Origin of the sequence: Roseomonas populi (assembly GCF_024594815.1) — a bacterium.
Classification (GTDB): domain Bacteria; phylum Pseudomonadota; class Alphaproteobacteria; order Acetobacterales; family Acetobacteraceae; genus Roseomonas; species Roseomonas populi.
Genome location: NZ_JANJOU010000036.1, coordinates 1 through 57,671, shown reverse-complemented (window position 1 = coordinate 57,671; position 57,671 = coordinate 1). Strand labels below are relative to the sequence as shown.

44 protein-coding genes and 1 tRNA gene (1 of these 45 running past the window's edge) are annotated in these 57,671 nt (G+C 69.7%); 16 read left to right on the top strand and 29 right to left on the bottom strand.

The features are described 5' to 3' along the window. Window positions 1-613 carry the 3' portion of a sulfate ABC transporter substrate-binding protein gene (locus tag NRP21_RS26265; RefSeq protein ID WP_456300252.1) on the top strand. Its footprint begins 413 nt before the window's first position, so the window shows 613 of its 1,026 coding nt (coding positions 414-1,026); the start codon falls outside the window, past its left edge; its stop codon occupies window positions 611-613. Window positions 614-686: 73 nt separating this feature from the next. Here NRP21_RS26265 and NRP21_RS26260 read toward each other — a convergent pair whose 3' ends face one another. The 8 genes from NRP21_RS26260 to NRP21_RS26225 all read right to left on the bottom strand — a co-directional run bounded on the left by NRP21_RS26260 (window position 687) and on the right by NRP21_RS26225 (window position 15,667). Continuing rightward, entirely contained in the window at window positions 687-1,709 is a 1,023-nt protein-coding gene (locus NRP21_RS26260; protein WP_257719205.1) for an LLM class flavin-dependent oxidoreductase, read from the bottom strand. 304 nt (window positions 1,710-2,013) lie between these two features. Then, entirely contained in the window at window positions 2,014-4,059 is a 2,046-nt protein-coding gene (locus NRP21_RS26255) for a tetratricopeptide repeat protein (RefSeq protein ID WP_257719204.1), read from the bottom strand. Window positions 4,060-4,182: 123 nt separating this feature from the next. Beyond that, the gene (locus NRP21_RS26250; RefSeq protein ID WP_257719203.1) at window positions 4,183-5,997 is read right to left on the bottom strand and encodes an FkbM family methyltransferase; all 1,815 of its coding nucleotides are present in this window, start codon (window positions 5,995-5,997) and stop codon (window positions 4,183-4,185) included. A 150-nt stretch (window positions 5,998-6,147) separates the two neighbouring features. Beyond that, window positions 6,148-11,019 (bottom strand): glycosyltransferase family protein, encoded by a 4,872-nt coding sequence (locus tag NRP21_RS26245; protein WP_257719202.1) that lies wholly within the window; start codon window positions 11,017-11,019, stop codon window positions 6,148-6,150. 145 nt (window positions 11,020-11,164) lie between these two features. After that, window positions 11,165-12,400, bottom strand: a complete 1,236-nt coding sequence (locus NRP21_RS26240; RefSeq protein WP_257719201.1) for a tetratricopeptide repeat protein — start codon at window positions 12,398-12,400, stop codon at window positions 11,165-11,167. A 42-nt stretch (window positions 12,401-12,442) separates the two neighbouring features. Next, entirely contained in the window at window positions 12,443-13,330 is an 888-nt protein-coding gene (locus tag NRP21_RS26235; RefSeq protein WP_257719200.1) for a hypothetical protein, read from the bottom strand. 239 nt (window positions 13,331-13,569) lie between these two features. Beyond that, window positions 13,570-14,025 (bottom strand): PfkB family carbohydrate kinase, encoded by a 456-nt coding sequence (locus tag NRP21_RS28130; RefSeq protein ID WP_408639671.1) that lies wholly within the window; start codon window positions 14,023-14,025, stop codon window positions 13,570-13,572. Between the two features lie 664 nt (window positions 14,026-14,689). Next, on the bottom strand, window positions 14,690-15,667 hold the full coding sequence (locus NRP21_RS26225; RefSeq protein WP_257719199.1) for a Bug family tripartite tricarboxylate transporter substrate binding protein: 978 nt from the start codon (window positions 15,665-15,667) through the stop codon (window positions 14,690-14,692). Between the two features lie 276 nt (window positions 15,668-15,943). Between NRP21_RS26225 and NRP21_RS26220 the strand changes: the two genes are divergently transcribed. Next, the gene (locus NRP21_RS26220) at window positions 15,944-17,302 is read left to right on the top strand and encodes an LLM class flavin-dependent oxidoreductase (protein ID WP_257719198.1); all 1,359 of its coding nucleotides are present in this window, start codon (window positions 15,944-15,946) and stop codon (window positions 17,300-17,302) included. Window positions 17,303-17,567: 265 nt separating this feature from the next. After that, on the top strand, window positions 17,568-18,446 hold the full coding sequence (locus tag NRP21_RS26215) for an alpha/beta fold hydrolase (protein ID WP_257719197.1): 879 nt from the start codon (window positions 17,568-17,570) through the stop codon (window positions 18,444-18,446). A 246-nt stretch (window positions 18,447-18,692) separates the two neighbouring features. On the opposite strand, the gene NRP21_RS26210 is transcribed toward NRP21_RS26215, so the two are convergent. The 5 genes from NRP21_RS26210 to NRP21_RS26190 form a co-directional block, all read right to left on the bottom strand. Further along, window positions 18,693-19,451, bottom strand: coding sequence for an SDR family oxidoreductase (locus NRP21_RS26210; RefSeq protein WP_257719196.1), 759 nt, complete (start codon window positions 19,449-19,451; stop codon window positions 18,693-18,695). A 149-nt stretch (window positions 19,452-19,600) separates the two neighbouring features. Beyond that, window positions 19,601-20,473, bottom strand: coding sequence for an alpha/beta fold hydrolase (locus NRP21_RS26205; RefSeq protein ID WP_257719195.1), 873 nt, complete (start codon window positions 20,471-20,473; stop codon window positions 19,601-19,603). 82 nt (window positions 20,474-20,555) lie between these two features. Then, window positions 20,556-20,921: a c-type cytochrome gene (locus tag NRP21_RS26200; RefSeq protein ID WP_257719194.1), complete on the bottom strand. Its 366-nt coding sequence runs from the start codon at window positions 20,919-20,921 to the stop codon at window positions 20,556-20,558. Further along, window positions 20,921-23,119, bottom strand: coding sequence for a xanthine dehydrogenase family protein molybdopterin-binding subunit (locus NRP21_RS26195; RefSeq protein ID WP_257719193.1), 2,199 nt, complete (start codon window positions 23,117-23,119; stop codon window positions 20,921-20,923). The genes NRP21_RS26200 and NRP21_RS26195 overlap by 1 nt, the downstream gene beginning before the upstream one ends. Window positions 23,120-23,141: 22 nt before the next feature. Further along, the gene (locus NRP21_RS26190; RefSeq protein ID WP_257719192.1) at window positions 23,142-23,594 is read right to left on the bottom strand and encodes a (2Fe-2S)-binding protein; all 453 of its coding nucleotides are present in this window, start codon (window positions 23,592-23,594) and stop codon (window positions 23,142-23,144) included. Between the two features lie 302 nt (window positions 23,595-23,896). On the opposite strand from NRP21_RS26190, the gene NRP21_RS26185 reads away from it, so the two are divergent. From NRP21_RS26185 to NRP21_RS26170, 4 genes are all read left to right on the top strand, one after another. Continuing rightward, window positions 23,897-24,505 (top strand): helix-turn-helix domain-containing protein, encoded by a 609-nt coding sequence (locus NRP21_RS26185; RefSeq protein WP_257719191.1) that lies wholly within the window; start codon window positions 23,897-23,899, stop codon window positions 24,503-24,505. A 65-nt stretch (window positions 24,506-24,570) separates the two neighbouring features. Then, the gene (locus NRP21_RS26180; RefSeq protein WP_257719190.1) at window positions 24,571-25,335 is read left to right on the top strand and encodes a sensor histidine kinase; all 765 of its coding nucleotides are present in this window, start codon (window positions 24,571-24,573) and stop codon (window positions 25,333-25,335) included. A 130-nt stretch (window positions 25,336-25,465) separates the two neighbouring features. Further along, entirely contained in the window at window positions 25,466-28,228 is a 2,763-nt protein-coding gene (locus NRP21_RS26175) for a winged helix-turn-helix domain-containing protein (RefSeq protein ID WP_257719189.1), read from the top strand. 26 nt (window positions 28,229-28,254) lie between these two features. Further along, window positions 28,255-29,232: a Bug family tripartite tricarboxylate transporter substrate binding protein gene (locus NRP21_RS26170; protein WP_257719188.1), complete on the top strand. Its 978-nt coding sequence runs from the start codon at window positions 28,255-28,257 to the stop codon at window positions 29,230-29,232. 99 nt (window positions 29,233-29,331) lie between these two features. Here NRP21_RS26170 and NRP21_RS26165 read toward each other — a convergent pair whose 3' ends face one another. From NRP21_RS26165 to NRP21_RS26135, 7 genes are all read right to left on the bottom strand, one after another. Further along, on the bottom strand, window positions 29,332-32,121 hold the full coding sequence (locus tag NRP21_RS26165) for an ATP-binding protein (protein ID WP_257719187.1): 2,790 nt from the start codon (window positions 32,119-32,121) through the stop codon (window positions 29,332-29,334). 20 nt (window positions 32,122-32,141) lie between these two features. Then, window positions 32,142-33,401 carry an MFS transporter gene (locus tag NRP21_RS26160; protein WP_257719186.1) on the bottom strand — a complete coding sequence of 420 codons (1,260 nt, stop codon included), beginning with the start codon at window positions 33,399-33,401 and terminating at the stop codon, window positions 32,142-32,144. Window positions 33,402-33,525: 124 nt separating this feature from the next. Further along, a complete protein-coding gene (locus tag NRP21_RS26155; RefSeq protein WP_257719185.1) occupies window positions 33,526-36,390 on the bottom strand; it encodes an ATP-binding protein in 2,865 nt (954 codons plus the stop codon). An 8-nt stretch (window positions 36,391-36,398) separates the two neighbouring features. Then, entirely contained in the window at window positions 36,399-37,664 is a 1,266-nt protein-coding gene (locus NRP21_RS26150) for an MFS transporter (RefSeq protein ID WP_257719184.1), read from the bottom strand. A gap of 322 nt (window positions 37,665-37,986) precedes the next feature. Then, window positions 37,987-38,511, bottom strand: a complete 525-nt coding sequence (locus tag NRP21_RS26145; protein ID WP_257719183.1) for a fasciclin domain-containing protein — start codon at window positions 38,509-38,511, stop codon at window positions 37,987-37,989. Between the two features lie 259 nt (window positions 38,512-38,770). Further along, complete coding sequence (tetH, locus tag NRP21_RS26140; RefSeq protein WP_257719182.1) at window positions 38,771-39,523, bottom strand: thiosulfate dehydrogenase; 753 nt, start codon at window positions 39,521-39,523, stop codon at window positions 38,771-38,773. Between the two features lie 12 nt (window positions 39,524-39,535). Further along, a complete protein-coding gene (locus tag NRP21_RS26135) occupies window positions 39,536-41,155 on the bottom strand; it encodes a serine hydrolase (protein ID WP_257719181.1) in 1,620 nt (539 codons plus the stop codon). A gap of 215 nt (window positions 41,156-41,370) precedes the next feature. Between NRP21_RS26135 and NRP21_RS26130 the strand changes: the two genes are divergently transcribed. From NRP21_RS26130 to NRP21_RS26110, 5 genes are all read left to right on the top strand, one after another. After that, a complete protein-coding gene (locus NRP21_RS26130) occupies window positions 41,371-41,769 on the top strand; it encodes a tautomerase family protein (protein ID WP_257719180.1) in 399 nt (132 codons plus the stop codon). A gap of 83 nt (window positions 41,770-41,852) precedes the next feature. Then, on the top strand, window positions 41,853-42,572 hold the full coding sequence (locus NRP21_RS26125; protein WP_257719179.1) for a hypothetical protein: 720 nt from the start codon (window positions 41,853-41,855) through the stop codon (window positions 42,570-42,572). 102 nt (window positions 42,573-42,674) lie between these two features. After that, the gene (locus NRP21_RS26120; protein WP_257719178.1) at window positions 42,675-43,403 is read left to right on the top strand and encodes a cysteine hydrolase; all 729 of its coding nucleotides are present in this window, start codon (window positions 42,675-42,677) and stop codon (window positions 43,401-43,403) included. 8 nt (window positions 43,404-43,411) lie between these two features. Continuing rightward, entirely contained in the window at window positions 43,412-44,416 is a 1,005-nt protein-coding gene (gene tehA, locus NRP21_RS26115) for a dicarboxylate transporter/tellurite-resistance protein TehA (protein ID WP_257719177.1), read from the top strand. A gap of 241 nt (window positions 44,417-44,657) precedes the next feature. Next, window positions 44,658-45,485, top strand: a complete 828-nt coding sequence (locus NRP21_RS26110; RefSeq protein WP_257719209.1) for an alpha/beta fold hydrolase — start codon at window positions 44,658-44,660, stop codon at window positions 45,483-45,485. Between the two features lie 92 nt (window positions 45,486-45,577). Here NRP21_RS26110 and NRP21_RS26105 read toward each other — a convergent pair whose 3' ends face one another. The 6 genes from NRP21_RS26105 to NRP21_RS26080 all read right to left on the bottom strand — a co-directional run bounded on the left by NRP21_RS26105 (window position 45,578) and on the right by NRP21_RS26080 (window position 51,226). Beyond that, window positions 45,578-46,114: an ester cyclase gene (locus NRP21_RS26105; RefSeq protein ID WP_257719176.1), complete on the bottom strand. Its 537-nt coding sequence runs from the start codon at window positions 46,112-46,114 to the stop codon at window positions 45,578-45,580. A 25-nt stretch (window positions 46,115-46,139) separates the two neighbouring features. Further along, entirely contained in the window at window positions 46,140-46,565 is a 426-nt protein-coding gene (locus NRP21_RS26100; protein ID WP_257719175.1) for a cupin domain-containing protein, read from the bottom strand. Window positions 46,566-46,592: 27 nt separating this feature from the next. Continuing rightward, on the bottom strand, window positions 46,593-47,123 hold the full coding sequence (locus NRP21_RS26095) for a cupin domain-containing protein (protein WP_257719174.1): 531 nt from the start codon (window positions 47,121-47,123) through the stop codon (window positions 46,593-46,595). Window positions 47,124-47,173: 50 nt separating this feature from the next. Further along, window positions 47,174-48,349 (bottom strand): major royal jelly family protein, encoded by a 1,176-nt coding sequence (locus tag NRP21_RS26090; RefSeq protein WP_257719173.1) that lies wholly within the window; start codon window positions 48,347-48,349, stop codon window positions 47,174-47,176. Between the two features lie 146 nt (window positions 48,350-48,495). Further along, on the bottom strand, window positions 48,496-49,581 hold the full coding sequence (locus NRP21_RS26085; protein WP_257719172.1) for a major royal jelly family protein: 1,086 nt from the start codon (window positions 49,579-49,581) through the stop codon (window positions 48,496-48,498). 235 nt (window positions 49,582-49,816) lie between these two features. Next, window positions 49,817-51,226: an aminotransferase-like domain-containing protein gene (locus NRP21_RS26080; protein WP_257719171.1), complete on the bottom strand. Its 1,410-nt coding sequence runs from the start codon at window positions 51,224-51,226 to the stop codon at window positions 49,817-49,819. Window positions 51,227-51,337: 111 nt separating this feature from the next. Here NRP21_RS26080 and NRP21_RS26075 point away from each other — a divergent pair, with 111 nt between their 5' ends. The 3 genes from NRP21_RS26075 to NRP21_RS26065 are packed head-to-tail and all read left to right on the top strand — an operon-like array spanning window position 51,338 to window position 52,706. Beyond that, the gene (locus tag NRP21_RS26075) at window positions 51,338-51,709 is read left to right on the top strand and encodes a DUF983 domain-containing protein (RefSeq protein WP_257719170.1); all 372 of its coding nucleotides are present in this window, start codon (window positions 51,338-51,340) and stop codon (window positions 51,707-51,709) included. A gap of 40 nt (window positions 51,710-51,749) precedes the next feature. Continuing rightward, window positions 51,750-52,226, top strand: coding sequence for a GlcG/HbpS family heme-binding protein (locus tag NRP21_RS26070; protein ID WP_257719169.1), 477 nt, complete (start codon window positions 51,750-51,752; stop codon window positions 52,224-52,226). A gap of 39 nt (window positions 52,227-52,265) precedes the next feature. Then, entirely contained in the window at window positions 52,266-52,706 is a 441-nt protein-coding gene (locus NRP21_RS26065; RefSeq protein WP_257719168.1) for a c-type cytochrome, read from the top strand. Between the two features lie 588 nt (window positions 52,707-53,294). Here NRP21_RS26065 and NRP21_RS26060 read toward each other — a convergent pair. From NRP21_RS26060 to NRP21_RS26050, 3 genes are all read right to left on the bottom strand, one after another. Then, window positions 53,295-53,369 (bottom strand) — tRNA-Gln (locus tag NRP21_RS26060). Window positions 53,370-53,424: 55 nt separating this feature from the next. Continuing rightward, window positions 53,425-54,300, bottom strand: coding sequence for a 4-(cytidine 5'-diphospho)-2-C-methyl-D-erythritol kinase (locus NRP21_RS26055; protein WP_257719208.1), 876 nt, complete (start codon window positions 54,298-54,300; stop codon window positions 53,425-53,427). A 14-nt stretch (window positions 54,301-54,314) separates the two neighbouring features. Beyond that, entirely contained in the window at window positions 54,315-55,886 is a 1,572-nt protein-coding gene (locus tag NRP21_RS26050; protein ID WP_257719167.1) for a tetratricopeptide repeat protein, read from the bottom strand. A 498-nt stretch (window positions 55,887-56,384) separates the two neighbouring features. On the opposite strand from NRP21_RS26050, the gene NRP21_RS26045 reads away from it, so the two are divergent. Then, entirely contained in the window at window positions 56,385-57,512 is a 1,128-nt protein-coding gene (locus tag NRP21_RS26045; RefSeq protein ID WP_257719166.1) for a PA0069 family radical SAM protein, read from the top strand. Window positions 57,513-57,671: the final 159 nt, after the last annotated feature.

The following is a 57,671-nucleotide window of genomic DNA, read 5'->3' as shown; positions in this document are numbered from 1 at the left end:
GCGCGACTGGGGCGACCTGGTGAAAGAGGGGGTGAGCATCATCACTCCCAACCCGAAGACCTCTGGCGGGGCGCGCTGGAACTACCTGGCGGCCTGGGCCTGGGCGCGGCGCCAGCCCGGCGGGTCCGACGCCTCGGCGGAGGCGTATATGACCAGGCTGCTGCGCCAGGTGCCCGTGCTGGACACGGGCGCGCGGGGATCGACCACCAGCTTCGTCCAGCGCGGCCAGGGCGACGTGCTGCTGGCCTGGGAGAACGAGGCTTACCTCGCGCAGAAGGAGTTCGGCGAGGGGCAGTTCGACATCGTCGCGCCTTCCCTCTCCATCCTGGCGGAGCCCTCGGTGGCGGTGGTGGACCGCAACGTGGACCGGCGCGGGACGCGGGCGGTGGCAGAGGCCTATCTGAAGTACCTCTACAGCCCGGAAGGGCAGGAGATCGCGGCGAAGAACTTCTATCGCCCGCGCGAGGCATCGGCGCTCTCCGCCGCGCCGGTGCGCTTCCCCGAGCTGAACCTGGTGACCATCGACGGGGAGTTTGGTGGCTGGGCCAAGGCGCAGCGCGACCACTTCGCCGACGGCGGCACCTTCGACCGCATCTACAAGCCGAGCCGCTAAGGCTTGGCGCGCACCGCCGGGTGCCCGTTTCCGGGCGCCCGGCGGCCGCTGCCGGGAGATGGCGGGCGCGCGGTCAGCGCCAGCCCAGGGCCGGGGCGACGTGCTTCAGGATGCCCTCGATGACGTGGGCGCAGTACTCGACGCCGAGCTGGTTCGGGATCGTCAGCAGCAGGGTGTCCGCCTCGGCGATCGCCTCGTCGGCGCGGAGCTGCCGGACCAGTTCCTCGGGCTCGGCCGCATAGCCCCGGCCGAAGATGGCGCGGGTCTTCTCGTCGATGAAGCCGACTTGGTCCGCTTCCTTGCCGCTCCGGCCGAAATAGGCGCGGTCGCGGTCATCCAGCAGCGGGAAGATGCTGCGGCTGACGGAGACGCGCGGCATGCGGGCATGGCCGGCCTCCTTCCAGGCCTCATGGTAGGCGCGGATCTGACGGGCCTGCTGGATGTGGAAGGGCTCGCCGGTCTCGTCGTCCTTCAAGGTGGAGCTCTGCAGGTTCATGCCCTGCTGCGCCGCCCAGACCGCGGTGGCGTTGGAGCCGGAACCCCACCAGATCCTCTCCCGCAGGCCTTCCGAGTGGGGCTCCAGGCGCAGGAGGCCGGGCGGATTGGGGAACATCGGGCGTGGATTCGGCTGCGCGAAGCCCTTGCCACCCAGCACGTCGAGGAAGACCTGCGCGTGGCGGCGGCCCATGTCGGCCTCCGTCTCGCCCTCGGCCGGCGCGTAGCCGAAATGGCGCCAGCCATCGACCACCTGCTCCGGTGAGCCGCGGCTCAGGCCGAGCTGGAGGCGCCCGCCGCTGATGAGGTCAGCCGCGCCGGCATCCTCGGCCATGTAGAGCGGGTTCTCGTAGCGCATGTCGATCACGGCGGTGCCGAGCTCGATCCGGTTGGTCCGCGCGCCCATGGCGGCGAGGAGAGGGAAGGGGGCGGCGAGCTGGCGGGCGAAGTGGTGCACGCGGACATAAGCGCCGTCCGCACCCAGCTCCTCCGCCGCGATGGCGAGCTCGACCGATTGAAGCAGGGCATCGGCGGCGGAGCGGGTTCCGGAATGAGGGGAGGGGTTCCAGTGGCCGAAGGAGAGGAAACCGATTTTCTTCATGGTGGGCGTGGTCCAGTGGGGCGGGCGCGACCGGCCGGAATTGATGAGGTGGCCCCGGATATATGGATTTGCCCTGGCCTGCCCAATTACCGGGGCCGATGACGATCATTGGCCGGATGCCATGGCGCGATGCCGGTTCCCAGTTAGCCTCGTGTGATGCTCCTGCGCAGGACGCGCTGATCCCTGCCTAAAGGGCGGCTTTGCCCGGAAGCGTGGATCGGCTTCTCAGGGGGGTCTTGGGGCGCGACGCCTGACGGCAATCAGGCATCGCGCCTTGGCAGTGGGGGGAAAAGGCCGGGGCCGGCTAGCGCCGGGCTGCCTGTCGGCGCCGAGTGGCCAGGCCAGTTAGCAGCTTTTGCAACTCGGGACTGTCCGGCTCGATCTTGCGGATCGCTTCGATCTCCTGCTCCGCCTCGTCGAGTAATCCCTGCCGAAGCAGCGCGTCCGCCAGCATCAACCGCGGCCGGGTCAGCGCGGGTTCAAGGGAAACAGCCTTCCGAAACCAGGCAATCGCCTCGGCCGGATGCTCACCGCGCTGCAAGCTCTGCGCCATGCGGCACATCAGATCCATATCGGGCCGGTAATCCAGGCCTTCCTGCAGCACCGCCTCTGCGGCATCGAGATCGCCCAGGTTGCTATAGAGGCGAGCCAGCTGGCGGAAGGCGGACAGATCCGTGGACTTCGTGGCCTTCGTCGCCTCGATCGCGCGGCGGGTCCAGTCCACCGCGTCCTCTAGATCACCGCGATGCATCGCGATCTCGCCCTGCCGGACCATGGGAGCCGGCAGGGAAGGCGCCAGTCCGAACCACTTCACGGCTGCGGCCTCTGCCGCATCGAGGTCTCCCTGCCGGAGGTGCAGGGTGGAAACGAGGGAGTACGAGGCAGAGCCCGGATCGACTTGGAGGGCCTTCAGCGCGAGGGAAAGAGCTCTTGGCAGATCACCCTGGCGCATTGCGATGTCGCTCGCGCTGCGCAGCACGCCCGCGTCATGAGGAGCGACATTCATCGCCCCGGCGATGACGGCTGCGGCGTCGTCCAGCCTGTTGGCACGAAGGTGGGCTGTGCAGAGAAGCGGATAGCCGACCGGCGCTGTAGGATCGATCTCGATCACTGCTTCGGCCAGGGCCGCCGCGCGGGGCAGGTCGCCTTTCCGGATGGCGATGTCGGCCCCACGGCGCAGGGCAGCGACGTCCCGGGGCGCCAAATCAAGGGTGCGGGATACGGCCGCGGCCGCCCCGTCCAGGTCACCCGCCCGCATGTGCAAGCCTGAAAGGTGAAAGTGGCTGCTCGCAGAGGTCTCGTCGGCGGCTAGGACCTCTTGCGACAGGGCGAAGGCGCGGCCGAGATCGCCCGATTGCGCCACAACGTCGCTTAGCCGGCGCTTCATGGGCAGGCTCTCGGGCGCCAGTTCCAGCGCCCGAGAGGCCGCCGTCTCCGCCGCCGGAAGATCGCCCGCCTGCAGGTTCATCGTCGCAAGCAGGCTGTACGTCTCAGTATCATTCAAATCGGCAGCGACCGCCTCCTTGACGCGCGCGAAAGCCAGTTCGTGGTCCCCTGCGCGCATGGCGATCATGGCCAGCCAGCGGAGCACCGGCGCGCTGCCCGGCTCCAGCTCCAGCGCCTGCCCAGCCGCTGCCTGTGCCGCAGTGAGATCGCCTGCACGGAAGTGCAGGGAAATCAGGAAGAGGCGATGCAGCAGTCGGTCGGGCTCGACGGCGATCATCCGGGACGCAAGATCGAGGGCCCGGGCGTCGTCGCCGCGGCGTGCCACGACATCGCTCAAGCGACGCAGGGCAGCCGTGTCCTGAGGCGCAAGTTCCAGCGCCCGCTCTGCCGAGGCCTCAGCTGCCGCGAGATCAGCGAGGCGCTGGTACACACCGGCGATGTGCAAGTGGTTGAACGAGGAATGCGGGTCCACTTCAATCGCCTTCAGGGCGAGAGTGAGCGCCTGCTCGGTCTCGTTCCGGCTTAGCAGGATGGTGCTGAGGCGGCGCAGCCTGCCCGGATTGGTGGGCTCCAGTTCCAGCGCGCGGCTGGCCGAGACCTCGGCCTCCTTCAACCTTCCCAGGCGCTGATGCACGGAGGCGAGTAGATTATGCGCTTCGCCATTGTCAGGATCCGCGGCGATCAGGCCATCAAGCAGGCTTTGAGCTTCGGCCATGGCACCCTGCCGTAAGCAAACCTCGGCCAACCGCAAAAGGGGCAGCGGAGCCCCGACGTTCTCGCGCAGGGTAGCCCGAAGAATGCTGTCCGCGGCGTCGAAATTATTCTCGGCCATAAACTGGCTGGCCAAGCGGACAGAGGCTCGCATGTCCTTTGGATCAGCAATCCTGGTCGACATCTGGCTCATGGGGACTGTGCAATCTCCGGTCCTGTGCGGAGCCTTCCCCGCTGGTCGCGAGCAGTCCTACACGTATTCGACATCCAGCTGAATGCCTACCTGCTCCGGAAGAGCTTCGCGCTCCGCCGCTCCTCACGAATGCGCGTCGTTGCGAGGGCCGTGATAGCAGAAGAGTGTGGTGCGGAAAGGCTGGCCGTAATCGGGTTTGGGGAACAGCTTCACGTGCGGCCACGGCTTGGAGCGGATCGCGCAAAGCGTGTAGCCGGCCATGCGGAGCAGGTTCAGTGATCTCTCAAGCTGTTTGGGATCAGCACCTGCTTCATAGGCTACCTGCATGATGATGTAAGGCCGGTGCTTCGCAATGAGATTGAACGACCCTTGCAGCACGCTTCCCGCTTGAGTTCCGGCCCCGAGCCGGACGAGATCGATTCTCGCCATCTTCGTTTGGGTGACATAGTGATCCAGCGTCATCTCTTGGATATCAGATGCGCTAGGCACTCCGGCGGCCTGCCCTGGCACATCGATTCCGGGTGCTGTTAGCGCCCTCATCCGGTTAGAAATTAGAAGCGGCTCGACTGTGATCTGGCTGAGCCTCAAGTCGCTGATTCGCCGTTGCAGATAGGCCCGGTTGAGAGGCGCGGGCTCGAAGGCATATACTTGACCTTCAACTCCGACGCGCTGCCCGAGAAGAATGCTGTACGCTCCGCTGCCAGCGCCGACATCGAAGCAAACCTTTCCCTGATCGACCAGGCCCGCGATGATCGTGCTCTCCGCCGGATCAAGATCGGGCTCGGCCTCTCCGAGCAGGTCGTGCAGTTTGCTGGCAAGAGGTGATGCAGGCTCCTGGCGATCGAGTGCGCTCAGTACTGCGCGAAGTTTTCCGCTTTCCTGAAGGGAGCGAAAAAGCCGCATCTTCTCGGGCAGGCTTTCGATATTTTTGTGGTTTTCATCGCCTGCCTGCGCGTCGTAAGCCGTCCAGCCCGTCTTTTCCTGCAGAATATTTTTGAAGCGCTTGCAATCTGGATTGAGAAAGCTCGACAAAGCGGCGGCCGTTTCCACGCTGTAGTCCACCTCTCGCGCCAAAAGAGGAGCGATCATGAAGCAGGGCGGCGCCTCAGAATCCGGCTGGACGTAACCGAGATAGCGCTCGGCATTTTCGGTGATGACATAGTCCGGTTGTGCTTGGGCCACGATCTCCTTGTGGAGAAACCTGCTCCGGCAAAAAAACACTTCACGGAAATAGACACTAAGAAAATCGAGGCTGTCTCTGAGAAATGAATCGCCGAAGATGATGAGGCGCCCGCGGCTGCGGGCATGCCTGCTGAGGACCAGGACAACCGCTCCGTCATTTCCCGCTTGTAGGTTGTTCGTGAGTGTGAGGCTTTCCCACGCCCTGTTCACCACGGGAATGTGCTCGACTTCCTGTACCGTCATCTTCGACGCGAGGTCGCCAACTTCCTCCACAGTTTCAGGGCGGATTGAGGCCAGCATTTCATCCAGCCCCAAGCCGACCTGCTCAGCCGGCAATCCGACTTGTTTAGCCATGAGCGCGCAAACCTGCGCCGTCCCAAAACTGGTCCAATGAGTGTCATTGCGCTTGTAAACGCGCTTCGGCAGAAAACTTCTTAAATGATCGGCGGGGTACAGGAAATCAACTTGGGTTCTTTCGCCGAAAAAATTCGCAAGGCAGAACTTTATTCGATCTCCGAAGCTGTGACGGTAAACATTGTGCTTGTCCGGGGAGACGACATGGAGATAACGGATCCCGAAAGCCGTGCAGAAGTCTCTCCTCGCCTCTATGTTTCTCTTGAAAACATCCAAATAGCGCTCCTGGGGTGCCACCTCCCCGAACGCGATTTCAAGTATGTTGTTGGTGGCTAAGAACAGTTCGCCGTCAGGGCCGACATGAACCTCCTTATTGGCGCGCCCCTCCGGATAAATAGTCATCTTGGCCTCCAAAAGAGAACTTAAGAGAAATGTGAAAGGCGCGGCTTTCGGGGTGAAGGGTCGCCCCCAACACTGCACGGACGTGTTGTGGGATCGAACCCTTCGCAACTCGACTTCATCAGCGACAGAGCAGTCAGCGGTCGATGTTTATCAAACAGGCAGAGGCAAGGTTTCTAACTCGGTATAGGCGCGCTCTCCCGCCGGCCCGGCTGCCCTGGCCATGTGGCGGAGCACATGCTCCAGCACGGGACCTAACCCCACAGCTGCGATACAGGTACAGGTCGCGAACCGCTCGTCGAATTGGCAGGGGGCGCAATCTTTCTTGAGCTCGATGACGGAGCTGGTCGGTGCCAGCGGGCCATTCTTCACGACAGAAGTCGGGCCGAAGATCGTCGTCAGTGGTACGCCCAGCCCGTCCGCGATGTGCATCAGCCCGCTATCGTTGCCGATGAAGTAGGAGCAGGCAGCGATGTTGCGGACAGACTCCATAAGGGGCGTCCCTGTCAGGTCGATCGTGCCTTCCACATACTCAGAGCCCACGCCGAAGGACGCGACCTTATAGCCCTGCACCTGCAAGGCTTTCACGAGATCCTTGTAGTAGGGCCAGCGCTTGTTGAGCCAGCTTCCCTCCTCCCACTCTCCACCCTTGCCGCCGGAATGGATGCCGATAAGGCCGTTCGGGATGGTGGCCCGGTGGGCATCGGCGACGAAGTACTTCGCGGCATCCGCCTTCTCAAAGGGAACGCCGAGCAGCTTCTCCGCGCAGAAGAGATTGAACTCCGCCTCGTGCATGTCCTTCGTCATCTGGAAGACAAAGTGACGCCGTGCGGCGATGACCGTGTTGGCATTGAAGGATGGGATAATGTCGCCGAAGGAATGGGTGACATAGACGAGGTCGTATTCCCGCCGCACCACGTTGCGGTCCAGCGGGAAGACCATATTGACCCAGGGCGCGCCGGCAACGAGCACGCTGCAGCCCTTGAAGTCCTCCTTCACCACCACGTCCACGGGCCGGCCGTAATGCTCAGCCAGACGCCGGATCAGGGGAGAGGTCTGGACGATGTTGCCCAGTCCGGCGCCCACGGCCACCAGGATCCGCTTCGCACTGAAGTCCACAATGCGCCGGATGCGCTCGGGTTGGCCTGCGAAGGCGTAGCGCTCCGAGTTCTCGAGCGCGAGCCGCACCCGTTGGCCATAGTAGGCAGGGTCGGTGAAAAGGCGATCCAGCTCCGCCGCCCATGCCTCCGCATCCTCCGGGAGGGCAGTGCCAGCCTCCGCCAGCAAGTAGGGAACGTTCCCGCGATCCGAGCCGACCACAGGCAGGCCCAGCCGGTGCGCCTCGATCACAACGCGCGAGAAGGTCTCGATGAAGGCATAGCTCGGTACCAGCACCACCTTGGCGCGAGCATAGGCCTCCCTCATGTCGGACACCTTGCCGGTGACAGTGATGTTCGTCACGCCCGCGCGCGAGGCTGCCTCCTCGGCCTGGGCCACCGGGCTCTGGCTGGCGAGCACCAGGAACGGGATGTGAGGGACGCGCTTCGCCACTTCGAGGATCAGGTCGAAGCCTTTCTCCGGCCGCGCATTCACGAGCAGCGCGTACTCCCCCCCCGTGACCGGCGGTACCTCCGCATCGGCCGTGAGCGAGTAGACCAGCGGTGTGTTGACGCCGAAATGCTTGCGCTTCATCTCCGCCGTGTAATGGGAGTTAGAGTAGACGACCGTGGCCTGCTGCAGGATGGCGTTGAACTCGCGCTTGGGCACGGCGGTCTGGTCGATGTTGAGGTAGCCGCCGATCTCCTCGAACATGTCGCGCCAGTAATGGGTGCCATAGACGGTGCCGACATGCAGATACTTTAGTGGCGTCAGGACCTCGTAGCCGAGGCCGCTGAGGACCTGCACCAGGCGCGGGCGCTTGCGCAGCGTATAGGCGAAGATATCGCCCGGCAGCGGGCGGAGCTGAGCGAAGCGCTGGCCGTTCTCCTCCCCTTCCACCACGCCCGGTGTGTCGTTGCGCATGCCAATGATGGTCGGCTCGAAGCCCTCCCCGCGGTAGATGCCGGCCATGCCGCGCAGGAACTGCTCGCCGCCGCCATAAAGCTCGAACCCATGGCGGGAGATGAGGAAAACGCCTTCGCGATGCCCGTCCTGCAGGCCCTTCGGTGCGGGCAGGCGATGCAACGCGCCATCCGGGGCAAGAGTGACGGTGCGGAGCACCTCCTCGTGCTCCTCCACCAGCGCGCGCACGGGGCGGCGCTCGATTTCAGCCATATCACCGAAGAGGTTCAGCAGCTCGCGCCGCAGGAGGGTAAGGACCGGCAGGCCAGCGGCATCGGTGAAGACCGCTCGTCCATAGATGCGCTCCACCGAGCGCAGCGCCCCCTCCAGCGCGGGGTCCGCCAGGCGGGCGGCGACGGCCGGGGCGGAAGCGGCGGGGGCGACCAGCATCCAATCCGCGTCCGAAGCCTCCGCCAGGGCGGGTTCCAGCAGATCCCGCCCGGTGGGCAGAAGGCGTAGGCCCGGTGCAGCCGCCGTGTCATCGCCGAGTGGGGACACCCAGGCCTCGTGCGGAGCGGGAATGGTGGCGAGGGTGGCTGCGAGCCCTGGCAGATCGCCGGGTTCGGCGTGGAAGGCTGCGGCGATACGGACCACCGGCTGCTCATCCGCCATGTCGCGGACGAGCGAGACGATCTGCGCTGCCTTGGGGTTCTTCGGCTCCACCGCCAGGGCGGCTTCTGCATCCGCCCGAGCTGCCGCGAAGTGGTTCAGGGCGAGATGCAGTCGTGCGCGATCGATGCGGTAGCTGACACGCTGAGGGTCCAGCGCGATGGCGTGGTCCATCGATCCCACGGCCGCGGCGACATTGTTCTCCCGAAGGGAGATCTGGGCGAGACGGTAGTGAGCCTGATGCAGCTCTGGCTTGCCAGCGAGCGCGGCCTGGAAGGCTTCGCGGGCGCGGTCAGGCTGAGCCGTATCAAGGCAGACACGGCCGAACTCGAACAGCGTTTCGGGATTGTCGGGATGCCGTAGGATAAGAGCATCGGCGACTTCCTTCGCCAACCCGAATTGTCGTGCGCTCAGCGCCTGCCGGATCACCTCCAGGGCGGCCTTGTGATTGTCTGGCTGCGCGGCAAGGACCTGCCTGAACAGGTCCAACGCGGCAAGGCGATCGCCTTTCCGCGCACTCAGCCGGCCGAGTTCCATGTTGAGGTCTGGATCGCTGCCGCAGACCTCCACCCCCTTTCGCAGGCAAGTCTCGGCGGCCTCAGGGTTACCAGCAGCTGCCTGCGCCCGTGCTAGTTCTAGATAGCTGCGGACCTTCTTCGGATCGAGCAACAGCATGCGCTCGGAGAATGGCAGGGACTCAGCGTAGCGACCACTTCGGAAAAACGCCAATCCCGTTTCCCGTATGCAATCCGTGCGAAGCGGGTCCAGCTTCAGCGCATTCTGGTAGGCAGCAATGGCTTCATCATACCGGCGCAGGTGGGAATAAGCATTGCCAAGGTGGTGATAGGTCGTGGCGTTCGCTGGGCCTGCCCTCAGCGCCTCTTGCAAGAGCGGAAGCGCCGCCTCGCTTTCCCCGGCGCGCACCAGGGCGGCACCTAGCTTCTGGGCGTCCCCCGCGTGCCGGGTCTGCTCGTAAGCGAGGCGGAGATAAAGGGCCGCATCCTTGTGCTCGCGCCGTTCGGTGCAGGCGGCGCCAAGCAGGCGTAGGCTTTCCAGCCGTGCCTGTTCCGCCATCTTCAAAGCTGCCAAGCTTTCACGCTTCGCAGCGTCGAATTGCCTTCCTGTCATGCGGAGGCGGGCGACGCCGAGGGCTTGCTCCAGCGGCCCTAGGCTGGATCTCCTGACCAGGCCGACGATGGCTTCCGCTTCTTCCTGCTTCCCGGCCTTTGCGGCCGCTTCCGCCGATTTGAGCAGACTACGCGGGTCGGCGCTAACATCGACCTTCTTGCCTGGAGCAGTTGGTGGAGTTGGAGCGGCTGGGACAGGAGCGGAAGCGCGGTCCGCGAGGCCGAGGAAGTCTAGCAGTTTGTGGTTATGGGCAACACTGTCAAAATGCTCGAGCATGAACTGCTGCCCGCTACGAGCTACCTTCTCCCGCCGCTCTGGATGCTTCAGCCAGTATTGAAGCTTGTCCTCAAACTCCTCCAGCGTCTCCCAAGTGTCGAGATGCACACCAGGCTTGAAAACTTCTTCAAGCCCCGCAACCCGGTCCACCAACATAAAGCCGCCTGAAGCAACTGAATGGATAACCCGCTCGTTGAAGTATTGGTAGGCTTCGGGCCTGTTGTGACTGTTGATGTTGATGGCAGAGGATTTATAGATCCTCGGCATCTCCTCCCAGGGCCTGCGGCCCTTGGCGCATTCAATTAATTCCGGTGCTCCGAACACGGGGCTGCCCCAGGTGGAGCGGGTGCCTTCCCAAGGGCCGTACAAATGTAGCTTGCCATGTGTGTGCGCGATGCGGGCCACATCAACCCGCTCCACCAGCACCTTCGGATACAGCTGGCGAGCATACACGTTGGTGGCAGCGAAGGAGAAGTCGCACATATGCTCCTTCGCCGGCTCGGCTCCGCCATGCAGTTCACGGTCCGCGGGCGGATAGAGGCATATGGCACGAATACCCTTCTGCTCGTACCAGGCGATCGAGCCGACGCAACAGGTGATGGCGTACTCGTACTCATCTGCCCAGGGTGTACCGGTGGCATCAATTTGCTGTGGATCATCGAAGCTATGGAACACCGTTCGCATTTCCGGCCTTAGTTTTCGCAGCATGGCAATAAGGCCGGGTGGGCAGTCAAACTTACACATCACCCATAGAAGGACATCAGGCTTCCAGTCCTGCACAACGTCTGCGAATGTCGCTTCTATATTCTCGATCGGCTCGTATTTCGTTCCGGCACGACGTGTGGGGATATGGCGGGTCTCGCAGCCCAACGCCTCGAATCCGCGATTGATGGCCCAGACCGCATCGGAGAGGCGCCGCCCGCCGCACAGCAGGATCTTCAAATTCTGCATTCTAATATCCCCGGCCTACGGAATGGGTCTGCGCAGAGCTGTCGTCAGGAAACGACAACCACGCGGGTGGGCATCGGACCTTGATGCTGCCCAATGTGTTTGCACGCGTGATGAATTTTCGGTGTTGAGCAACATAAAATCTATTTTAAGGAAGGTCGATTGCTACGGCGGCCTTTTCCAAAGCCTGGGCAGAGAATTGCACTCGGCCTGCCTTGCGAAGCAGTTTGCTAACCGCCACCCAATGATTTGGCTCCTTAAGGTCGTTCTCTAGCAGCTGCTTGGTGAGAGCGTCGAACCTTTCAGCATTATTCTGGTGAAGGTTGGCATCCAGCATCGAGGAGAGGCAATGCGTTAATAGCTTAACGTCCCTGGGCCGCCGTCTTAACTCAAGGTGGAAAGCATGGGCTGCATCCGAAGGCATGCTAGCGCTACGATAGGCAAGCGCTATGTTGAACCAACGATTGTTGCTGTATTTTTGGTGCGATTCGAGGCGTGCTACCAGCGCCTTCGCCTCCTCGAATTCTTTGGCGTGTAACAAGCTGGCAGCGAGCGTTAACCAGCAATCAGTATTGTGAGGCGCGATCTCAGCGGCTTTTCTGGATGCGCTGACAGATGCCCGCGTCAATCCCCGTTTAGCCAAATGATCCGCAACCATCATCCAGTAGCCGTCCCAACGCCGACGGCCCTCCCGTAGGATGCGGCGCGCGACGAGGGCCGGTCGTTTCTCATCGCCGACAAATGTTTGTAGAAATGGCAATGCTATGCCGGTGCCGCTAATCATCCTGATGGAATGATGCCCGCTCAGCGGGCTCAGTATAGACGTGGTATTCCCCAAGGCAGATATCTGGCGAGCATGCGACGCATCTTGTCTCAGATGAGGGTCAAAAATTATGTAGTTATTCCTTGCCAAGTCGCCTGCGCAAATACGCATCCCTTGATGTCGCACCGCGTCGAAGTGACTGGAAAATCTCTTGTCGAAACTTGAGACTTCTGCGGGGTTGATGGAAATCTGTGGGCAGAATGCCACGCATACTTCGGCGCCTAACCTCGATCCATATTTTAGTGCAGCATAAGCCCCCATGCTGAAGCCGTAGGTCACAATTCGCCTATGCGCACCACCATGAAGCTTATGGCTAACCGCTTCCAACATTCTGAGCATTGTGTTTTGCGGAAACCAATTTGGTCCGTTAGCAACGATTCCCAATGCCGCCAGGCCATGTTGGAGAAAAAGATTATCACCCCAGAAGCGATTTGCAGAAAATCGCGTCGACATTTCCGAAAAAGTAACGTACAGCGTGTCACCTTTACCCGGCAAGAAGATTGCCCTAATATCCTCCACCTCTGCTATAATAGTCGGGCTTGAAATTTGAGAGATGGTCACAATAGTGCTCCTCGCCCGTTCGCCGGTGCCGCCATAACGGACTTATCGCACCGCATATCTGGACCACGCAGCCATAGCTTTCCGCTGCATCAATGGGTCATTCATCAGTGTCGCGCCAAGCGAGAGGGCTGACGCGATCTCGCGGATGTTGGGCGGCTTGATCATCCCATCAGCAAGCCTGTCCTGACCGGCTGTGCGGGTGCTGCCTTCCATCTGCAAATGACCCTCTGATGAGATCCGTGCTTCAAGCCAGCCAAGGCCTTTGCGGGTAACTGTTTCAACTACTTCAATGCGGCGAACAAGCAGAAGTAGCAGCGCGGATAACAGCCCCGCTCCCTGGTAGCTTACATCACCACCGCCATTCTCCAGAAAGTAGCCGTCATTCGTCATGAGTGAAACAGCGCCGCGGATATAGACATCCCGTGGGCTTTCTAACGAGACTTGATAAGTCGCCTCAGCGAGAGTGGCGAAGCGCAGAAGCAGCATCAGGCGATTGGCCGCACGTAGATTATCCACCATGATGTCGTCGAGCTTCTGAACTACCATGCCAGCTTCCGGCCTCATCCGGTCCACATAGGGCTGAAGGCGCTCTGCCCACCCATCACGACGAGGCAGGGCTCGAGCGGCGTGCAGCGCCTGGAGCAGCTCCACCATGAAGAAGGCGACAGATAGCAAGCGAGCCAACTCCCGCTGTCGCTCGTTGAACCTGCCATTCTGCCGGTAGGGGAAGCCGTCTTGTTCGTCTCGATTTTGGAATACGAGATCCAGTTGCTCGAAGACATGGGCCGCCAAATCGTTCCGGTTCAATATGACGGCGGCCAGGATGTAACGCGGTACGGATCGCGCATGTCCAATCTCCACCCATTCCCGCGTCGGAGACGCTTGAGCGGAGGAACTACGCAGGATCAAATCCCAGGTCAGAGAATCCACGTTCGAATAGCTGACGCTAAGTGCATCCGCTCTGTCGGCGAGCCCTGCTCCAGCAAGGAGCAGGGCTCCTTGCGACAAGAAACGACGGCGGAGAATGATAATGGAACCTGCTCCTTTGAACCAGACTTACCAAGCACTGGAATGTGCAAGTGCAACCACCGCCAAGCCTACGCGGTAAAGTTGCTGATGCCGTCAGCTAGATCGTCCGGAAGAAGCACATATTCCGGAACTGCCGCGGCCTAGCCAGCATACATATCCGCCTCGCAATCACCGATGGTGAAGATTGCCTCCTCCTGCACCGGCAAAGGGGAGAGCGGGTCGAGGATTATGCCGCGGGGGCGCTTGCGGCGGTGCCAAACGGGCAGATTGGGTGTTGGGGTGAGGGCGGAGGCGCCGGCGTAGAAAGCGGCGTCGTCGCGCTTGGCGTCCACCATGCCGGGCGTGGCCTCGACCAGCGCGGCCAGCTCCCGCCCTGCGGCGTCATCGCCGACGATGCCCATCAGCACGGCCTCGCCGCCGAGTGAGGCGATGTTGCGGGCCACGTTGCCGGCGCCGCCGAGCATCGCCCGGTTCTCCTTCATCCGCACCACCGGAACCGGCGCCTCCGGCGAGAGGCGGTCGATCTGGCCGTAGTAGAAGCGGTCCAGCATCACGTCGCCGAGGCACAGGACGCGTTGGCCGTCGAAGTCGATCATGCGATGCCCCTTCACCCACGCGCTCCGGACACCCACGGACGAGAGAAGCCCCGGCCGACCGCCAAGGCTGCCGCAACGCCCGCCAAACACCAGCTCACGGCAGCGTGATGGTGCGCCGGATATAATGCTCTAACGGAAAAGCGTCTACTCTGAAGCGATCCACTGAAAGCTGACTGGATCGGACCCCACCATCCTGAACAGCCCACATGCCTTGCATGTCTTGCGCTGCCGCCTTTCGGAATTCAGGCAGAATTCTCTTGACAAGACCGGTAATCTGACGAGGTCAAGAAATGCTCGTATTCGAAATAATTCCCCATTTAGATGTCGCCACCAAAGTAAGAGAGCCGAAAACGAAAAAATGCAAAACAAGGAAGTGCAATCTCCACACGGAACTTCCTGCTTTGTAAAGTGCGAGAGGCGCGTCAATGTCTGTCGCGACTGTTCGGACAGTCGGCTTTCCAGCGTTGTTACCATTCAGCGTAAAGTGGAGGCTCCCAACTCGGCGGCCGTCACGACGACGGGCGTAAGTTTTCCGGCAGTTGAGCGTCTGCATTCTTGCCCGGCGAACGCGGATCGTCGCGGGCCTGCGCCGCCGACCACGGAGCGGACTTGGATCGGTGCGGGTCCGGGAATGCGAATGTCCCGTCCGCCCGGGCCGCTCCCCTCAGTTCTTCCGCTGCAGCTCCCGAATGTCCCGGAACCCGCGCGCGATCCGCGCCTCGGCCTCGGCACCGGTCTGGAAAATGGCAGTGCCGCCGTCCTGCGCCACCTGGAGGAAGGCGGGGGAGCGGGCGGCCTCAGCCAGGGCCCCGCGAAGGCGCTCGAGAACCGGCCCGGGCACGCCCGCGGGGGCGAGGAGCGCCTGCCAGTTCCGGAAGTCGAACTCCGTCAGTCCAATGTCGCCGAAGCTCGGGACCTCCGGCAATTCCTCGAAGCGCGCCGGGCCTGTTCCGATCAGGGCCCGGACCGCCCCGCTCGCCAGGTGCTCGCGCACGAGATTGATGTCGAACATGGTGAACTTCACCTCACCCGACAGCAGCGCACCCATCCGTGGCCCGCCGCCCTGATAGACGACCTCCAAGAACTCCAGCCCGTAACGCCGACGCATGGCCTCCGCCGCCATGGAGGCCGCCGCCCCCTGGCCGGAGGAAGCAAAGGGGATGGGATGCGGGCTCTTGCGGGCGATGGCGACGAACTCGTCGAAGTTGGCAGCCCCGAGGGAGGGGTGGGCCACGAACAGGCCGGGGCTCTCCTGCACGATCCCGATGGGCGTGAAGTCCTTCAACGTGTCGAAGCGCGCATTGCCCGGGTTGTTGGCGACGCTGCCGACGATGGCGGTGTTGTTGGCCAGCAGCAGGGTGTAGCCGTCCGGCCGGGCGCGGCTGACCTGCTCCGCGCCGATCAGCCCGCCCGCGCCGCCCTTGTTCTCGATAACGATGGGCTGGCCGAGGATGCGGCTCAGCGCGTCCGCCAGCGGGCGCCCGTAGCGGTCCACCTGCCCGCCGGGCGGCCAGGGGATCACGACGCGCAGCGGGCGCTGCGGCCAGTCCTCATCCGCGCGCGCCCCGCCGGATGTAAGGCCGGCCAGCACCGACGCCGCCAACCCGCGCCGTCCCGTGATGAGCCTCGTCCCGCCGACCATCCGCCTCGCCCTTCCCGGCCCGGAGCGGCCGTTATCTGCACGGCCCGAAATCTACGGGGCCCGCCGGGTACCCGAAATGGAATGGCTGACCAAAGGAAGGGCATGTGGAAGGATGAATCCTCCATCGCCGGGCGGCGTCGTAGGATAGCCGTCGCGTGCGCCGCCCCGCGGCCGGAATCGGAGGGGGCCGGCATCTCTCGCCGCGCGCCTTGACGCTCCTTCGTCCCGGGTGTCTCTCGCCAGGGCGCGCCGCGATCACGGAGAACAGGAATGGCCATGGCGACCGAACCCAGCGCCGGCAGGAAGGGTGCGCCCCGTGGGCGCCGGATGAGCCTCGGCCTCTTCGCGCAAATGGCGGGCCACCACGTGGCGGGCTGGCGCCACCCGGACGCGCAGGCCGGCGGCGAGAATCTGCCCCTCATCCAGCACGTCGCCCGCACGGCGGAGCGCGGCACCTTCGACCTCTTCTTCCTGGCGGACGGCCTGACCACGAGCGCCGAGGCCCACCCTTCCACCATCGCGCGGCTGGAGCCGCTGACGCTCCTCGCCTCGCTCGCAATGGTGACGTCGCGCATTGGCCTCGCCGCCACCGCTTCCACCACCTATGGTGAGCCCTTCCATACCGCGCGCGTCTTCGCCTCGCTGGACCATGTCAGCGGCGGGCGTGCGGCCTGGAATGCGGTGACCACCTCCTATGCCCGCTCCGCCGCCAACTTCACCCGCGGCGAGCACCCGGCGCATGACGAACGCTACGCCATCGCCGAGGAGTACCTCGATGTCGTGCGCGGCCTCTGGGATAGCTTCGAGGACAATGCCGTCATCAAGGACAAGGCGAACAACCGCTACATCGAGCCCTCCAGGCTCCACACGCTGAACCACAAGGGCCGCTACTTCTCGGTGAAGGGGCCGCTCAACGTCTCCCGCCCGCCGCAAGGCCATCCGATCGTGATCCAGGCCGGCTCCTCGGAGCCCGGCCAGGAGCTCGCCGCCCGCACCGCCGACGTGGTCTTCACCGCGCAGCAGACGCTGGAGGAGGGGCAGGCGTTCTACCGCGGCGTGAAGGACCGCATGGTCCGCCACGGCCGCAACCCCGACCACCTGCACATCATGCCCGGCGTCTGCCCCGTCATCGGCCGCACGGAGGAGGAGGCGCGCGCCCTCTATGCCCAGCTCCAGGGCTGGATCGATCCCGCCGCCGCCCTGGCCCTCCTCTCCGACCGCCTCGGCCACGACGTGTCCGGCTACCCGCTCGACGAGCCGCTGCCGGACCTCCCGCAATCCGACCAGCTCCGCTCCCGCGCCAAGCTCCTCACCGACCTTGCGCGCCGCGAGGGGCTGACCCTGCGCGACCTCTACTACCTCGTCGCCGGCGCGCGCGGGCACCGCATCGTCTGGGGCACGCCCGTGCAGATCGCCGACGCGCTGGAGGAATGGTTCACCGGCGGCGCGGCGGACGGCTTCAATATCATGCCCCCCTTCTTCCCGACCCAGTTCGACGCCTTCGTGGACCTCGTCGTGCCCATCCTTCGGGAGCGCGGCCTGTTCCGCGAGGCCTATGAGGGCACAACCCTGCGCGAGCACCTCGGCCTGCCCCGGCCGGAGAACCGCTTCGCGCAGGCCCGCGCGGCCGAGTAGGCGAGCCCGCCAGGCCGGCACCATCATCCGGCCCGGCCAGAATCCCGCCCAGGATCGGCCCTGCCCGGGCAAGCGAAACCACTGGGCAGGAACACCCGAAGTGTTCTGCCGTGGGAAAGCCGAGAGCCAGCAAGCAGATCCTCGCCAGCAGCCCGGCAAACAGCGCGGGCTTCTGGGGAAGCGGCACAGCCAGACAAGCATCCCTGCGACGGCACGGGCAGTTCCGAAGCGACCTTCGGTCGCCTTCCGCTCGCAGGAGATCAAGATGGATAGCAATGCCGACCGGCTGCAAAAATCGGCTGCACTGGCGCCGAACCAGTTCGTGGAACTAGAGGGGCGTCGCCTTGCCTTCCGCTCCATCGGTAAGGGCACCCCGCTGGTACTCTGCACGCGCTTCCGCGGAACCATGGACACCTGGGATCCGGCCTTCCTCGACGGGCTGGTGGCCGAGGGACTGCGCGTCATCACCTTCGACTACGCCGGTCTCGGCCTCTCGGCCGGCGAGCGCACCTACAACCCGGCCGTCCTGGCCAAGGACACGGCGGCACTGATCGGGGCGCTCGGCCTCGGGCGCGTGGTGCTCGGCGGCCGGTCGCTGGGCGGCATCGTGGCGCAGGTGCTGCTGGCCACGCGGCCCGACCTCGTCTCCCACGCCGTGCTCATCGGCACCACGCCGCCCGGCCCCGTGGTGAAGCTTCCGGAGCAGCTGTTCATCGACACGGCGCGCATTCCCGGCAGTTCGCTGGACAAGGACACCATTCTCTTCTTCGAGCCGGCATCGGCCGAGAGCCGCGCCGCGGCGGAACGCTCGGCGAAGCGCCTCTCCGTCCGGCAGGAAGGCCGCAGCCCCGAGGTGCCAGGCGAATGGGCGGCCGCCCAGCTCGGGGACAGGCCGCGCAACCCGCCCTTTCCTGCCGACGCCGTGCTGGCGGCGCTGAAGGCGACGAAGGTCCCGGTCCTGCACATCGGCGCGGACCATGACATCGCCTTTCCGGTGGAGAACTGGTACGCGCTGAACAGCCAGCTCCCCACGTTGCAACTGCTCACCTACCCACGGGCCGGGCACGCGCCCCACCATCAGTACCCGGAGGCGGCGGCCGCCTATATCGGCACCTTCATCCGCACCGTTCGGGCAGCGGCCTAGGCGGTCCGTCCGAAGCGGCTACATCGAACCGGGAGGAATCCGGAGTTTTGCCACAAGGCACTGCGCGACCTCGGCAAGGTGCCTGAACCTGCGAGCACCGCGGCAGCGACGCCCGCCGGTGCTCGGAATCCCATGCGCCCGGCGCGGGAAGCGAGCTGATCCGCGTCGGGGCAGAAGGCGACGGGGGCGTGGCGACCAAGGCCGCCACGCCCCCTCGAATTGCGCGAGCCGGTATGGGAACGGACGTCAGGCCGGGATCGGCTTCTCGAGCATGGCGGCGTTGAACTCGTTGACGAGCCTGTGCTCGCCGGCACCAGGGTTGTCGCGGATCGCCCGGACGGCATCGACCACGATCTCTTCCTCGTCGCCGGCCAGCTTCTGCATGGTCTCCGCGATGAAGGCGTCGAGCGGCATGGCGCGCGGGTCGTCGCTCTTGCCGATGAGATCGGTGTTCACCCAGGGCGGCGCGATCTCCTGCACCGTCACGGAGGTGCCCCGCAGCATGAAGCGCTGGGATAGGGTGTAGCTGTGCAGGGCCGCCTTGCTGGCCGAGTAGACCGCATTTCCCGCCAGCGGCAGGTACGCGAGCACGGAGGTGTTGTTGATGATGGTGGCGCGCGGCTGCCGCTTCAGTCCCTCGATCAGGGCGGAGGTCATGCGGATCGGACCCAGCAGGTTCGTCTCCAGGACCTTCTGGCTCACGGCGTCATCGATCGGCCCGGCCGGGTTGTCGAAGGGCATGATGCCGGCGTTGTTGACCAGCACGTTCAGCGCCGGGAACTCCACTGCCAGCCGGTCCGCGACGGCCTGGATGCTGTCCGGGTCGGTGATGTCCAGCTCCATCCCGGCCATGCCGGGATTGGCGGCGGTCACCTCCTGCAGCAGCGGAAGACGCCGGCCCGCAACGATCACCTTGTTGCCGAGCCGGTGGAAAGCCTCGGCCAGGCCGCGCCCGATGCCGGACGTCGCGCCGGTGATGAAGATGGTATTGCCGGTCAACCTCATGGTGTCACTCCTCGGATCATGTCGGGTTCAGGCGGCCGGCGCCATCACGCGGTGGCGCGCCGCGGGCTCAGCGTGCGACAGCTCGGGAAGCACGGCTTGGCGCGGCGTGTCGTGGAGGATTCGCCTCGCGGCAGCGCCCTGGGGCTGCGCTACCCACCCCCGCCGCGCAGGAACACAGCAAGGTGGGCGGCCACGGATTCAGGGTAGTGGTGGTGCGGCGCGTTGCCGGTGGTGGGGAAGGTGATGACCTGCAGCGTCGGCAGTTGCCGGCTCAGCGCGTACCAGTTCTCCACGGGGTGGCCGATGTCGTTACCGCCGCCGATATGCAAAACCGGGATTCTGGTATTGCGGAGCGCCGCCAGGACCGCGTCCGATGGAAACAGGGGCTGGCGCGGCGCGTCACCGAGCTGTGCGGCCGCCCATTCCCAGGGGACCTCGGCGCTGCGGCCGGCCTCGCGCAGCGCCATCCGCTCGGCCGATCGCCGTGCCGCGTCCAGGCCCTTCCCGGACCGGCCCCCGAAGAACAGGACCGCCTCGTCCTCCAGGCTGCACCGGGGCATGGTGGCGATGTCGTAGTAGAGCTGCTCCGCTGGGCGCGCGCACGGGCCCGGCGGGGCGGTGCCGATCAGCACCACGTGGCTGAGCAGGCCGGGAATGCGGGCCAGCGCAGCCTGGGCGACCATGCCGCCGAGCGACCAGCCACCCACCGCGACCTGGCCGAGCTCCAGCGCCCCGGCCAGGTCGCGCAGGTCCTCCACCATCTCCAGCGGGTTGTAGCTGCGCTCTCCGGTCGAGAGGCCGATGCCGCTAGGGTCGAAGACGATCACCCGGATTCCGTGGCCCGCCAGCGCGTCGAGGAAGGCCGGATCCCAGCTGTCCATCGTGCCGCGGAAGCGGCTGCAGAGCAGCAGGGGCGTGCCCTCCCCGATGGAGCGGTAGGCGAGTTGCCGTCCGCCGGCCTCCACGCGCCGGTTGACGGCGGAAACGGCTCCCGGCCTGTCCGCTCTGTTGCGGCGGGGCATGCTTTCTCCCTTGTTGGCCCGCGCCGGCGTCACGGGCGTCGTCGCCGGCCGATGGCGGCGGGACCGGCTGGAGCCGGGATCGTCAGGGCGCGGCGCTGCCCTGCAGGAAAGCGACGATGTCGGCCCGGTCGGACTCGTTCGCCACGCGCACCGCCATCCGGGTGCCCGGCACCTTGCCCGTGGGGTTGGCGAGGTAGGCGTCCAGCTGCTCCGGGGTCCAATCGAGGCCGGCGCCCTTCAGCGCGGGCGAGTAGCTGAAGCCCTGCACGGAGGCGGCGGCCCGCCCCACCACCCCCTGCAGATGCGGCCCCACGCCGTTGCGGGGCTGCGCCACCTGGTGGCAGACGGCGCATTGCCGCTGGAACAGGGTCTTGCCCTTGTCGGCATCGGCGGCGAAGGCCGGCGCCGACAGCGCGACGAGAGCCAGTGCCAGGAGGAGTGGGCGCATCAAACGGCTCCGAAGCGGGTCTTGGAGAAGGGAAGGCTGCGGACGCGCTGGCCGGTGAGGGCCGCGACCGCGTTGGCGACGGCGGGCGGCACGCCCGGCAGGCCGGGCTCGCCGATTCCTCCCATGGGCGCGCCGCTCTCGATGATCCGCACCCTCACGCGCGGCATGCGGGTGCGGTTCAGGATGGGGTAGGCGTCGAAGTTGCGGGCCTGCGGGGCGCCCTTCTCGTAGACCACCTCCTCCAGCAGGGAGGAGGAAAGGCCGAGCGCCACGGCCGACTGCACCTGGTTCGTGATGATGGCCGGGTTCACGATGGAGCCCGGGTCGATGGCAACCCAGACCTCGTGGACCTGCACCTCGCCCTCCGCGATGGAGACCTCGGCGATCGTCGCCACCTCCGTGTTGAAGGCGCTGGCCAGGGCGACGCCGCGCGCGCGCTTGCCGCCTTCCGCCTCGTATGGGCCGCGCTTCCAGCCGCCGGAGAGGTCGCCCACGGCCCGCAGCAGGTCGCGCTGGCGCGGGCTGTCCTTCAGCAGTTCCATCCGCAGCGCGAAGGGATCCTTGCCCCCGGCCGCCGCGATCTCGTCCAGGAAGGATTCGTAGAAGAACTCGTTCATGGAGTGGCCGACGGAGCGCCAGAAGGCGATCACCGCGGGTTGCGGGTGCCTCACGCAGTCGATGCGCCTGTTGGGGATGGCGTAGGGGCGCTCCACGATGCCCTCGACCATGGAGGGATCGACGGGCGGGTTGCCCATGGCCGCGCCGAAGTAGCGGCCGATCGGCCCTTCCCCGACGACCGCCGCCTGCAGGCCCACGGGCATGCCGTTCGCGTCCAGCCCCGCCCTGAAGCGTGTGAAGCCCATGGGGCGCACCGCGTCGCGCGCGAACTCCTCCTCGCGGCTCCAAATGACCTTCACCGGGCGCTGCACCGCCTGGGCGAGCTGGATGGCCTGCTGGAAGGGATTGGCGAAGTCGTAGAGGAAGTGGCGGCCGAAGAAGCCGCCCAGCATGGGGGAGTGCAGCCGCACCTCCTCCGGCTTCAGCCCCGCCACCTGCGCCGCCGCTCCCTGGAACAGCTCCGGCATCTGGTTCGGCAGCCAGAGGTCCAGCGTGCCGTCCGCGTTGAAGCGCGCGAGGGCAGAGGGCGGCTCCAACTGGGCATGGGAGAGGTAGGGCGCGTCGTACTCCGCCTCGATCACCTTCGCCGCGCCGCGCAGCGCCGCCTCCGTGTCGCCCTTCTCCTCCGCCACGGCGCCCGTGCCGCGCTCCGCCTTCAGCGCGGCCAGCATGCCGGCGGAGGAGAAGTCCTCGGGCAGCCCGCCCTGACCGGGCTTCCAATCCACCTTCAGCGTCTCCACCGCGCGGCGGGCGCGCCACCAGCTGTCGGCGACCACCGCCACCGCGTCCTTGAGCCGGTGGATGGAGTGGACGCCGGGCATGGCGCGCACCTCCGCCTCGTTCAGGAAGTCGCCCGCCTCCGCGCCGATGCGCGGCGCGTGCTGCACGGCGGCCTGCAGCATGCCGTCCACGCGCGTGTCGATGCTGTAGGCGGCGCGGCCCGTGGACTTGTCCCGCATGTCCAGCCGGGCGAAGGGCTTGCCGATGTAGCGGAAGGTCCTGGGGTCGCGCAGCCGCACGGTCTCGGCCGGGGGCAGCGCCATCGCCTCGCCGGCCAGGGCGGCGTAGGTCAGGCGGCGGCCGCTCTGCCGGTGCAGCACCTGCCCGTTCTCGGTCACCAACTGCTCCGGCCGCACCTTCCAGCGCGTGGCGGCAGCGCGCAGCAGCATGTCCCGCGCGGTCGCCCCCAGCCGGCGCATGATCGCGTAGGAGGATCGGGTGGAGGAGGAGCCGCCCGTCATCCGCATCCCGTCCACCACCGCGTAGTCGAGCCCGGGCGGCGCGCACTCCACCTCGAAGCGGGCGGGATCGACGTCCAGTTCCTCCCCCATGATCTGCGCCATGGTAGTGGCGATACCCTGCCCGCCCTCCACGAAGGGGGAGAGCAGGCGGAAGCGCCCGTCCGGGTGGATCTCCAGGAAGGCGCTGACGCGCGTGCCCGGGGGCGGCGGGGCGGCACCCTCCGCATGGGCCATCCTCCGGGGCAGCGAGGCCCCGAGGACCAGGGCTCCGAGCGCCGCGCCGAGGCCGCGCCGGGAGAGGCGCGGGCCCGCAGCCGCGCGCGCGAAAGGTGGGATCATGCCGTCCATCCTCGTCCCCTCCTCAGGCCGCCGAGGCGGCGTGGCGGACGGCGTCCGCGATGTTGTTGTAGGTGCCGCAGCGGCAAAGGTTCGTCATCGCGGCGGCGATGTCCTCATCCGTCGGCTTCGGCGTCTGCTGCAGCAGCGCGGTGGCGGCGATCACCTGGCCGGACTGGCAGTAGCCGCATTGCGGCACCTCCCCGCCCACCCAGGCCGCCACGACCTTCTTGCCCACTGGCAGCGTCTCGATCGCCTCGATGGTGGTGATCTGCGCCCCCACCGCGCTCTCCACGGGGGTGACGCAGGAGCGCGTGGCCTGCCCGTCCAGCAGCACGGAGCAGGCGCCGCACTGGGCGATGCCGCAGCCGTACTTCGTGCCGGTCATGCCGAGCGTGTCGCGCAGCACCCAGAGGAGGGGCGTATCGCCCTCGACATCGATTTGGCGGGTCGTGCCGTTGATGGTCAGCTCGATCATGCGGCCTCCTGGGGTGGTGCTTCGGCGTCCTGCGCCGTGCGTGGCGCGCTGGCGGGAAGCGGCGACAGGGCCCGGACCCTAGGCCCCGTTCCCCCTGGCGGACTTGTCGTTTTCGCTTCCTTCAACGCGCGGACGCTTTCCCGCCCGGGGCGGGCCGAAAAGGCGGGTGCAAAAACGGGGGGCGGGAGTTTTAACACCGCTTTACTCACGCCCCCCGCGGCGCCGAGGGCATGAGGCTGGCACGGGACGCACCGCGCCGAGGACGGCAAGGGGCGGGCCCGGACAGGAAAGGGCCGCACCCCATGCAGACGAGCTTCGCCAACCCGGCCGCCGCCGGTCACCTCATCCCCGCCAGCCATATCGAGCGGCTGGCCGCGCTGCTGGACGCGCCGGAGGGCCACGCCGCCGCCGATGCGCGGACGCTGCAATCCGTGCTGATGCGGGCCAACGCCATGGTCTCGGCCATGCTGCGCACCGAGCCGGAGCCGCGGCCGCTTCCCACGCCGCGCCGCGGCTGCGCGGGGCTGGCGCCGTGGCAGCAAAAGCGCGTGCGCGACCTGGTGGAGGAGCGGGTGCATGAGAGCCTCTCCGTGATCGACATGGCCGCCGCGGCGCGGTTGAGCCGCAGCTTCTTCTCCCGTGCCTTCAGCGCCTCCTTCGGCTGCTCGCCGCACGCCTACGTCATGGAGCGGCGCATCGCCCGCGCGAAAGCGCTGATGCAGGACACCGACGAGCCGCTGGCGCAGATCGCGGTGGCCTGCGGGCTGTCGGACCAGGCGCATCTTTCCCGCCTCTTCCGCCGCCACGCGGGGATGACGCCTTCCGCGTGGCGCCGGCGCGCGCAGGTCGGGCGCGGCAGCACGCCGTCCCGCGGGATCCTGGACGGGAACGCCGCGCTGGCGGTGGGCTAGGGCAGGCCATGTGGGTCCTCGCCCTGCCACCCTCCTACTCCGACCGGCCGATACAGGAGGTTCCGTTGATCGAGTCATCCATGCCCCGTGCCGCGCAGGGGCGGGAACGGGACGTGCTGCACGGCGACCTGCAGCGCCTGGCCGCGCTGGGCGAGATGACGGCCGCGGCGGTGCACGACTTCAACAACCTCCTCCAGGTGGTCGTCAGCGCGCTCCGCGTGATCGAGGGCCAGCTGGACCCGGTGCCGGCGCAGGACGTGAAGGACCTCTTCGCCCAGGGCCTCTCGGCCGCCCAGCGCGCCGCCTTCCTCTCGCGCCGCCTGCTCTCCTACGGTACGGCCAGCGGGGGCACGGCCACGCGCTTCGAGCTCGGCGCGGCGCTGCGCGGCTCCGTGCCCATGCTGCGCTGGATCCTCGGCACCCGGATCGGGCTGCGGCAGGAGCTGCACGAGGAACCTCTGGTGGTGGAGTGCTGCCCGCACGAGCTGGAGCAGGGGCTGCTGAACCTCGCCGCGAACGCGCGAGATGCCATGTCCGGCACGGGCACCCTGACGCTCCGCAGCGAGGTCGTGCCCGCCCCCTCGCCCTCCTGGCCGACCGAGAACGTGGCCGTCATTTCTGTCGTGGACGAAGGGTGCGGTATGCCGGAAGTTGTGCAGGAGAAGGCCTTCGAGCGCTACTTCACGACGAAGGGTGCCGGTGGGTCGGGAATAGGCCTCTTCGCCGTGCGGGAGTTCGCGCGGAGGAATGGGGGGGATGCCTGGTTCCGCAGCGCTCCGGGCCAGGGCACCACGGTGACGGTGGCGCTGCCCTGCCGGCCGCTGGACTAGGGGCTGCCATGCCCGTGGCGGTTTGCCACGGCCTTTTCGCGGGTGCTAAATGCGACGGACCTGATCGAGTGATGACCTCGCGCCGGGGGCGGTGTGCCGTTTCCTCCCGGGGTCGGAGGGCTTCGGCGGCATGGCACGAGAGAGTTTCGCCTTCGGTCCCTTCCGGCTCGATCCCGCGCAGCAGCTCCTGACCAAGAACGGGCATCCGCTGGCACTCGGCGCCCGCGCCCTGGCCATCCTCGCCCTGTTGGCGGAGCACGCGCCGGAGACGGTCGGCAACGCGGAGATCATGGCTCGCGTCTGGCCGGGGATCTTCGTGGAGGACGCGAACATCCGCGTCCACGTCTCCGGGCTGCGAAAGGCGCTCGGGGAAGGCCACGGCATCGTCAACCATCCGGGCGCCGGCTACGCGCTCTCCACGCCGGTGCGCCGGTGCAGCGAGGCGGCCGGCGCTTCGCTGCCCGGCGCGGCCGCGGCGCTGCTGGGGCGCGAGGAGGCGCTCGCCCACCTCTCCGAATCCCTCGCCCGGCACCGGCTCACCACCGTCATCGGGCCCGGCGGCATCGGCAAGACCAGCCTGGCCCTTGCTACGGCGCAGGCCGTCGCCAGCCGCTTTCCGCAGGGCGTACACTTCGTCGACGTCTCGCCGCTGCAGGACGCCTCGCTCCTCACCAGCCGCGTGGCGGCGGCGCTCGGGCTACGCCTCGCCGACGCCGCTTCCGCCGCGGAGCTGGCGGCGGCGCTGCGCGATCGCGCGCTGCTCCTGATCCTCGACAACCTCGAGCACGTGGTGGACGCCGCCGCCGTGCTGGTGGAGGAGCTGCAGGCCGGCGCGCCGGATCTGTGCATCCTCGTCACCAGCAGGGAGCCGCTGCGCGCTGAGGGCGAGCACCTCTACCGCCTGCTGCCGCTGGGCCTGCCGCCGGCCGGAGAGGCGGAGCGTGACCCGGCGGGCGCCATGCGCTTCCCGGCCATGCGCCTCCTTGTGGAGCGCGCGGCGAGCAACGACCCGCCCTACATGCTGTCCGAGGCCGAGGCGCCGCTCGCGGCCCGGCTCTGCCGCGCGCTGGACGGGCTTCCGCTCGCCATCGAGCTGGCCGCGGCCCGGCTGGGCGGGCTGGGTCTCTCCGCGCTCCTCTCGCACCTGGACGAGGCGCTCTCCACGCCGCTGGAAGGGTCCGGCCCCGCGCAGGCGCGGCACCGCACGCTGACCGCGACGCTGGACTGGAGCTACGGCCTGCTGCCCCCGTCAGAGCGCGCGCTGCTGGACCGCCTGGGAATCTTCTGCGGCGCCTTCTCGCTGGAGGCGGTGGGCGTCGTCGCCGCGGACCGGGAGGACGAGGCGGTGGAGGGGCTGCGCCTCAGCGACGCCGCGGCGGTCGCTGGCCTGGCGGAGCTGATCGACAAGTCCCTCGTCGTCGCGGATCTCAGCGGTGATCAGCCCTGGTACCGCCTGCTCGACACCATGCGGCACTACGCGCAGGGCAAGCTGGCCGGCACGGCGCTTTCCGCCCGGCTCTCCCGCCGCCACGCGGTGCGCGTCCTCGCGCGGCTCGCCGAACTGGCCACACCGAGTGCCCTGCAGGCGGAGCAGCGGCAGGCGGCGAACCGACGCCTTCTGGACGACGTGCGCGGCGCGCTGGACTGGGCCTTCTCATCCTCGGGCGATCTCGGGCTCGGCCTCTCGCTCGCCACTGCCGCGGGGCCCTTCTACCTCCAGCTCTCCATGGCCGGGGAGTTCCGCCGCCAGGCCGGGCGCGCGCTGGACGCTATCTCCGCCGCGCCCGATCAGCACCAAGCCGCCGAGATGGGCCTGCTGCTCACCCTCGGCAGCGCGATCTACAACACGGATGGGGCGACGCCCGCTGTGTTCGGCGCCTACTCCCGTGCCCTCGCCCTGGCCGAGGCGCTGGGCGACGTGGCGGCCAAGCGGCGCAGCCTTTGGGGGCTGTGGCTGCACGCCTTTGGCCTCGGCCACTACGCCGAGAGCCTGACTTATGCCCAGGCCTTCAGCGCCTGCACCCCGCCGGAGGAGGACCCGCTGCACGTGCGGGACCGGATACCGGCCATGTCGCTGCACCACATGGGCGAGCTGCGCCCGGCGCGCGAACTGGCCGAGCAGGCGCTGAGGCGCCCGCCGCCGCAGGGCGGCAATGTGCTCGGCGGCTATCAGTTCGAGCATCGCGTCGCCATCCTCGGCGGCCTCTCGCGCGTGCTCTGGCTGCAGGGTCACGCCGACCAGGCGCGGGCGGCCGCGCGAGACAGCCTGGAGGAGGGGCTGAAGAGCGGCCACGCCCTCTCGATCCTCTTCACGCTCAACCTCGGCCATTGCTTCATCGCCCGCGTGACCGGCACGCCGGAGGAAGCCCGGGACGCGGCCGAGCTGATGCTCTCCACCGCAGGCGACAACGCGCTGCCTTACTGGCTGCGCTACGGCCAGGTCTACCGCCGCGCCGCGGCGGTCGCGCTGGGGGAGGCGCCAGAGGACGGGGATGCCTTTCTGCGCGGCACACCCTGGAACAACGGGCAGGTGGAGCTGATCGCGACGCTCGGCCTCGGCCACGCGACGTCGCAGGGCTTCGCGCGGTTCGAGGGGGGAGAGGTCTTCTGGGGCCTGCCGGAGGTGTTCCGCCTGGAGGCGGAGCGGCTGGCGGCACGGGATCCCGCGAGCGCCGCCGCACTCCTGGACCGGGCCGATCGGATCGCGGACCGGCAGGGCGCCCTCGCTTGGCAACTGCGGATCGCGATGAGCCGCGCCCGGCTCCTGGGCTGCAACGCCGGCTCCGTGCGGGCGCTGGAGGGGCTGCTGTCGCGCTTCACCGAAGGATTTGATACGCCCGACCTCGTTGCAGCGCACCGGATGCTCTCCATGGCGACGCTGCGGGCGGGATGAGGCGCATCCTTTCGAGTGAGGCTGGCGTGAGAAGCGGAATCGGACGGCGAACCCTCGGTGCGGCCGTGATCGGCGGAACCCTCGCCCGCCTCGTCCCGGCGAGGGCGCAGACGTCTGACCACCCGATCCGCATCCTGGTTCCCGGAGCGCCGAGCACCCAGCCCGACCTCGTCGCGCGCATCCTGGCCGAGGAGATGGGGCGGCAGCTCGGCCGTGCCGTCGTCGCTGAGCCGCGCCCGGGTGGAAACGGCATCGTTGCGGTGAACGCGCTGAGGCAGCAGCAGCCGGACGGAGGAGTGCTGATGCTCGGCGGCGGTTCCGTCCTGACCTACAACCCCGCGCTCTACGCGAAGCCGCCCTACGATCCCTTGCGCGACTTCAGCGCGATCGGCCTCGTCGCCAATTCCCCGATGTTCCTGGTCGCCAGCCGGCGCAGCGGTATCGCGACCGTCGCGGACCTGCTGGAGAAGGCGCGCGCACGGCCGGAGGCGCTGACCTTCGCCAGCGGCGGCTACGGGCACTCGACCCACCTGGCGATGGAGATGCTGTGCGACGTGGCCGGCATCCGCCTGACCCACGTGCCCTTCCCGACGCGCTCGCCCCTGCCGGAACTGCTGTCCGGCGCCATCGACCTCGCGACCGGTCCCGTCAGCAGCAGCCTGCCCTCCGTGCGCGCCGGGGAACTGGTGGCGGTCGCGGCGCTGGCGCCAGGGCGGGTGCCCGCGCTGCCCGGCATACCCACCCTGCGCGAGGCCGGGCTGGACTGCCCGCTCGTGCCCGTGTGGTACGCGGTGGTTGGCCCGGCCGGCATGCCGGAAGAAATCACGGCTCGGCTCAGCGCCGCGATCGGCGCCGCGGTCGCGTCCCCGGGCATGCAGGCCCGGATGGCCGATCTCCAGATCACTCCGCTGATCGGCAACCCGGCGCAGGTCGGGGAGAAGATCAGGACCGAGGCGGCGGCTTGGTCGCCCTTCGTCCGGAAGATCGGGCTGTCGATCGGCTAGAGCAGTTTCCGTTCGCCTTCGCTCACTTCAACCGATCTAGCCTGTTGTTTGTAGAACCAATTCACCCGTTCCGATGATTCCACCGGAACGGGATCGGCTCTAGGCCGCTTCCAGCGCCCTCCGGGCTGCCACCAGGTCCGGCATGTCGCGGCCCTCGTCAAAGGTGACGAGGAGGGGCGCCAGCAGGTCCTCTGCCCGGCCGTGCTCCCCCTGGCCTCGCCAGAGCCTGGCGAGGCTGGTGGCGCTGCGGAGCGCCCAGGCGCGCAGCGCCTGCCGCTCCGCCAGGGCCAGCGCCTCGCGCAGCACGCGCTCCGCGGCCCTCATGGCCCCCGGCTCGCTGCCGGCGCGGCGGAGGAGGTTCTCGGCCTTCGCACGCAGCAATTCCGGCGCGCACCAGGCGGCCTGCCCCGCCTCGGCCCGCGCGATGGTGGCGCTATCGGCCAGGGCCGGGTTCATCGTGGCCACGACCTCGAGGTGATAGGGCGTCAGCTCCAGCTCTCGCGGCAGGCCGGGGGCCTCGCCGGGCCGGACAAAGAGGCTCGCGAAGCATCGCGACCAGCCGTGCCAATAGGGCATGCGGTGGCGCTGGGCGGTGGCCGCCAGCCGCTCCACTCGCGCTGGCGCCTCCGGATCGCCCGTCCAGACGGCAACGGGAATCCCGGCCTGGGTCAGGGCATAGCAGAGCGAGAGCGCGTCCTCCGCCGCCTCCGCCGCCGCCAGTGCCGCCTCCGCCGCCGCCCGGGCTCCGTCGAAGCGGCCGTCCAGCCAGAGCAGCCGCGCGTCCAGCACGTGCACCGCGGCGGCCTGGTCGATCATCAGGCCGTAGGGGCTGGTGTCCAGCCTCCCCCGCAGATGGCGCATGGCCAGGTCGGCGTGCCGCCGTGCCTCCCCCTGGTCGCCGGCATAGTGCAGCGTCAGCCCGGCCACCCGGTGATGCGCCTGCCGCAGGTCGGAATCGGGCGGCGTCCCGGGCGGGATGCGGGCGTCCATCTCCGCCGAGAGGCGGGCGGCGCCGGCGGCGTCGCCCGCCATGATGCAGGCCATCCACAGACCGCCCACGGCGCGGATCGCCGCGCCGGCCTCGCCGATCCGGTCGGCGATCTCGATGGCCCGGCGCAGCGGCTCTGCGACCAACGCCACCTCCCCGGTGTTCCGCAGAATCGTCATGCCGGCGGCGACATGCAGCCGCAGGGCGGCCAGGGTCTCCCCCTGGCCGGAGGCGGCGAGGCGCGAGAGGGCCAGCTCCAGCCGGTGGCGGTACTCGGCCGCCAGGTTCAGTTCCAGCCAGAGCGGGCCGGAGCCGGCGAGGAGACGCAGGCCGATCTCCACCTCCCCCTCCGGCCCGAAAGCCCAGTCCACCGCGGCGCGCAGGTCGTCCGCCAGCCCGGCATGGGCCGTGCGCCAGGCGGCGGAGGACATGCCCGGGCGCGTCGCCTCGGCCGCGCCCACCCTCTCCAGCACGTGCAGGGCGTGGAGGCGGTGCAGGGCCGGGGCCTCGCCGCTGGCCTCCAGCTTCTCGGCGGCATAGGCCCGTGTCGTCGCCAGCAGGCGCCGCAACGGCCCTTCATCATCTTCGCCGCCCTCCACACGGTGCAGCAGCGACTTCGTCTCCAGGCGGAGGAGCGCGCGGCCGGCGTCGAAGGAAAGGTCCTCCCCCATCACGGTGAGGGCGGATGTGATGGAGAACGGGCCGCGAAAGACGGACAGGCGCCGCAGCAGGCACTGGTCCGCCGGGGAAAGGGCATCGTGGCTCCAATCCAGCGTCGCCCGCATCGTGCGGTGCCGCCCCGGCGTGCTGCGGCGTGAAGGGCCCGGCGCGGCCAGCAGGTCCGCCATCCCTGCCGCCAGCCCGGCGATGCCGAACATATCGATGCGCGATGCCGCGAGGGTGATGGCGAGCGGCAGCCCGTCCAGCTTCCGGCAGAGCAGGGCCAGCCCGGCGGCGTCGGAATCCTTCGGGCTGAACCCGCCCAGCCGGGCCGAGGCGCGCTCTACGAAGAGCTGGGCGGCGGGGTAGGCCATCACCTCCGCCGCGTCCCGCGGCTCCGTCTCCGGCGGCACCTCCAGGGGCGCCAGCCGGTGCAGCCATTCGCCCGCGGCGCCCAGCGGTTCCCGGCTGGTCACCAGCAGGCGCAGCGCCGGGCTGCGCTTCAGCAGCCGCTCGGAGAGGCGCGCCGTGGCCTCGGCCAGGTGCTCCGCGCTGTCCAGGATCAGCATCGTCTCGCCCCGGAGCGCGGCGCCGATCTCCTCCACCGGATCCAGGCCGGGCGTTCCGAGGCCGAGCGCGGCACCCGCCGCCGCCGGCAGCAGCGCGGGATCGGAAAGGGCGGTGAGGTCGAGGAAGCGCAGGCGCCTTCCGTGCCGGGCCGCCCAATCCCCGGCGGCGGCCAGGGCAAGGCTCGTCTTGCCGATGCCGCCGATCCCGGCCAGCGTCACCAGCCGCCGGTCCTCCAGCCGCTCCGCCAGCAGCGCCAGCTCCCTCTCCCGTCCGATCAGCCGCGTCAGCAGCGGCGGCGGGCGGCCGGACTCCTCGTCCGGCAGGCCGGCCAGCACGGGCGGGGCGGAGAGGCGGCGCACGGGCAGGGTGAACTGGTAGCCGCGGCCGGGGATGTTGAGGATCGCCCCCTGGCCTTCCGGCACAGCCGCCAGCGCCTTGCGCAGCGCCGTCATCTGCACGCGCAGGTTCGCCTCCCCGCGCGCACCGCCGGGCCAGGCGCTCTCCATCAGCGCGGTGGCGCTGACGACGTGGCCCGGCTCCGCGAGCAGGGCCGCGAGAAGGCTGCGTGCAGGCCCGCCCAGCGCCACCGGCGTGCCGTTCAGCAGCAGCGTCCGGGCGGCCGGGTGGAACAGGAAATCGCCGAAGGCGAGGGGCTCGTCGGCCGCCGTCAAGCGTCAGTCACTCCGCATCGTTACGAGCCCGGGCGGCGCGCCGGGCCGCGCGGGAGAATGCACAGCGCGAGGAGGAGGGCAACGCACTCGCACGCCGCCCCGGCCCAGCCGATGGCCCCGGCCGAGACCCGCGACAGGGTGGCGCCGCCGAGCGCGGCGCCCACGGAAAAGCCCAGGAACATGGAGGAGGCGTTGAGGGAGAGCACCACCGGGGCCGCCTCAGCCCCCGCCAGCCGGATCAGCTTCGCCTGCTGCGCGGGGAAGAAGGACCAGACGGAGATGCCCCAGAGGACCACCACGGGGATCACCACCGGGGTTGCGGCCGAGGGGCTCAGCCAGGCGGCGCAGGCCGAGAGGGCCGCGAAGGCGGCGGCGAGCACGGCAAGGCTGGGCAGCACCACCGCGTCCGCGCCCAGGCTGTCGTTCCCCATCCCACCCAGCATCAGCCCCACCCCGGCCGAGACGCCCCAGAGAAGGACGAGGGCGGGAACCCAGGCGGCCGGCAGGTCGGTCGTCGCCCCGGCGATCGGCGCCAGGTAGGTATAGACGGTGTAGGCGCCCATCGCCCAGAACAGCGTCACCAGCAGGCTCGGCCCGATCGCCGGGCGCCGCAGCACCCCCAGCCGCTCCCCGATCCCCGCCGCGCGCGCCCCGGCGCCCAGCCCGCGCGGCAGGCCCACCAGTACGCCGGCCACCGCCAGCGCGGCGAGAACCCCGACCGCGACGAAGGTCATGCGCCAGCCGAGCCCGTACCCCACCACCGACCCGATGGGCACGCCGAGCGCGATGGCGACCGTGGTGCCGCCGTTGACGACCGCCAGGGCGCGCCCGCGCAGGGCCGGCGGCACGAGGGTTCCGGCAAGCGCGCTGGCATTGGGCGCGTAGAGGCCCGCCGCCACGGCCAGGAGGACCCGCGCGCCCAGCAGGCCGAGGTAGTGGGAGGAGAGCGCCGCCACCGCGTTGGCCGCGGCGAAGACGGCCATGGAGAGCGCCAGCAGCCGGCGCCGGTCCAGCCGGCCGGTGAGCATCGTCAGCACCGGGGAGGTCAGCGCGTAGGTCAGGGTGAAGGCCGTGACGAGAAGCCCGACGGCGCCAGGGCTCACAGCGAGGTCGGCGGCCATGTCCGGCAGCAGCGGCGCGATCATGAAGCTCTCGGTCCCGATGGCGAAGGTGCCGAGGGCCAGCCAAAGCACGGGCGCCATGCCGGAGCCGGGGGTGCGCGGCGCGGGCGGGGCAAGATCGCCCGCGAAGTGGCTTGGCGTGTTCGCGTCCGGCGGCATGGCGATGTCCTGGCTGCCCCCGCGTGCAATCGTGCGGCAGGGGACGGACAGGCTGCGCCTGGGGCGTTGGAAGGGCTTGCAGGACTGCCCCGCGGCGCGGCGGGACGATCCGCCAATCCGGCGCTCAGCCTTCCAGCACGCGCCCGGCTTCCCGCAGGTCGGGCGTATCGAAGCCCTCCTCGAAACGGCCATAGGCCTCGCGCAGCCCCTCCAGGCCGCGGGCCCGGACCGCGTCGTCCTCCCGCAGCCCCGCCATGCTCATCAGGATCCGCAGCTCATAGGCCAGTGCGCCGTTGCCGCGGGCGCAGGCCAGCGCCTCCTCCAGCCCCGCCGCGAAGCGCGCGGGGTCGCCGTGCCCATGCCAGCTATAGAGCGCGCGGAGGTGCAGCAGATGCGGCAGGTTCACCAGCTCCGCCGTTTCGTGGGAGCGGAGGATGGCGCCCTCCACCTCCGCCAGCGCCTCCCCGTGCCGCCCGGCCGCCGCATAGGCTTCGGAGAGGTGGATCATCAGCACCACCTCCAGCAGGCGGCTGTTGATGCCGCGCAGGGCGGAGAGGCTCTCCTCCAGCAGGGGAATTCCCTCCTCCGGCCGGCCCCGGCGCATGAGGACCGCGCCGCGATGCGCCTGCCCGACGAGGCGGGAAGGGGAGAGGCCGCCGCGCGCGGTGCACTCCTCCAGCCGCGCCAGCCGGCGCTCCGCCACCTCCAGCTCGCCGGTCCAGAGGGCGATCGGCAGGGTCCACATCAGCGCGACGGCGAGGGTGACGGGATCGCCGAGCGCCTCCGTCTCCTCCACGTTGCGGGCCGCCACCTCCCGTGCCTGATCCGCCATGCCCTGCATCCACAGGGCGCGGGCCAGGGCGTTGGCGGCGTTCACCCGCTGGTCCACGCCGATGCGCAGCACGTCTACCGGCCGCTTGCGGGGCAGCGTGGCCATAGCGCGCACCAGGTAGCGGCGCGTCTCCGGCAGGTTCCCCGCGAAGTAGTGGGACACGCCCATCATCCAGTCCGACCCGCCGTAATTCGGCAGGGTGATGCTCCGGGTCAGCGCCTCGGCGCGGCGCGCCGTGTCGAACATCGCGCGGAAATGCCCGCCGCGCAGGTGGTAGGTGAAAAGGCCGTCCAGGATGCGGGCCTGGTGGGCCACCGCGCCCAGCTCCTCCGCCAGCCCCAGCGCGCGCTCCAGCGCCAGCCGGACCTCCTCCAGATTGCCGCGGGTGAAGAGGAGGGGCATGGCGAAGCCCGTGCGCAGCTCCATCTCGCGCGCCGTGCCGCGCTCCTCATCCGGCAGGCGCTCCAGGGCGAGGCCGGTCCAGCGGACGCACTCGGCCAGGAGCGACAGGTCGATGAAGAGGAAGGCCGCCGCAACCGAGAGCGGCATGCCGATGGAGAGGTCGCCCTCCCCGGAGAAGGCCCAGGTCAGGGCGGCGCGGATGTTGTCCAGGTCCGGCCGGAAGGGCAGCAGCGTCTCGGCCGGGCGTTCCCGCACGAAGCGCTGCAGCACGTTCAGGAAGTGCAGGGCGTGGCGGCGCGCAAAGGCGCCGCGCTCCCCGTGCTCCGCCAGGCGCTCCAGCGCGTAGACGCGCGTGGTCTCCAGCAGCGCGTAGCGCACGGTACCGGAGGCGGTGTCGGCCGAGACGAGGGAGGCGAGGACGAGGCGGGCGAGGTGGTCGGTGAAGTCGTCCGGGGGGATGTCGTCGCCGCAAACCACGGCCTCCGCCGCATCCAGCGTGAAGGAGCCGGCGAAGAGGCTCAGGCGTCGCAGCACCACCTTCTCCTCCTCGGTGAGGAGGTCGTAGCTCCAGTCCAGCGCCAGGCGCAGCGTCTGCTGGCGCGGCAGGGCCGTGCGGCGGCCGCGGCTGAGCATCTGGAAGCGCTGGTCCAGCCCCGCCGCCAGCCCCTTCACGCCGAAGGAGTCGATCCGCCCCGCCGCCAATTCGATCGCGAGCGCCAGCCCGTCCAGGCGGCGGCAGATCTCGGCCACCACCGGGGCGTTCTCGTCCGTCATCGCGAAGCCGGCGGCGCCGGCGGCGGCGCGCTCCACGAAGAGCGCGGCGGCGGGATAGGCCGCGACCTCCTCCGCCGTCCGGTCCCCGCCCTCCGGCGGGCAAGGAAGGGGCGGCAGGCGATGCACGCGCTCTGCCGGGATGCAGAGGGGCTCCCGCGTCGTCGCCAGGATGCAGGCCCGCGGCGCGCGCTCGTGGATCGCCTCCGCGAGCGTCGCCACCCCGTCCAGCACGTGCTCGCAATTGTCGAGGATGAGGAGGACGGGCGCATCCTGCAGCGCGGCGAGGATGTTGCCGGCCTCGTCCTCGGACCGGATGGGCAGGTTCAGGGCGGTGGCGACCGCGCTCTGCACCATCCGCTCCTCGCGCAGCGGCGCGAGGTCCACGAAGGCGACGGCGCCGGGGAAGCGGTCGGCCAGCGCCCCGGCGACCGCCAGGGCGGTGGTGGTCTTGCCGATGCCGCCCGGCCCGACGACGGAGATGAGGCGGTCCCGGAGCAGCGCCTCCGCGAGTTCCGAAACCTGCTTCTCCCGGCCCAGCACGGCGGTGCGCTGCTGGGGCGGCGGGCGCAACCCGGAGGGCGGCGCGGCCGGGGCGGGGCGGGGCGCCTCCGCCGCCGGCAGGGCCGCGGCGCCCGGGCCGACCGGGGCCACGAAGCTGTAGCCGCGCCCGGGGATGTTGACGATGTATCGCTGGGCCTCGCTGTCGCCGAGCGCCTTGCGCAGCGCGTGGATGTGGACGCGGAGGTTCTCCTCCTCCACGTGCACGCTGCCCCAGGCGCGCTCCAGCAGTTCCTCCTTGCCGACGACCTCGCCCGCCCGCTCCACCAGCAGGAGAAGGAGGCCGAGGGCGCGGTTGCCGAGCGGTACCGCCTTGCCCTCCCGCGTCAGGCGGCGCGTGGCGGGGTCGAGGCGGAAGGGGCCGAAGCCGATCCTCTCCGGCGCTGCGGCGCGGGCCTCTTTCGTGCCGAGAGGTTGCCGCATCCCGCCCCCTATCCAGCGAAGCGGTGGGTGCCCGTCGCTTCAGCCACCAGGGGCTGTTCCGCCTCCGCCGCGCCGTCCGCGAAGCGCGGCAGCCGTGCCATGATTGCCGCGGCGACCAGCAGCAGCGCGACCACGCCCCAGATCACGGCCGCGTAGTTGCCGGTTCTATCGAAGCTCATCCCCGCCAGGAAAGGGCCGACGGCGCCGCCCAGGACGAAGAGGGCGTAGAGGACGCCGTAATTCGTCGCGTAGCGGGCCAAGCCGAAGTAGCGGGCCGTGAGGAAGGCCATGAAGTCCACTTCCGCACCCAGGGAGAGGCCGATGGCGAGGGCGGCCACGGGCGCCAGCCCGACGCCGCCCACCGCCAGCAGGAGGCAGCCCGCCGCCGCGCCGGCGAAGAACAGCGCCGCCACCAGCGGTGCGAAGAGGCGGTCGACGAGGTAACCCGCCGCGAGCCGGCCCACGAGCACGCCGACGCCGACCAGCGATGCGGTGCGCGCCGCCCCCATCGCGTCCAGCCCCGCGTCGCGCAGCAGCGGCACCAAATGGACGATCAGCGCCGAGACGGCGACCGCGACGGCGGCGAAGGCAAGCACCATGGCCCAGTAGGTGCCACTCCGCAGCGCCGTGGCTGCCGCAGCCTGTCTCTGCGCCCCCGTGGGGGGCAGGTGCCGGGGGAAAGCGAGGAGGACGAAGGGCCAGGGCAGCAGCGCCAGCACGGCGAGGGTGAGATAGCCCGCCCGCCACCCATAGGCACCGTTGACCGAGGAGAGGAGGACGGGCAGCACCATGGCGGCGACGCCAATGCCGGCCAGCGAGATGCCGAGCGCCATGCCCCGCGCGCGGTGGAATGCCGCGTTCACCGCCCGCGTGTAGTTCACGGGCGTCGCGCCCGCGCCCAGCAGCCCCATGAGGCCGAAGGCGAACTGGAAATGGAGAAGCGACCCCTGGAAGGCGCCGAGGAGCAGAAGGCTGACCGCGAAGAGGGGGATTGCGACGAGCGAGACGCGTCGCACCCCGAAGCGGTCCGCCAGCATTCCCAGCAGCGGCGCCACCACGGCGAGCACGAGGGTGGTGTAGAGGTAGGAGGTGGCGATCGCGCCCCGGCCCCATCCGAACTCCGCCTGCAGCGGGCCGATGAAGGTGCCGAGGGTGTAGAAGGGCAGCACGCTGATACCGGTGGCAGAGCCGAGCAGCGCGGCGAGCAGCACGGGCCAGCCGCGGCGGAACTCTGCCAGAGACGAGGGGCTGGCCTCTCCCGTCGCGGTGCCCATTCTCGGCGGCTCCTCGTTCCTGGCGGCGCTGGGCGGGGCCACCAAGGGGCTCCGCGCCCCACACCTTGCACACCTCGAACTGGGCGCGGGGTGGCGGCAGCCTCGCCCGGGGGAGCATGCCCCGTCTTGTCCGGATGTGCTCCAGCAGGGGGCGGCGGTGATCCTCGCCTCGTGCCCGGCAAAGGCGAAGCGGCCCCGCATCGGCTGGGGAGAGGGCCGGGGCGGGGCCGCCGCACGCCATCCCACCGTGGGGGCGGCATGGAGGCCGGGATGGCGGTGCGATCGTTCCCCGGGGCCTCGGCCCCGGGAAGCCGTCCTCGGCCTAGCGGTTGCGCGCCACGTAGGCGACGCCCTGCACCAGGCCGTTGCTGCAGGGCTGATCGGCGCTGACCACGGTCATGTCGTACCCGCCGATGCGGAGGACCGGTCGGCCGTTGCTGCTGCCCACCACCTGCACCGTCGCCTCATCCAGCGTGTAGAACTCCTGCCCCGGCTTCATCTCGGCGACGGGATGCCGGCCCTCGAGGACCAGCTGGTCCATCACCGGGCCCAAGCCGCGCACGTCATTGACCTCGGGCCCGACGGGCAGGAAGAGGTTCCGCACGGCCGGCGGCACCTTCTCCACCTCGGTGTTGTCCAGCGCGAAGATCGTGATCGGCTCGTTCTGGACGAAGCGTGCCGTGCCGCCCACGCGCTCGATCGCGTCGAAGAAGGAGCGGTAATTCGGATTCGCTGCGAGCGCGTCCACGCAGCTGTGCATGCGCGGGGATGCCGCCTCCACCGACATGGCGGAGGAGAGGAGGCCGCCCGCGACGGTGGCGAGGGCGAGAGTGCGGAGAACGTTCATTCTGGAATCCCTTTCCTGCTGTTGCGCTTGTCCGGCAGGTTGGAGAGGGGCGCGGACGAGGGGTGTTGTAGGGCGCTCGGTGAACTGGCTCTTGAAGCGACGGGCCCTAGTTGTCCGGCTGCGCCGCGCCGTTGCCGGGGAGGATGCGACGGAGCGCGAGAGCGGTCCGGGAAAACGGGGCTGTCATGACGAGATCCGCCCCCCGCGCGAGAGCGAAGGGCGGAGCTGCCCGAAGATCCGCGCCTGTCCTGACGGGAGCTCAGGCGGCCTTGGCGTAGGTGAAGCCAGCTCGCTGCACCTCCGCCAGGTAGGCGACGACGCTCGGCACGAGGACCGTGCCGGGGATGAGGTTGTTCGTCAGCTCGGCCGCGACCTCATCGGCCGCCCCGGCCTCCGCTCCCCGCGCGGCGCGGATGCCCCGTGCGATGGCGTGGATGGAATCATGGCACGCCACGAACACGGCGCCGCGCCGCTGCAAGGAGACGATGTTGTTGTTTCCCGGGCCGTAGAAGCCGTCCGGCAACTGGATGTCGTCCTCGGGCGAGACCCCTTGCCGCTCCACGATCATCTCGTTGCGGGAGAGGACGCCGCGCGTGTTCGCGGCCAGCCCGTACTTGTCCCACATCGCCTGGCTGAACAGCGCCAGATGCGCGGTGCCGTGCACGGCGGCCACCGCCAGGAAATCCGGATGGCCGTGCGCAAAGACCTGGCCGTTGAGGGCCTCGCGCATGAGGTTCGGCCAGGCGGCGGCGATGTCGGTGCACTCCCACACCTGCTTCGGCCCGCCCGGGTAGTCGAGCAGGATGGCGGACGCCTCGTGATCCCAGAGGTCCGGCCGATCCACCACCAGGGGAACGGCCGCGAAGCCGCGCCGGCGGGGTGCGGCGGCGAGCCGCCGCGAGAGCGCGGCGAGCGCCGGGCCGCCTGGCCCGGCCGCGGCGCCGGACGGCCCCGCAACCAGGGCCGCCGCACCGCCGAACCCAAGTAGGGCTAAGCGCCGTGACAGGTTCATCGCTGCCCCCGCTCAATAGGAGTAGACGTTGGCGGCGCGGTCGACGACGGCCTCCATCGCCTTGCCCATCGCGGCAACGGTGGCGGCATCGTTGATCCCGTAGCGGCCGGCCAGCGCCTCCAGATCCGGGTAGCCGATCCAGGTGCGCCCCATCGGGTCCTCCCACACCAGCACGCGCAGCGGCAGGTCCAGGCCGACGGTCTGGTCGTCCTGCATGAGGCGGGTGCCAACCCGGGGATTGCCGAAGGTGATGACGGTCGTCGGCCGCAGCGTCTCGCCCACGCCGCGCGCATTCGCTGCGTGATCGACCGTGGCGAAAACCGGGACGTTGCCGGCGGCGAGTCCGGCCTGGATCCGCGCGACCGTCTCCGCCGCGCCGAATTTGCTCTCCTGCGCCACGAGGCCGCGGTTGGAGAACACCGGGCCGAGGTCGTCCTTGTAGGCGGCCGCGATCTGGCGCGCGAGCACTGTCAGGTCCACGCCCTCCTTGTTCGTCAGCAGGGTCACGCAGACCAGCTCGGCCGATTCCGTGAAGCGGCTGAGGTAGGAGCTGAAGCCCGGGGAATTTCCCTTCACCTCCATGAAGCCGGGGTGGTGCGTGAACTCCCAGCCGGCCATGGCGGGCACCACCGTGCCGTTGGCCAGCCGTGTGGGCTTGTAGATCACGTCGCGATTCGCCGCCTCTCGGATCAGGGTGGAGCCGGCAAGGCCGATGTCCCACTTGCTGATGTCCTCGGCCGAGGACCAGAGGTCGCCGAAGCCGAACAGGTTGGCGGAGCTCTCCGGCGTCACGGCGGCCATGCGCCCGTTCACGAGCTGGTAGCCGGTGGCCGGCTCCACCGGGTTGATGAAGCGGGCGTCCGACTTGAAGCGGGAGTGCTGGTTGTCGTGCGCCGGCGTCGGCACCGGCCGGTCCACCGCCGCCCGCTCCGCGAAATCGGCGGCGTACATCGTCGCCGTCAGCCCCTCCACCTCGATCTGGTTCTTGCGGACGAACTCGTGGTAGCTCATGCCGCTGGCACGCTCGACGGCCATGGCGAGAAGCGTGGAGTTCGTCGCGCTCAGCCGCGCCTCCGTGCCGTGCTCGAACAGCATCGGCTTCGCGGCGACGAGGCCGATGAGGTCGCGCGGCGCGTAGCGGCGGCCGGCATCCATCGCCTCGCGGTAGTCGGGGATGCCGGAGGCGTGCTGCAGCAGCTCCATCACGGTCACCGCGCGCCAGGCGGCCGGCAGCCCGTCCACGAACTTCCCGATCGGGTCCTCGAGCCGGAGCGCGCCGCGCTCCTTCAGCTGCATCACGGCGACGGCGGTGAAGGCCTGGGTGATCGGCCCCACGTTCCACAGCGTGCGGGTGGAGGCGAGCTCATCGTGGTCGAGGCTCGTCCTGCCGTAGCCTGCGGAGCGCGGGATGTAGGGGGCCTGGACGATTGCCATTGTCAGACCGGGGAGTTGATACTTGGCGATGAAGTCGGCGATTAATTGATCGATGTAGACGCCACGGTCCTGGAGCCGCGCGTCGCCACGCACGATCGGGATGCCGGAGGCCTGCGGCGCCTGCGCGAAAGCCGATCCGATCGGCGAGAGAGCGGTGGTGGCGAGGGCCAGCGTGAGCACGGCTCGGGCGATCTTCATGGCGGTTTCTCTCTTCGGGGGGAACGAGACGCCTTCGGGTGGGCGCCGCGTGTCCTTAAGCTGGCGATCCTCCGCGGCCATCGCTTGAACCGCAGTCCGTCAACGCTCGCGCGCGCAGGTTGGGTCACGTTCCGACAAGTCGGCCCGCGACGGGGCGGATTTCTGTCCGCCGTGGAACCCCTGCCGCGAGCGCGGCGGGGCAGGAGGATCGCGGAATGCCGTTCATCAACATCCGGTGCGCCGGGACAGCCCTGACGGGCACGCAGACCGCGCGGTTGCAGGAGGAGGCCAGGCGAATCCTGGCGGAGACCATGCGCAAGCGCGCGGACTGGATCGTCGTCCTTGTCGAGGAGACCTCGCGGCGGGGCTGGAGCATCGTGGGGCAGCCGGGCGGCATCGCGGCCCATGTGCGGACCACGATCAACGCCGGTGGCAGCACGGCGGAGGAAAAGGCGCGCTACGTCGCCGCGACCTACGCGATGCTGGGCGAGGTGCTGGGAGGCGGCCTCGGCGAGATGGCCTATGTCGAGGTCCTGGAGCTGGAGGGCGGCGCCTGGGGCTTCGGCGGCCTGACGAACGCCGACCGCGCGGCGATGCAGCGCGTGTCGCACTGAGCCCACCGCCGCGACCCATGGCGCCAAGCCGGGGATGCGCGCCGCGCCCATGCTTCCCGGCACGCAACCTCGGGAGAACCGGCATGAACCCACTGGCGCAGCGCGTGATTGACGCGCATGGCGGGCTGGAGCGCTGGAAGACGTTCAGCACCGTATCGGCCGACCTCGTCCAGGGCGGCGCCCTCTGGGCGATCAAGGGCCACCCGCACACGCTGGAGCGCACGCGCGTCACCGCAGGCCTGCGGGAGGAGTGGGCGGGCCACGCGCCCTTCGGCGGGGACGGGCGCCGGAGCCGGTTCGAGCCGGGCCGGGTCGCGCTGGAGGCGGCGGACGGCACCGTGCTGGAGGAGCTGCGGGAGCCTCGGCGCAGCTTTGCCGGGCACGACCTGATGACGCCCTGGACGGAGCTGCAACTGGCCTACTTCGCGGGATGCGCGATGTGGACCTACCTCAACACCCCGTTCCTCCTAGCCTGGCCGGGGGTAGAGAGCGAGGAGGTGGACCCCTGGGAGGAGGACGGCGCGACCTGGCGGCGGCTGCGCTTGCGCTTCCCGCCCGGCATCGCGACGCACAGCACGGTCCAGACCCTTTACGTCGACGGCGAGGGTCTTCTGCGCCGGCACGACTACGACGTCGAGATCGCCGGGGGAACGCCGGGCGCCCACTACATCAGCGCCTACACGCAGGTGTCGGGCATCGCCTTCCCGACGAGGCGCCGCATCTTCCCGCGCGGAGAGGACGGGCGGGCGGTGCCGGAGCCGCTGGTCGTCTCCATCGACCTGTCGGGGATCGAACTGCGCTGAGGCCGGGACGGGGCGGGCGGCACGACCTCGGACAACGGTCCAAGAGGTGCCGCCCGCCGCGGGAGCAGGGTGGACACCCCAACCCCGCACCGGAGGCCCGCCATGCAGCCGCGCAACCCCGCCTATGCCGATCCGCCGAACCCCGCCCTGCCGGCCGTCGGCATGGAACTGGACCTCAGCCGCACCGCGCTGCTGGTCACGGACCCGCAGATCGACTTCCTGAGCCCTCAGGGCGCCGCCTGGGGCGTCTTCGGCGAGAGCATCACCGAGCACCGCACGGTGGAGAACCTCGGCCGGCTCTTCGAGGCCGCCAAGCGCGCCGGCATACCCGTGGTGATCTCACCCCACTACTACTACCCCTTCGACCATCGCTGGAGCTTCGCCGCCACGGGCGAGACGCTGATGCACAAGCTGCGGATGTTCGACCGCCGCGATCCCCTCTCGCTGGAGGGCTTCGACGGCTCGGGCGCGGACTGGATGCCGGAGTTCAGGTCCCTCATCCAGGACGGCCAGACGATCGTCTGCTCCCCCCACAAGATCGCCGGGCCGCAGACGAACGACGTGGTTTTCCAATTGCGGAAGAAGCGGATCGACCAGGTGATCCTCGCCGGCATGGCCGCGAACTACTGCGTGGAGTCGCACCTGCGCGACCTCGTGGAGAAGGGCTTCGAGGTTGCGGTGGTGCGCGACGCCACCGCTGCCAGCAAGATCCCGGAAGGCGATGGCTACCTCGCCGCCCTGACCAACTTCCGCTGGCTCGCCAGCGCGGTCTGGTACACGGATGAGGCGGTGGACCGGCTGGCCCAGGGCCGCGCCAGGGCCGCCGCGTGAGGCCCGCCATGCGATCCCTTCCCCTCGTCCCCGCCTCCTTCTTCGGCATCGTCCTCGGCCTCGTCGGGCTCGGGGGCGGCTGGCGCCTGGCGCACCGGGTCTGGGGCCTACCCGCGGCCCTTGGGGAGGTGCTGATGGCCCTCGGTATCCTCGTCTGGGCCGTCCTCGTCCTGCTCTATGGCGCGAAATGGATGCTCGCCCGCGATGCCGCGCTGGCCGAGATCGCCCACCCCGTGCAGTGCTGCTTCGCCGGCCTCTCGGGGGTCGCGACCATGCTCGTCGCCGCCGCCCTGCTCCCTCTCTCCCACGCGGCCGCCATCCTCCTTTACGCGGTCGGCGCCGCCGTCACCCTCATCTTCGCCCTCTGGCGCTCCGGCCAGCTCTGGCATGGGGAGCGGGAGGCGGGCGCGACCACGGCGATCCTCTACCTGCCGGCGGTGGCGGGTTCCTTCGTCACCGGTACGGGCGCGGCGGCGCTGGGCTACCCGGACTGGGGGCAGCTCGCCTTCGGGGCCGGGCTCTTCTCCTGGCTGGCGATTGAATCCGTGCTGCTCCACCGGCTGTATCACGGCCCGGCCATGCCGGCGCCGCTGCGGCCGACGCTCGGCATCCAGCTCGCGCCGCCGGTGGTGGGGGCGGTGTGCTACCTCTCTGTAACCTCTGGGCCGCCGGACGTGCTGGCGCACGCGCTGCTCGGCTACGGGCTGCTCCAGGCGCTGCTGCTGCTGCGGCTGCTGCCCTGGATCCGGGAACAGCCCTTCACTCCCGCCTACTGGGCCTTCAGCTTCGGCGCCACGGCCCTGGCCAACGCCGCGCTGATCATGGTCGGGCGGGGCGATGGCGGCGCGGTCGCCACTCTGGCGCCGCTGATCTTCCTCGGCTCCAACATCGCCATCGGGCTGCTGGCGGTCGCCACGCTGGCCCTGTTGTTCCGGGGCGGGCTGAAGCTGGAGCGGAGGCCGCTGGCGGTGCCCGTCCCGGCGGATGGCGGCACGCCCCCGGCCCGGCCGTAACAGCCGATCCGTCCAAGACCGGCACGCCCGGGCAAGGCATGACGCCCTGGGCCGCAGGACGGCACCGCGCAGGAGAAGCGATATGAACGAGAAGGACACGATGTCCGCCGGGATCACCCGGCGCGACGCGATCCTGGCCGGGGCCGCCGCGGTCGCGGCGGGCACCATTCCCGGCGCGGCGCTGGCGCAGACGGCCCGGCACCCGGCCACCCCCACCACCCACAGCGAAGGACGCAGGACGATGAGCTTCGTCACCACGCAGGACGGCACCCAGATCTTCTACAAGGACTGGGGATCGGGCACGCCGGTTGTGTTCCACCACGGTTGGCCGCTGAGTGCGGACGACTGGGACGCGCAGATGCTGTTCTTCCTGTCCCAGGGCTATCGCGTGATCGCGCATGACCGGCGCGGCCACGGGCGGTCCAGCCAGTCGCCCAAGGGGCATGAGATGGACACCTACGCCGCCGACGTCGCGGCGCTGGCGGCGCATCTCGACCTCAAGGGCGCCATCCATGTCGGCCACTCCACCGGCGGGGGCGAGGTGGCGCGCTACGTGGCGCGGCACGGCGGCAACGGGCGCGTGGCCAAGGCCGTGCTGATCGGCGCCGTGCCGCCGGTCATGGTCAAGAGCGCCTCCAACCCCGGCGGCCTGCCGATCGAGGTGTTCGACGGCTTTCGCAAGGCCCTGGTCGCCAACCGCGCCCAGTTCTTCCGCGACGTTCCCGCAGGCCCCTTCTACGGCTTCAACCGCCAGGGCACCGAGACCATCCCCGGCGTCGTGGACAACTGGTGGCGCCAGGGCATGATGGGCAGCGCCCAGGCCCATTACGAGTGCATCAAGGCCTTCTCCGAGACCGACTTCACGGAGGACCTGAAGCGGATCGAGGTGCCGGTGCTGCTGCTGCACGGCGAGGACGACCAGATCGTGCCGATCGACGACTCCGCCCGGATCGGGATCAAGCTGCTGCGGCACGGCACGCTGAAGACCTACCCCGGCTACCCCCACGGCATGGCCACCACCCATGCCGACGTGATCAACGCCGACCTGCTCGCCTTCATCAAGGGCTGAGCGCACGGCAAGGGCGGCGTCCCCAGGGGGAAGCCGCCCTTGCCGGCGTCTGCCCCGAGGGGGCGGCCTGGCCTCTCGGGGCCGCCGCCCCCTCAGGGCTTCGGCACGAGGCCCATCTGCTGCAACAGCGTCAGGTTGTCCTCGATGTGCCAGTTGTCGGTGACGCGGTCATCCGTCACGCGGATCAGGTCGGTCGCGATGAAGTCGATCGGCTGGCCCTGGCCCGCGGCGTCGCCCATGCGGCCGGTGAAGTGGCCGGTGAAGTGCATGTGCACCGTCACGTAGTCGCCGGCGATGATCATCTTCTCGATCGAGACGCGCAGGTCCGGCACGGCCCCGCGGAAGTTGCGGGAGGCGAAGGCCGGGCCCTCCGGCCCCTGCGGCCGGCCGGGCGGCAGGGTGTGGTCGGTGAAGGCGGGGGAGAGCGCCTCCCGCAGCAGCGCCGCATCGCCCGTGTTCCAGAAGTCGTAGAAGGCGCGCGCCGCCTTCTCCACGCCCGCGCGCTGCGCGGGGGAGGGCGCGGCGGCGACGACCACCTCCTTCACCGGCACGCCCTGCGCGGCGGCGGGCAGCGCGGCCGGGAGGAGAAGCCCGGCCAGGACCGGGGCGGATCTCAGCGTCGATGCCATGACATGGACCTCTTGCGGGCGGGGCTCACTGCCCCTGCTGGCGGATGAAGCTCTCCGGTGTGCCGTCCGCCGGGTTGATGAAGATGATGTCCTTCGGGTCGCGCCGCGGCGTGTCCACCGAGAAGAAGACGACCGGCCCCTCCAGGATGTCCGGCAGGGCGTGCACCGTGCCGCGCCGGAAGAAGAGGAGCTGGCCCGGCCCGAACTCCTCCTGCGTGTCCGCGCTCTCCATCCAGAAGGTGCCGCGTCCCGAGAGGACGTAGAGGTACTCGTCGCAGGTCGCGTGGTAGTGCGGCGGCGTGCCGCGATAGACGCGGAAGACGCGCGCGCTCGCCGCCTCCTCCCTCGTCAGGTAGCGGTCCAGGAGGAGCGTGTCCGCCGTCTCGGGAAAGCTCCTTGCGATGGCGGCGAGGTCGAAGCGGCCATGGGATGGCGTGGTATCGTTGGGCACGGGTGCTCTCCTGTCCGGGATAGGTGTTCAGCGCGTGTAGTAGCCCGCCGTGCCGTCCAGCCAGTCCTGGCGCTGCGGGGTGAAGATGTCGATGTCGATTGTATCCTCGGTGAAGAGGAACTCGTGCGGCACGTTGGGCGGAATGATGAGCAGCGCGCCCGCCGTCATCACGAAGCGCCGGCCTTGGGAGAAGACTTCGGCGCGCCCTTGCGTGATCCAGGTGATCTGCTCGTTCGCGTGGTGGTGCAGCGGCACCACCGCGCCCTTGCTCATCGTCCACTTGCAGAAGGTGGCGCCGGCGCCGCTGAGGTATTGCCGGCCGATCAGGGGCGACATCCTCTCCATCGGCTGCTCGTCCAGCCCGAACAGCATCGGTACGGCGCCGACATGCACGCTGACAGCGGGCAGCAGTCCGCGGCCCGGCGCGGCCGAGACGTTTTCGCCGCCTAGCTGCGGCGCGAGGATCGCCGGCGCCCCGGCCGGCGAGGGCTGCGCTCCCGCCGTGCCGGTTTCCGCCGCGAGGACGATACCGGCACTGCCGGCGGCCAAGCTCCGCATCACGCGCCTCCTCGAAGGGTTCCCGCCCCGCAGGACCTCGTCCGGGCCGCTCACCGCAGCGCCACCGGCCCGGCCTCGATTCGGACGCGGAAGAGGAGGTAGGGCTTCGTCCGCAGGTCCCGCCCCTCGTGGAACACCGCCTGGCGCTGAAGCTGGTTGGCGGTGAAGTAGAGGTGGCCGTCCCGCGCGACGGAGAGCGTGTCCGGCCAGAGGATGCGCGGGTCGTGCGCGATCGTGCGCCACTGGCCGTCCGTGCCGCGTTGGCGGATGCTGTTGTGCTCGTAGTCGCCGGCATAGACACGGCCCTTATCGTCCGCCTCCAGCCCGTCCGAGGCGCCCTTCTCGCCGAGGTCCCGCACCGCCGCCGCCACGGCCTCCGGCGCCGCGTGCCGGTCGCGCAGCATCGCCGTGGGCACGGAGAAGAGGTGGCGGCTGGAGAGCGGGCAGAAGTACAGCGTCTCCCCATCCGCTGAGAGCGCGATCCCGTCGGAGGCCACGCGGAAGGGCGCGGGCGGCCTGCCCGCTTCACGCGCGGCCATCGTCTCGCCCTCCACCACCGGCACGAAGGCCGGGTCCGGGGAGGTGGAGGGATGGCCCGTCAGGTGCCGCCACGCCTCGCCGCTGTCGAGGTCGACAACGATGATCCCCCCAGGGCCGGAGGTGGACGAGTCCGTGATGTAGGCGACCCCGGCACGCCCCTGACGCAGGTCGAAGCGCACGTCGTTCACGTAGGTGGTGGGCAGCACCACGTCTTCCGGCAGCACGATGGTGCGCACGACCCTGTCCGTCGCCAGGTCCACCGCGACGAGCTTCGCGCCACCAGCTACGGGCCGCGCGAAGCCGGGCGCGGCGGTGTCGAGGATCCAGAGCCGGTCGGCGGCGTCCACCACCACGCTCTGCACGCTCAGCAGCGTCTCGCCCGGGCGCCGCTCGTCGGTGCGGTTGATGGCGGCATCCGGGAAGGCCACCACGCGGCCGTCGCGGATCTCGCCCACGGTGAAGGGCACCTCGTCGCCCCATTTCGGGAAGTTCACGAAAATGCGGCCGCGCGCGGAGACGGTGACGCCGGTCGGCATCGGGCCGTTGCGGAAGGCGAAGACCGGCTCGATGGCGCCAGTGTTGCGCTCCGCCGGGAAGGCTTCGGGGCGCGGTGCCTGGGCCAGGACCACGGGGGTGGCCAGGGCCAGGGCCAAGCCAGCCAGGCCCAGCCGCGTGGACATCGTCATCAGCATGACCTCTCTCGATTGCCTGTTGGCCCGGGGTGGCCGGGCGCCCCGCCCGCTTTCCCGCCGCGAAGGTGGGCGTAGGAACGCAAGAAGGAGAACGCGTGGTTCCGATACCAAGCATATGAAGCTCTGCCGGTTCCGGCGGCTCAGCCCGGTTGGTCCAGCGGCAGCCGGAAGAGCTGGACCGGCCAGCGGGTGCGCGCCTGTCCGCCGTTGAACAGGGCTACGCGGTCCATCTGGGGCACGGGCAGCCAGATATTGCGGTCCGCGCCGATGAAGGGCGCGTCCACCCAGTGTAGCCGCGGGTCGCGCAGCACCGTGGTGATCCGGCCGTCGCGGTCGAGCCGCTTCAGCGCGTCCTCCGCAAGGTCGGTGAAGTAGAGGTCGCCGTTGCCGTCCATCGCCGTGCCCCCCACTGGCGGCAGGTCGGCCCAGGGCTCCACCCGGGCGCCCAACTCGGCGGGTGGTATGGAGGGGTCGTCCAGCAGGCGCGTCTCGATGCGTGACCACGGGCCGGTCAGTGGCCCGTAGAGAAGCCAGCTCCCATCCGGCGTCAGCTCCAACGGATCGACGTGCACGCGCAGGACGCCTCCATCCGGTGCGCGCACGGGCTGGCCATCCAGTACGGCCGCGCGGCCCTCCGGCGCGATGGTGGAGGGGTGCCCTTCCAGCACGCGCCGCGCGTTGCCGTCGCGAAGGTCGAGCACGATCAGCCCGGGGCGGCCCGCATCGGTGAGGTAGGCGGTCTCGCCGCGGATGCGCACGTCGTCCACGTAGCTGCCAGGCCGCGCGATCTGCGGTCCGAGTGGGACGACGCGGCTGACCCGGTCGGTCGTCAGGTCGATGCGCACGAGCTTGGCGCCGCCTGGCAGCGGGTCGCCGCCGAAGTCGGGGGAGCCCGTGTCCACGACCCAGAGGCCGCCGCGCCCGTCCATGTGGACGGCGTTGACGTTCACGAAGGCCTCGGCCGATTCCCGCTCCCGCGTCCAGCCGTTCCATGCGGCGTCGGGGTAGGGGCGAATGGTCCCGTCCGCCTCCAGCAGACCCAGCGCAGGGCCCTGCGAGCCCGTCCAGCGCGGACCAGCGACGAAGACGCGCCCGCGATCCACCGCGACCGCGTTCCAGATCATGCCGCGGCTCTCGGCCACGGGCACCAGCATATCCGGCCGCGCCAGGGCGGCGTCGCACGCCAGGGCTGCGGCAGGAATGGCAAGGACATCGCGACGGGGCATCGCGCGCTCCAGGATGCTGCTCATGTCCCGGAACGTAGGGAGCAGGGGCCGCCCGCTCTTGCACCGATGCGCCGCGCGAGATGGCTGCCGTTATGACGTGATCCACATCCCGTCTTGCGTGGACCGATGTTTCCGACAGAGCGCTGAAGTTGGAAAGCAGTGTCAGCAGGCTGCCAGCCGAGCACCTGCAACTCGCGCGACGCCGCTTCATCCCGGCATCATAAAGACCCTCCGGTCAGACAACGGCGGCGAAGTGAGGCGAGCCCCCCCTGTCCAGCCCGATAGCGAGAGAGGTCATGGCGCGCCGGAGGTCGTCCCGGTTCGCAGCGGCGCCCAGCGAAACCCGGACAGAGTCCGGCGCGGGGGCAACGAGCGAGAAGGCATCGCTCGGAACGACCCCAAGCCCACCCTGGCGACGAAGGTGGGACGTGAAGTCCAGCCGATTCCACCGGGGCGGCAGCCGGAGCCAGAGGTGCAGCCCCTCGGGGTGGGCGCTGAACGATGCGCGGGGCAGCAGTTCCCGGGCCAGCCGCTGCCTCGCCGCACTCTCCTTCCGGATCGCTGAGAGGACCGTGCCCGCCGTCCCATCCCGCATCCATTCGGCGAACAATCCCGTCAGCAGGGGAGAGGCCATCAGCACGCTGGCGCGCAGCATCGCACCAAGTCTCTCCACCCCAGCTCCGCCAGGCGCGACCAGGTAGGCCATCCGCAGGGCAGGGGAGAGGACCTTCGACAGGGTCGAGATGTAATAGGTGATCTCGGGCGCGAAGGATGCGATGGCAGGGAGCGGGCGCGATGGGAGAAGCCCATAGGCGTCGTCCTCAACGATGTGGAGCCCCAGCCGCTGCGCGGTCGCTGCCAAGGCCTGGCGCCGCTCCCGTGGCATGGTCACCGTCGTTGGGTTCTGGATGGTGGGGATACAATACAGCGCCTTCGGACGATTCTCCCCGTAAGCGGCCTCCACGGCCTCGGGCAGCATCCCCTCGTCATCCGCCGCCACCCCGGCCAGCCGGAGGCCGAGTTGCTCTGCGACCGCCCGCAACCCGGGATAGGTGAGTTCATCGGCCAGCACCGTGTCGCCCGGCTCCGCGAGAGCGCTCAGCGCGGCAAATAGCGCTGGCTGTGCGCCGGGGCAGACGAGCAGGCGTCCCGGATCGACCTCGCCGAGCACGGGCCGGAGCCACAGGGCACCCGCGGCCCGTTCATCCGCCGTCCCTGCGCCGGTGCGGTACGAGAGCACACGCCGGGGCTCCTGCCCGCCCAGGAGGCGCGAAAGGCCCTGTTGCAGCAGATCCTGGAGCCTCGGCTCCTCCGGGAGCGGTGGCAGGTTCATGCCGAGGTCGACGAATTCGTCCGAGGTGGCCTGCAGGGACGGTGACGGCGCCATGGAACGGATGAAGGTGCCCCGACCCACCCGCGCGTCGAGCAGGCCCCGCCGCCGTGCCTCGGCGTAGGCGCGCGTGACGGTGGTGAGATCGACGCCGAGAGCCTTGGCGAGCGCGCGATGGGTCGGGAGCCGCTCCCCCGGCCGCAGCTCTACCCTGGCCACCGCTGCGCCGATCGCATCGGCGATCGCGAGGTAGATCGGCCCCTGTTCCCCTTCGATCCGCGGCACCCAGGCGCGCTCCGCGTGCGACACATCCATCTTGCCAACAAGTCCTACAATCAGCATATGATGGGAGCTGACCCGCGCATTGTATGTATGTTATCTTCTATTGTATGGCAAGCGGGTATGGAAGCGACAGAGGGAACCACAATGTCTGAGCCTTCCAAGATCTCCACCGGCCTCCGGCGCGGCTTTTCCCTGCGCTGCCCGCAATGCGGTGAAGGGCGCCTGTTCAGCAGCTTCCTGAAGGTCAGCGAGAGCTGCGAGGTCTGCGGGGGTGACAACACGCTCTATCCCTCGGACGACGCTCCTCCCTACCTGACGCTGTTCCTCGTCGGGCACCTCATCGTGCCCTTTGTCTTCTGGATGGATAAGGCCTGGGAACCGGCTCTCTGGGTCATGTTCGCCATCTGGCTGCCGCTGATCGGCGGCCTGACCTTAGCGACGCTGCCCTACATGAAGGGCGCAACCGTCGGCTTTGCCTGGGCGACGGGCGTCACCCGCGAGACTGCACGGCAGTAACCCCTACCTCCACCCTCTCTCACCCATCCGGAGCGCCAGCATGTCCCGCCGAACCTTCTTCGCAGCCCTGACGCTCCTGCCGATGCTGGCAGGTGCCGTGGCCGGCGCGGCCGAGCTGCCGCGCCAGCCCGTGCTGAACCTCGAGGCGGCCCGCGCCGTCCTCTCGGCGGCCGGGGCCGAGGCGCGCCGGCAGGGCTGGGCCGGCGCCATCGCGGTGACGGATGCGGGTGGCGCCCTGCTCGCGATGGAGCGCCTGGACGGCGCTGGCCCGGCCGCGGCCGAGATCGCCGTCGGCAAGGCCCGGACCGCCGCCATGTTCCGCCGTCCGACCGCCGCCTTCGAGGACGCCATCAACGGCGGGCGCCCCGCGGCGATCACCTCGCGCTTCGTGATGATGGCGGGCGGCCTTCCACTCTTGGCCGACGGGCAGGTTGTGGGCGCCGTCGGCGTCTCCGCCGACACGCCGCAGCACGACGTCGCCATTGCCGAAGCGGGCCGGGGCGCGCTGCCGCGGTGATCATCGGGCATCGCAACTCAGGTGACGTAAATGCGCACAATGCGCGCCGCTCTGGCCTTCGGCTGCATCGCGGCCCTGGTGATCGGCGGCCTCTACTTCGGGGCTGGGCAGCGATCGGTTGAACGGCCTCGGCTGTCGGAAGGTCCGATCAACCTCCTCCTGGCGGATGCCGACGTCAGGGCCGGTGCCCGGCTATTCCGCCAGTGCGCCGCCTGCCACACCATCGGCCGAGGCGCCCCCGATCTCAACGGCCCCAACCTGTATGGGGTGCTCGGCGCTCCCATCGCGGGCAATCGGCCGAACTTCGCTTACACGCAGGCACTGCGGTCCGCGGGTGGCGAGTGGGATGCCGAACGGATGGATGCCTGGCTGAGGAACCCGCAAGGTCTGGTGCCGGGCAACCGAATGACATTCACGGGCATGCCCAACGCGCGGGAAAGGGCGGACCTCATAGCCTACCTCGGTCGTCAGGGCTCCTAGCCTTCCCGTCCCGGGACGTCCCTTGGCGGCAGCAACACGGATGCTGGATAGCGGACATACGCTGGCCGGAAAGGTTGCGGCGTTACTTAGGAACGCGCCAGCCATTGAGCGGCGCGGCGAAGTAGTTCGGGACCCAGGACTGTTGATGCCTCATCAGGTGAGGCGGCTCGCCATCATCTTGGCCAGGGCTGCCTCCACCTCCAGGGCGCCGTCCTCCGTCATCCCCGTCGCGATCGGGGAACGCTATCTGAGCCACGGGTCCGGGCGCAGCACCCAGGCTCTCGATAACGCCAAGTCGTGAAGGCGGTCATGGCGGCCGAGATCACCTGCTCCACGCGCGCCAGCACCACGGGGTGGTTCGCCAGCCCCAAAGTGCCGCAGCACCCGCCTGGGCAGCCGCCGGCGCCAGATCCAACGGCCGTCCCGCAGGGCGAGGTGGGTCGTGCGACGCCGCGGTCGCTGTCGGGCGGGGTGGGCCGTTGTGTGACGGTCTTGTGTGACATCGATGTGTGACACGGGCCGCCGAGCCGCCTCCAAGGGCTGGATCGCCGACGTAGGACACTGAAGTAGAAAGGAAACCCGCTTCGCTGGTTGGGGCGCCAGGATTCGAACCTGGGAATGGCGGTACCAAAAACCGCTGCCTTACCGCTTGGCTACGCCCCACCGGAGCCGGCCGGAACATGTCCTCCCGCGCGGCCCGCGTAAAGCCCTCTCCACCCTATCGGTGGCGCGCCGCGCCGCCCCAGCGCCACCAGCCCTCCGGCAAGAGGGCGGCCGCCCGCCCGGCAGCGGCCGGATCGGCGAAGACCGCGAAGCAGGTTGCACCGGACCCGCTCATGCGCGCCAGCAGCGCCCCGGGCAGGGCGCGCAGCGCCTCCAGCACCCCGGCCACGGGCGGGCACAGGGCGATGGCCGGCGCCTCCAGGTCGTTCCCCAGGGCCGAGAGGGAGGCCGCCAGCCCCGCCGCGTCCGCCCAGCCGGCCGGCAGCGCCGCCGGCGGGGAGAAGCCGCCCCCGCGCGCCCGGAAAACCGCCGGCGTGGCCACGGCCAGGCGCGGGTTGGCCAGCACCATCCCGAAGGCGGGCAGGGCGGGCGCGGGCGCCAGCACCTCCCCGATTCCCTGCATCAGGGCGGGGCGGCTGGCCAGGCAGACCGGCACGTCGGCCCCCAGCCGCAGGGCCAGTTCCCGCATCCGCGCTTCGCCCAGCCCCAGCCCCCAGAAGCGGTCCAGCAGCCGCATCGCCGCCGCCGCGTCGGCCGAGCCGCCGCCGATGCCGGAGGCGACGGGCAGTCGCTTCTCCAGCCGCAGCGCCACGCCCGGGAGGGGCCGTCCCGCCGCCTCCGCCAGCAGGCGCGCGGCCCGCAGCACGAGGTTGTCCGGCTCCGCCGCCAGCCCGCCCGCCTCCGGCCCCTCGATGGAAAGGGTCAGCCCTTCCCCGGGCGCGGCCGCCACCCGGTCCGCGGCGCCAGCGAAGACCACCAGGCTGTCCAGCAGGTGGTAGCCATCCGCCCGGCGCCCGGTGACGTGCAGGTGCAGGTTGACCTTGGCGGGCGCGTCCTCGGCCAGGGTGTCGGCCCCGGCCTCCGCCAGCATCGGTGCCACGGGGATCAGCGCAGTGCGGTGGCGGCGGGCAGGCCGTCGCGCATCTTCGCCTCCAGGCGCCCGGTCTCGCCCGGCTCCGGGTCCAGCCCCAGGGCCCGGCGCCACTGGAACCGCGCCTCGGCGTGCCGCCCGGCGGCCCAGTAGGCGTCGCCCAGATGGTCGTTGATGACGGAGTTGCGGGATTCCAGTTCCGCCGCCTTCTCCAGCCAGGTGATGGCGCCCTTCAGGTCGCCCAGGCGGAACAGCGCCCAGCCCAGGCTGTCCGCGATGTTCCCGTCCTGCGGGCGGGCCGCCACGGCCCGCTCCAGCATTCCCTTGGCCTCCTGCAGCCGCGTGCCGCGCTCCACCCAGCCATAGGCGAGGTGGTTCAGCAGCACGGGCTGCTCGGGCGAGAGGGACAGCGCCTGGCGCAGGTCCGCTTCCGCCCCGGGCCAGTCCCCGGCCTGCTCCCGCGCCATGGCGCGGGAGAGGAACAGCGGCCAGTCCGCCGCGCCGGGCTGCCCCAGCCGCCCGATGGCCGTGCCGTAGGCCGCCACGGCCTCCGCGCCCCGCCCCTCGCGGCGCATCATGTCCGCCACGGCCACCTGCGGCTGGGGCGCCTCCGGATAGGTCCCGGCCAGGCGCCGCAGCAGGGCCACGGCCTCCTCCCCCCGGCCGAGGCGGCCGAGGAGCGCGGCCCGGCGCAGCGCGGCGAAGGGCGCCATCTGGTCGTTCGCGGAGATGCCCTCCAGCACCGCCAGCGCGCCCGCCACGTGGCGCTCATCCGCCATGCTCTCGGCCGCCAGGATCTGCGCGGGGGCGAAGCCCGGCCGCAGCCGCAGCGCCAGCCGCGCGAGGATAAGGGAGAGCTCCGGCGCCCCCTGGCCGCGCAGCGCCGCCCCCAGCGCCACCTGTGCCTCCGCCATGCCCTCGACCGGGGAGGCGACGGCCCGGCCGGACAGCGCCGCCTGCCGCGCCGCGGGCCCCGCGGCCAGGGCGATGTCGTCGGCCCCCATCGCCATCGCATCGAACAGCCGGGCGCCGTCCACTTCCCGCCCCGCCCGGGCCAGGATACCGGCGGCAATGGTGGTCAGCCGCAAGTTCGGCTCTTCCGTCTCCGCCACGGCGATGCGGATCATGCGCTCCGCATCCCGCGGGCGGCTGGCGATGTCGGCGATCATCGCGCCGTGCAGCGCCGCTACGCCGCGCAGCGGGCCGCTCTCCAGGAAAGGCCGCAGCGTGGCCAGGGCATGGTCCGGGCTGCCGCGCCCCGCCTGGGCCCAGGCGAGCAGCAGCGGCTGCAGGATCTGCGCGCTGCCCTGGCGCGGCAGGGCACGGATGCGCGCCTCCGCCCGCTCCCACCGCCCGGCCTGGGCGTCGGTGCCGGCCAGAAGCAGCGCGGCCAACTGGCTCTCCGGAAGGCGCCGGGCCAGGCGCACCGCCTCGGGCCGCCCATCCATCACGGCGGCATTGAAGGCGCGGGTCAGGATCTCCGGCTCGTCCGGCTCGGCTCCCAGGGCGGCCAGCAGCGCGTCCGCCGCCACGCCGGCATCGCTCTCATTCGCAGCCAGCCGGCCGGCGAGGTAGGCGCCGAACACGCCCTGCGGCTCCGGTGCGGGCGCCGCTGCCGGAAGGGCAGGGCGCCGCGCGGCCCCGGGGGAGGCGGAGCCGGCCTGGGCCAGGACGGGTCCGGCCTCCTCCGCCGCCGGCGGGGAGCCCGGGCCATCCCCGGCCGCACACCCGGCCAGCAGGGCCGCGGCGAGCAGCGCGGCCCGGCCGCCCGGCCCGAACCCGCGCCGGAATTCATGCTGGCACCCCCTGGGCCGCCCTCCCGGGGAGGCAAGAAGGAAGGACCGAAGGGATACCTCAGAGGCCATCATGCGGCGCAGCGTAGGATCACCTGCCCGTGAGACGCCAGCCTTGCCTTGTTCGCGGCCACGCGGGGGAATGCTGTGTTGCATTTCGGCGATGCCGCCAGCCCGGCTTTGCAGTGCCCACCACGATTCTCCCGCATCCGTTCTTATGTTGTTCTTGACGATCCTGGGGCATTGCCCCCAAATCACCTGGAACACAAAGAGAACTCATCGGAGGCCACCATGCCGGACGGCAGCCTGGGCAGCCCTCTTCTGAACCGTGGCAGCACCCTGCCGGGCCTCCGGCGCGGCCGCGGCGCCGTGTCCAACCCGGCCAATCGCTTCGAGCGGACCCGTGCGGACGCCTTCGACGACGGCTGGGGCACCCTGGCCGAGGCGATGGCCGACCTGCCGCCGCTCGCCACCACCCTCACGCGCGACGCCTCGCGCTCCGCCCTTTCCTGGAACGACAGCCCGGACCTCGGCTTCGACCGCTCCATCAATCCCTACCGGGGCTGCGAGCACGGCTGCATCTACTGCTACGCCCGGCCCACCCACGCCTGGATTGGCCTTTCCCCCGGCCTGGATTTCGAATCCCGCCTCCAGTTCAAGCCCGAGGTGGCGAGCCTGCTGGAGAAGGAGCTGCGCAAGCCCGGCTACACCCCCCGCCCCATCGCGCTCGGCGCCAACACCGATCCCTACCAGCCGGTGGAGCGCACCCTCGGCCTGACGCGGCAGGTGCTGGAGGTGCTGGACCGCTACAACCACCCCGTCACCATCGTCACCAAGTCCGCCGGCGTGCTGCGCGACATGGACATCCTGTCCCGCATGGCGCAGCGCAACCTCGTCCAGGTCTGCCTCTCCGTCACCACGCTGGACCACCGCCTGGCCCGCACCATGGAACCCCGCGCCGCCACACCGCTGCGCCGTCTGGCCGCGATGCTGGAGCTGCACCGCGCCGGCATCCCCGTGGGCGTTCTCGCCGCCCCCATGATCCCCGGCGTGAACGACGCGGAACTGGAGAAGATCCTGGAGGCCGCCCACGCCCATGGCGCCCGCGCCGCCGGCTACGTTCTCCTCCGCCTGCCCCTCGAGATCCGCCAGATGTTCGAGGACTGGCTGAACGCCCACATGCCGGACCGCGCCGCCCGCGTACTCGCCCTGGTGCGCGAGACCCGCGCCGGGAAGAACTACGATTCCCGCTTCGGCATCCGCCAGACCGGCACCGGCCCCTACGCCGACATGCTCGCCCGCCGCTTCGCCGTGGCGATGAAGCGCCTGGGCCTGGACGGAGCGCGGGAGAACGGCTCGCTCGATTGCAGCGCCTTCGCGGTGCCGGGCGTGGAGCCGCGGCAGTTGGAACTGCTGTAGGGCGAGCGGCCCCAGGGGGCTCTGCCCCCTGGACCCCCGCCAGGAGGCTGAGCCTCCTGGACCTGCATCGGGCTGCCGCGGGGACTGACTTGAAGGGTGGCGCCTGACGCTCGGGCCCATTCCTGCCCTTGCAGTCGCCTCGGCTCCACGAGCCGAGGC

Excerpts from the sequence above, each read along its gene's own strand:
- NRP21_RS26260 (WP_257719205.1), bottom strand. The coding sequence starts at position 1,709 with ATGAAGAAAATCGGTTTCCTCTCCTTCGGCCACTGGAACCCCTCCCCT.
- NRP21_RS26255 (WP_257719204.1), bottom strand. The coding sequence starts at position 4,059 with ATGAGCCAGATGTCGACCAGGATTGCTGATCCAAAGGACATGCGAGCC.
- NRP21_RS26250 (WP_257719203.1), bottom strand. The coding sequence starts at position 5,997 with ATGACTATTTATCCGGAGGGGCGCGCCAATAAGGAGGTTCATGTCGGC.
- NRP21_RS26245 (WP_257719202.1), bottom strand. The coding sequence starts at position 11,019 with ATGCAGAATTTGAAGATCCTGCTGTGCGGCGGGCGGCGCCTCTCCGAT.
- NRP21_RS28130 (WP_408639671.1), bottom strand. The coding sequence starts at position 14,025 with ATGATCGACTTCGACGGCCAACGCGTCCTGTGCCTCGGCGACGTGATG.
- NRP21_RS26225 (WP_257719199.1), bottom strand. The coding sequence starts at position 15,667 with ATGGTCGGCGGGACGAGGCTCATCACGGGACGGCGCGGGTTGGCGGCG.
- NRP21_RS26220 (WP_257719198.1), top strand. The coding sequence starts at position 15,944 with ATGGCGACCGAACCCAGCGCCGGCAGGAAGGGTGCGCCCCGTGGGCGC.
- NRP21_RS26215 (WP_257719197.1), top strand. The coding sequence starts at position 17,568 with ATGGATAGCAATGCCGACCGGCTGCAAAAATCGGCTGCACTGGCGCCG.
- NRP21_RS26210 (WP_257719196.1), bottom strand. The coding sequence starts at position 19,451 with ATGAGGTTGACCGGCAATACCATCTTCATCACCGGCGCGACGTCCGGC.
- NRP21_RS26205 (WP_257719195.1), bottom strand. The coding sequence starts at position 20,473 with ATGCCCCGCCGCAACAGAGCGGACAGGCCGGGAGCCGTTTCCGCCGTC.
- NRP21_RS26200 (WP_257719194.1), bottom strand. The coding sequence starts at position 20,921 with ATGCGCCCACTCCTCCTGGCACTGGCTCTCGTCGCGCTGTCGGCGCCG.
- NRP21_RS26195 (WP_257719193.1), bottom strand. The coding sequence starts at position 23,119 with ATGATCCCACCTTTCGCGCGCGCGGCTGCGGGCCCGCGCCTCTCCCGG.
- NRP21_RS26190 (WP_257719192.1), bottom strand. The coding sequence starts at position 23,594 with ATGATCGAGCTGACCATCAACGGCACGACCCGCCAAATCGATGTCGAG.
- NRP21_RS26185 (WP_257719191.1), top strand. The coding sequence starts at position 23,897 with ATGCAGACGAGCTTCGCCAACCCGGCCGCCGCCGGTCACCTCATCCCC.
- NRP21_RS26175 (WP_257719189.1), top strand. The coding sequence starts at position 25,466 with ATGGCACGAGAGAGTTTCGCCTTCGGTCCCTTCCGGCTCGATCCCGCG.
- NRP21_RS26160 (WP_257719186.1), bottom strand. The coding sequence starts at position 33,401 with ATGCCGCCGGACGCGAACACGCCAAGCCACTTCGCGGGCGATCTTGCC.
- NRP21_RS26155 (WP_257719185.1), bottom strand. The coding sequence starts at position 36,390 with ATGCGGCAACCTCTCGGCACGAAAGAGGCCCGCGCCGCAGCGCCGGAG.
- NRP21_RS26150 (WP_257719184.1), bottom strand. The coding sequence starts at position 37,664 with ATGGGCACCGCGACGGGAGAGGCCAGCCCCTCGTCTCTGGCAGAGTTC.
- NRP21_RS26145 (WP_257719183.1), bottom strand. The coding sequence starts at position 38,511 with ATGAACGTTCTCCGCACTCTCGCCCTCGCCACCGTCGCGGGCGGCCTC.
- tetH (WP_257719182.1), bottom strand. The coding sequence starts at position 39,523 with ATGAACCTGTCACGGCGCTTAGCCCTACTTGGGTTCGGCGGTGCGGCG.
- NRP21_RS26135 (WP_257719181.1), bottom strand. The coding sequence starts at position 41,155 with ATGAAGATCGCCCGAGCCGTGCTCACGCTGGCCCTCGCCACCACCGCT.
- NRP21_RS26130 (WP_257719180.1), top strand. The coding sequence starts at position 41,371 with ATGCCGTTCATCAACATCCGGTGCGCCGGGACAGCCCTGACGGGCACG.
- NRP21_RS26125 (WP_257719179.1), top strand. The coding sequence starts at position 41,853 with ATGAACCCACTGGCGCAGCGCGTGATTGACGCGCATGGCGGGCTGGAG.
- NRP21_RS26120 (WP_257719178.1), top strand. The coding sequence starts at position 42,675 with ATGCAGCCGCGCAACCCCGCCTATGCCGATCCGCCGAACCCCGCCCTG.
- tehA (WP_257719177.1), top strand. The coding sequence starts at position 43,412 with ATGCGATCCCTTCCCCTCGTCCCCGCCTCCTTCTTCGGCATCGTCCTC.
- NRP21_RS26110 (WP_257719209.1), top strand. The coding sequence starts at position 44,658 with ATGAGCTTCGTCACCACGCAGGACGGCACCCAGATCTTCTACAAGGAC.
- NRP21_RS26105 (WP_257719176.1), bottom strand. The coding sequence starts at position 46,114 with ATGGCATCGACGCTGAGATCCGCCCCGGTCCTGGCCGGGCTTCTCCTC.
- NRP21_RS26095 (WP_257719174.1), bottom strand. The coding sequence starts at position 47,123 with ATGCGGAGCTTGGCCGCCGGCAGTGCCGGTATCGTCCTCGCGGCGGAA.
- NRP21_RS26090 (WP_257719173.1), bottom strand. The coding sequence starts at position 48,349 with ATGACGATGTCCACGCGGCTGGGCCTGGCTGGCTTGGCCCTGGCCCTG.
- NRP21_RS26085 (WP_257719172.1), bottom strand. The coding sequence starts at position 49,581 with ATGCCCCGTCGCGATGTCCTTGCCATTCCTGCCGCAGCCCTGGCGTGC.
- NRP21_RS26080 (WP_257719171.1), bottom strand. The coding sequence starts at position 51,226 with ATGGATGTGTCGCACGCGGAGCGCGCCTGGGTGCCGCGGATCGAAGGG.
- NRP21_RS26075 (WP_257719170.1), top strand. The coding sequence starts at position 51,338 with ATGTCTGAGCCTTCCAAGATCTCCACCGGCCTCCGGCGCGGCTTTTCC.
- NRP21_RS26070 (WP_257719169.1), top strand. The coding sequence starts at position 51,750 with ATGTCCCGCCGAACCTTCTTCGCAGCCCTGACGCTCCTGCCGATGCTG.
- NRP21_RS26065 (WP_257719168.1), top strand. The coding sequence starts at position 52,266 with ATGCGCGCCGCTCTGGCCTTCGGCTGCATCGCGGCCCTGGTGATCGGC.
- NRP21_RS26055 (WP_257719208.1), bottom strand. The coding sequence starts at position 54,300 with ATGCTGGCGGAGGCCGGGGCCGACACCCTGGCCGAGGACGCGCCCGCC.
- NRP21_RS26045 (WP_257719166.1), top strand. The coding sequence starts at position 56,385 with ATGCCGGACGGCAGCCTGGGCAGCCCTCTTCTGAACCGTGGCAGCACC.